At 53.2% G+C, this 57,671-nt stretch carries 53 protein-coding genes (1 of these 53 cut by a window edge); 20 read left to right on the top strand and 33 right to left on the bottom strand.

Going from position 1 to position 57,671, the window contains the following annotated elements; all coding sequences use genetic code 11:
- From NOU37_07900 to dnaA, 9 genes are all read right to left on the bottom strand, one after another.
- Nucleotides 1–965, bottom strand: partial view of a hypothetical protein gene (locus NOU37_07900; protein MCQ4575151.1) — the 5' portion only. The gene continues 175 nt to the left of window position 1, outside the view; only the first 965 of its 1,140 coding nucleotides appear in the window; the start codon lies at nucleotides 963–965; its stop codon lies beyond the left edge, outside the window.
- A gap of 41 nt (nucleotides 966–1,006) precedes the next feature.
- Nucleotides 1,007–1,561 carry a hypothetical protein gene (locus tag NOU37_07895; protein ID MCQ4575150.1) on the bottom strand — a complete coding sequence of 185 codons (555 nt, stop codon included), beginning with the start codon at nucleotides 1,559–1,561 and terminating at the stop codon, nucleotides 1,007–1,009.
- Between the two features lie 250 nt (nucleotides 1,562–1,811).
- Nucleotides 1,812–2,666, bottom strand: a complete 855-nt coding sequence (locus NOU37_07890) for a hypothetical protein (protein ID MCQ4575149.1) — start codon at nucleotides 2,664–2,666, stop codon at nucleotides 1,812–1,814.
- Entirely contained in the window at nucleotides 2,632–3,612 is a 981-nt protein-coding gene (locus NOU37_07885; GenBank protein ID MCQ4575148.1) for a cytochrome c3 family protein, read from the bottom strand. Before NOU37_07885 ends, NOU37_07890 begins: the two co-directional genes overlap by 35 nt.
- A 76-nt stretch (nucleotides 3,613–3,688) precedes the next feature.
- Complete coding sequence (locus NOU37_07880) at nucleotides 3,689–4,501, bottom strand: cytochrome c family protein (protein MCQ4575147.1); 813 nt, start codon at nucleotides 4,499–4,501, stop codon at nucleotides 3,689–3,691.
- A 147-nt stretch (nucleotides 4,502–4,648) separates the two neighbouring features.
- Nucleotides 4,649–5,986 carry an acetyl-CoA carboxylase biotin carboxylase subunit gene (accC, locus tag NOU37_07875; protein MCQ4575146.1) on the bottom strand — a complete coding sequence of 446 codons (1,338 nt, stop codon included), beginning with the start codon at nucleotides 5,984–5,986 and terminating at the stop codon, nucleotides 4,649–4,651.
- Between the two features lie 24 nt (nucleotides 5,987–6,010).
- Nucleotides 6,011–6,466: an acetyl-CoA carboxylase biotin carboxyl carrier protein gene (accB, locus tag NOU37_07870; protein ID MCQ4575145.1), complete on the bottom strand. Its 456-nt coding sequence runs from the start codon at nucleotides 6,464–6,466 to the stop codon at nucleotides 6,011–6,013.
- A gap of 100 nt (nucleotides 6,467–6,566) precedes the next feature.
- Nucleotides 6,567–7,649: an aminopeptidase P family protein gene (locus tag NOU37_07865; protein ID MCQ4575144.1), complete on the bottom strand. Its 1,083-nt coding sequence runs from the start codon at nucleotides 7,647–7,649 to the stop codon at nucleotides 6,567–6,569.
- 179 nt (nucleotides 7,650–7,828) lie between these two features.
- Nucleotides 7,829–9,220, bottom strand: coding sequence for a chromosomal replication initiator protein DnaA (dnaA, locus tag NOU37_07860; protein ID MCQ4575143.1), 1,392 nt, complete (start codon nucleotides 9,218–9,220; stop codon nucleotides 7,829–7,831).
- A gap of 523 nt (nucleotides 9,221–9,743) precedes the next feature.
- Here dnaA and NOU37_07855 point away from each other — a divergent pair.
- Entirely contained in the window at nucleotides 9,744–10,574 is an 831-nt protein-coding gene (locus tag NOU37_07855; protein MCQ4575142.1) for a hypothetical protein, read from the top strand.
- 36 nt (nucleotides 10,575–10,610) lie between these two features.
- On the opposite strand, the gene NOU37_07850 is transcribed toward NOU37_07855, so the two are convergent.
- The 5 genes from NOU37_07850 to NOU37_07830 all read right to left on the bottom strand — a co-directional run bounded on the left by NOU37_07850 (nucleotide 10,611) and on the right by NOU37_07830 (nucleotide 18,045).
- Nucleotides 10,611–11,102 (bottom strand): 3-isopropylmalate dehydratase small subunit, encoded by a 492-nt coding sequence (locus NOU37_07850; protein MCQ4575141.1) that lies wholly within the window; start codon nucleotides 11,100–11,102, stop codon nucleotides 10,611–10,613.
- Nucleotides 11,103–11,106: 4 nt separating this feature from the next.
- Complete coding sequence (locus NOU37_07845) at nucleotides 11,107–15,327, bottom strand: acyl-CoA dehydratase activase (GenBank protein MCQ4575140.1); 4,221 nt, start codon at nucleotides 15,325–15,327, stop codon at nucleotides 11,107–11,109.
- 93 nt (nucleotides 15,328–15,420) lie between these two features.
- Entirely contained in the window at nucleotides 15,421–16,683 is a 1,263-nt protein-coding gene (gene leuC, locus NOU37_07840) for a 3-isopropylmalate dehydratase large subunit (GenBank protein MCQ4575139.1), read from the bottom strand.
- Nucleotides 16,684–16,771: 88 nt separating this feature from the next.
- Nucleotides 16,772–17,074, bottom strand: a complete 303-nt coding sequence (locus tag NOU37_07835) for a hypothetical protein (protein ID MCQ4575138.1) — start codon at nucleotides 17,072–17,074, stop codon at nucleotides 16,772–16,774.
- A 356-nt stretch (nucleotides 17,075–17,430) separates the two neighbouring features.
- A complete protein-coding gene (locus NOU37_07830; GenBank protein MCQ4575137.1) occupies nucleotides 17,431–18,045 on the bottom strand; it encodes a ribonuclease HI family protein in 615 nt (204 codons plus the stop codon).
- Nucleotides 18,046–18,359: 314 nt separating this feature from the next.
- Between NOU37_07830 and NOU37_07825 the strand changes: the two genes are divergently transcribed.
- From NOU37_07825 to NOU37_07785, 9 genes are all read left to right on the top strand, one after another.
- On the top strand, nucleotides 18,360–18,587 hold the full coding sequence (locus NOU37_07825; protein MCQ4575136.1) for a HypC/HybG/HupF family hydrogenase formation chaperone: 228 nt from the start codon (nucleotides 18,360–18,362) through the stop codon (nucleotides 18,585–18,587).
- Between the two features lie 6 nt (nucleotides 18,588–18,593).
- Nucleotides 18,594–19,679 (top strand): hydrogenase formation protein HypD, encoded by a 1,086-nt coding sequence (gene hypD / locus NOU37_07820; GenBank protein MCQ4575135.1) that lies wholly within the window; start codon nucleotides 18,594–18,596, stop codon nucleotides 19,677–19,679.
- A gap of 4 nt (nucleotides 19,680–19,683) precedes the next feature.
- On the top strand, nucleotides 19,684–20,778 hold the full coding sequence (gene hypE / locus NOU37_07815) for a hydrogenase expression/formation protein HypE (GenBank protein MCQ4575134.1): 1,095 nt from the start codon (nucleotides 19,684–19,686) through the stop codon (nucleotides 20,776–20,778).
- Between the two features lie 225 nt (nucleotides 20,779–21,003).
- Complete coding sequence (gene argC / locus NOU37_07810) at nucleotides 21,004–22,005, top strand: N-acetyl-gamma-glutamyl-phosphate reductase (protein MCQ4575133.1); 1,002 nt, start codon at nucleotides 21,004–21,006, stop codon at nucleotides 22,003–22,005.
- Nucleotides 22,006–22,103: 98 nt separating this feature from the next.
- Nucleotides 22,104–22,577, top strand: a complete 474-nt coding sequence (locus NOU37_07805; protein ID MCQ4575132.1) for a HyaD/HybD family hydrogenase maturation endopeptidase — start codon at nucleotides 22,104–22,106, stop codon at nucleotides 22,575–22,577.
- Nucleotides 22,578–22,579: 2 nt separating this feature from the next.
- Nucleotides 22,580–22,930 carry a hydrogenase maturation nickel metallochaperone HypA gene (locus NOU37_07800; protein ID MCQ4575131.1) on the top strand — a complete coding sequence of 117 codons (351 nt, stop codon included), beginning with the start codon at nucleotides 22,580–22,582 and terminating at the stop codon, nucleotides 22,928–22,930.
- 19 nt (nucleotides 22,931–22,949) lie between these two features.
- Nucleotides 22,950–25,229 carry a carbamoyltransferase HypF gene (hypF, locus tag NOU37_07795; GenBank protein MCQ4575130.1) on the top strand — a complete coding sequence of 760 codons (2,280 nt, stop codon included), beginning with the start codon at nucleotides 22,950–22,952 and terminating at the stop codon, nucleotides 25,227–25,229.
- A 191-nt stretch (nucleotides 25,230–25,420) separates the two neighbouring features.
- Nucleotides 25,421–26,365: a histone deacetylase gene (locus tag NOU37_07790; GenBank protein ID MCQ4575129.1), complete on the top strand. Its 945-nt coding sequence runs from the start codon at nucleotides 25,421–25,423 to the stop codon at nucleotides 26,363–26,365.
- 53 nt (nucleotides 26,366–26,418) lie between these two features.
- Nucleotides 26,419–27,612, top strand: a complete 1,194-nt coding sequence (locus NOU37_07785; protein ID MCQ4575128.1) for a cation:proton antiporter — start codon at nucleotides 26,419–26,421, stop codon at nucleotides 27,610–27,612.
- A 25-nt stretch (nucleotides 27,613–27,637) separates the two neighbouring features.
- Here NOU37_07785 and rtcA read toward each other — a convergent pair whose 3' ends face one another.
- From rtcA to hemC, 5 genes are all read right to left on the bottom strand, one after another.
- Nucleotides 27,638–28,687, bottom strand: a complete 1,050-nt coding sequence (rtcA, locus tag NOU37_07780) for an RNA 3'-terminal phosphate cyclase (protein ID MCQ4575127.1) — start codon at nucleotides 28,685–28,687, stop codon at nucleotides 27,638–27,640.
- A gap of 81 nt (nucleotides 28,688–28,768) precedes the next feature.
- Nucleotides 28,769–29,863 (bottom strand): 4Fe-4S binding protein, encoded by a 1,095-nt coding sequence (locus NOU37_07775; protein MCQ4575126.1) that lies wholly within the window; start codon nucleotides 29,861–29,863, stop codon nucleotides 28,769–28,771.
- Between the two features lie 29 nt (nucleotides 29,864–29,892).
- Nucleotides 29,893–30,492 (bottom strand): NAD(P)-binding protein, encoded by a 600-nt coding sequence (locus NOU37_07770; GenBank protein ID MCQ4575125.1) that lies wholly within the window; start codon nucleotides 30,490–30,492, stop codon nucleotides 29,893–29,895.
- A gap of 254 nt (nucleotides 30,493–30,746) precedes the next feature.
- Nucleotides 30,747–31,262 (bottom strand): molybdopterin-guanine dinucleotide biosynthesis protein B, encoded by a 516-nt coding sequence (gene mobB, locus NOU37_07765; protein ID MCQ4575124.1) that lies wholly within the window; start codon nucleotides 31,260–31,262, stop codon nucleotides 30,747–30,749.
- 32 nt (nucleotides 31,263–31,294) lie between these two features.
- On the bottom strand, nucleotides 31,295–32,254 hold the full coding sequence (hemC, locus tag NOU37_07760; GenBank protein MCQ4575123.1) for a hydroxymethylbilane synthase: 960 nt from the start codon (nucleotides 32,252–32,254) through the stop codon (nucleotides 31,295–31,297).
- Between the two features lie 232 nt (nucleotides 32,255–32,486).
- Between hemC and NOU37_07755 the strand changes: the two genes are divergently transcribed.
- On the top strand, nucleotides 32,487–33,614 hold the full coding sequence (locus NOU37_07755) for a hypothetical protein (GenBank protein ID MCQ4575122.1): 1,128 nt from the start codon (nucleotides 32,487–32,489) through the stop codon (nucleotides 33,612–33,614).
- Nucleotides 33,611–34,912, top strand: coding sequence for a 3-phosphoshikimate 1-carboxyvinyltransferase (gene aroA, locus NOU37_07750; protein MCQ4575121.1), 1,302 nt, complete (start codon nucleotides 33,611–33,613; stop codon nucleotides 34,910–34,912). The genes NOU37_07755 and aroA overlap by 4 nt, the downstream gene beginning before the upstream one ends.
- A 54-nt stretch (nucleotides 34,913–34,966) precedes the next feature.
- On the opposite strand, the gene NOU37_07745 is transcribed toward aroA, so the two are convergent.
- The 11 genes from NOU37_07745 to metG all read right to left on the bottom strand — a co-directional run bounded on the left by NOU37_07745 (nucleotide 34,967) and on the right by metG (nucleotide 44,803).
- A complete protein-coding gene (locus NOU37_07745; protein ID MCQ4575120.1) occupies nucleotides 34,967–35,401 on the bottom strand; it encodes a transposase in 435 nt (144 codons plus the stop codon).
- Between the two features lie 202 nt (nucleotides 35,402–35,603).
- Nucleotides 35,604–36,245, bottom strand: coding sequence for a hypothetical protein (locus NOU37_07740; GenBank protein MCQ4575119.1), 642 nt, complete (start codon nucleotides 36,243–36,245; stop codon nucleotides 35,604–35,606).
- A 30-nt stretch (nucleotides 36,246–36,275) separates the two neighbouring features.
- A complete protein-coding gene (locus NOU37_07735) occupies nucleotides 36,276–37,925 on the bottom strand; it encodes a DNA topoisomerase VI subunit B (GenBank protein ID MCQ4575118.1) in 1,650 nt (549 codons plus the stop codon).
- Nucleotides 37,926–37,987: 62 nt separating this feature from the next.
- Complete coding sequence (locus NOU37_07730; GenBank protein ID MCQ4575117.1) at nucleotides 37,988–38,434, bottom strand: hypothetical protein; 447 nt, start codon at nucleotides 38,432–38,434, stop codon at nucleotides 37,988–37,990.
- Nucleotides 38,435–38,469: 35 nt separating this feature from the next.
- Nucleotides 38,470–39,201, bottom strand: a complete 732-nt coding sequence (locus tag NOU37_07725; protein MCQ4575116.1) for a type 1 glutamine amidotransferase — start codon at nucleotides 39,199–39,201, stop codon at nucleotides 38,470–38,472.
- A gap of 12 nt (nucleotides 39,202–39,213) precedes the next feature.
- On the bottom strand, nucleotides 39,214–39,999 hold the full coding sequence (locus NOU37_07720; GenBank protein ID MCQ4575115.1) for a hypothetical protein: 786 nt from the start codon (nucleotides 39,997–39,999) through the stop codon (nucleotides 39,214–39,216).
- Between the two features lie 34 nt (nucleotides 40,000–40,033).
- Complete coding sequence (gene thiC, locus NOU37_07715) at nucleotides 40,034–41,323, bottom strand: phosphomethylpyrimidine synthase ThiC (GenBank protein ID MCQ4575114.1); 1,290 nt, start codon at nucleotides 41,321–41,323, stop codon at nucleotides 40,034–40,036.
- Nucleotides 41,320–42,075, bottom strand: a complete 756-nt coding sequence (locus NOU37_07710; GenBank protein ID MCQ4575113.1) for an rRNA pseudouridine synthase — start codon at nucleotides 42,073–42,075, stop codon at nucleotides 41,320–41,322. Before NOU37_07710 ends, thiC begins: the two co-directional genes overlap by 4 nt.
- Before the next feature lie 110 nt (nucleotides 42,076–42,185).
- The gene (locus tag NOU37_07705) at nucleotides 42,186–43,229 is read right to left on the bottom strand and encodes a class I mannose-6-phosphate isomerase (protein MCQ4575112.1); all 1,044 of its coding nucleotides are present in this window, start codon (nucleotides 43,227–43,229) and stop codon (nucleotides 42,186–42,188) included.
- A gap of 10 nt (nucleotides 43,230–43,239) precedes the next feature.
- A complete protein-coding gene (locus NOU37_07700; protein MCQ4575111.1) occupies nucleotides 43,240–44,367 on the bottom strand; it encodes a hypothetical protein in 1,128 nt (375 codons plus the stop codon).
- Nucleotides 44,368–44,404: 37 nt separating this feature from the next.
- On the bottom strand, nucleotides 44,405–44,803 hold the full coding sequence (gene metG, locus NOU37_07695) for a methionine--tRNA ligase subunit beta (GenBank protein MCQ4575110.1): 399 nt from the start codon (nucleotides 44,801–44,803) through the stop codon (nucleotides 44,405–44,407).
- An 83-nt stretch (nucleotides 44,804–44,886) separates the two neighbouring features.
- Between metG and NOU37_07690 the strand changes: the two genes are divergently transcribed.
- Nucleotides 44,887–46,470 carry a glycosyltransferase family 39 protein gene (locus NOU37_07690; protein MCQ4575109.1) on the top strand — a complete coding sequence of 528 codons (1,584 nt, stop codon included), beginning with the start codon at nucleotides 44,887–44,889 and terminating at the stop codon, nucleotides 46,468–46,470.
- A gap of 27 nt (nucleotides 46,471–46,497) precedes the next feature.
- Here the strand turns inward: NOU37_07690 and NOU37_07685 are convergent, their stop codons facing one another.
- Nucleotides 46,498–46,914 carry a hypothetical protein gene (locus tag NOU37_07685; protein MCQ4575108.1) on the bottom strand — a complete coding sequence of 139 codons (417 nt, stop codon included), beginning with the start codon at nucleotides 46,912–46,914 and terminating at the stop codon, nucleotides 46,498–46,500.
- A gap of 200 nt (nucleotides 46,915–47,114) precedes the next feature.
- Entirely contained in the window at nucleotides 47,115–48,788 is a 1,674-nt protein-coding gene (hutU, locus tag NOU37_07680; protein ID MCQ4575107.1) for a urocanate hydratase, read from the bottom strand.
- A gap of 192 nt (nucleotides 48,789–48,980) precedes the next feature.
- Here hutU and larC point away from each other — a divergent pair, with 192 nt between their 5' ends.
- The 6 genes from larC to NOU37_07650 are packed head-to-tail and all read left to right on the top strand — an operon-like array spanning nucleotide 48,981 to nucleotide 54,979.
- A complete protein-coding gene (larC, locus tag NOU37_07675; protein ID MCQ4575106.1) occupies nucleotides 48,981–50,168 on the top strand; it encodes a nickel pincer cofactor biosynthesis protein LarC in 1,188 nt (395 codons plus the stop codon).
- The gene (locus tag NOU37_07670) at nucleotides 50,165–50,779 is read left to right on the top strand and encodes an electron transport complex subunit E (GenBank protein ID MCQ4575105.1); all 615 of its coding nucleotides are present in this window, start codon (nucleotides 50,165–50,167) and stop codon (nucleotides 50,777–50,779) included. Before larC ends, NOU37_07670 begins: the two co-directional genes overlap by 4 nt.
- Nucleotides 50,780–51,430, top strand: a complete 651-nt coding sequence (locus NOU37_07665) for an RnfABCDGE type electron transport complex subunit A (protein MCQ4575104.1) — start codon at nucleotides 50,780–50,782, stop codon at nucleotides 51,428–51,430.
- A gap of 44 nt (nucleotides 51,431–51,474) precedes the next feature.
- Nucleotides 51,475–52,440, top strand: a complete 966-nt coding sequence (locus NOU37_07660; GenBank protein MCQ4575103.1) for an RnfABCDGE type electron transport complex subunit B — start codon at nucleotides 51,475–51,477, stop codon at nucleotides 52,438–52,440.
- A gap of 41 nt (nucleotides 52,441–52,481) precedes the next feature.
- Nucleotides 52,482–53,228 carry a 16S rRNA (uracil(1498)-N(3))-methyltransferase gene (locus tag NOU37_07655; protein ID MCQ4575102.1) on the top strand — a complete coding sequence of 249 codons (747 nt, stop codon included), beginning with the start codon at nucleotides 52,482–52,484 and terminating at the stop codon, nucleotides 53,226–53,228.
- A gap of 35 nt (nucleotides 53,229–53,263) precedes the next feature.
- Nucleotides 53,264–54,979 carry a DUF1858 domain-containing protein gene (locus tag NOU37_07650; protein ID MCQ4575101.1) on the top strand — a complete coding sequence of 572 codons (1,716 nt, stop codon included), beginning with the start codon at nucleotides 53,264–53,266 and terminating at the stop codon, nucleotides 54,977–54,979.
- On the opposite strand, the gene NOU37_07645 is transcribed toward NOU37_07650, so the two are convergent.
- Nucleotides 54,976–56,430 (bottom strand): hypothetical protein, encoded by a 1,455-nt coding sequence (locus tag NOU37_07645; GenBank protein MCQ4575100.1) that lies wholly within the window; start codon nucleotides 56,428–56,430, stop codon nucleotides 54,976–54,978. The two genes, NOU37_07650 and NOU37_07645, sit on opposite strands and share 4 nt — an antisense overlap.
- Nucleotides 56,431–56,674: 244 nt before the next feature.
- Here NOU37_07645 and NOU37_07640 point away from each other — a divergent pair.
- On the top strand, nucleotides 56,675–57,671 hold a 997-nt coding region (locus tag NOU37_07640; protein MCQ4575099.1), incomplete at its 3' end, for a tetratricopeptide repeat protein.

The following is a 57,671-nucleotide window of genomic DNA, read 5'->3' as shown; positions in this document are numbered from 1 at the left end:
GTGTTGCTGACCATGATCTCTCTAATCTTACCAAAGTCCAGGATAGTAACCCTGTGCATGCCGCGTACGGCGATGTAGAGATACTTACCCTGCGGGCCGATAACAAGACCATAAGGATTCCCGTCGTAATTGTTCAGCTCGTCCAGCGGGAGTTGAGCCAGCTTACCGCCCGGCCTGGTCTCAAGGACGGCCAGGTTGTTGGTAAACACCTCACCGTTCTCGGCCTCGCAGACGGGCAGCCAGTTCTTCGGCTTCATGTAGGTGACAGCGACGTACTGACCGTCAGGAGAATAAACTATGCCCCTGAGGTTTGCGCTGTGGCGGATTGACCTTGATTCAATGATCGTGTTCGTAGACAGGTCTATGAAGTCAACCGTCCTGTTGATAGAACCGGCGGTGTCACAGATTACAGCACCCGTGCAGCCGTCAGGTGATATGGCAATGTCCCTCGGACCATAATTAGATAATTCAATCGAGCCTACCTTTTCCTGGCGGGTGATGTCGATGATGTCAATCTTATCCCACATGTTGCCGGAGCAGCAGACATAAGCCTTGGAACCATCCTTGCTGAGCCTGATGTTGCAAGGCCAGTCACCAACCTTGATCTCCTTTGTCTCTTTCTTTGAAGCGACGTCAATCACAGAGACGCTGTCGGACTCGGCGTTACAGACGTAAAGCGTTTTGCCGTCCAGCGAGAAGACCGCGGCCTCCGGCTGGTCATGTACGGCTACCTCACCAGTTACCTTATACCCTTTTGCGTCGATAAAGGTAACACTATGACCTGACTGGTTTGAAACTGCGAGATTACTTCCGTCAGATGAAATAGCAATGCTGAATGGTGAGGGTAGTTCTGTCTTAACGTGAGTTCCTTGAATATAACCCGCGTTAGCGGTTTGAATGAAGATAAGTGCCAAGGAGAGTACAGCGGCACCTACCATACTACAATACAGCGAGTTTCTTCTCATCTACCGAACCCTCCTCAATAAACGAAAACTAAAAAAAACTACTACTTAGTATGCGGGCAGGTTCCGGATTTCGCGCAAACCATCGCCAGACGCTCCCCACACTCCGGGCAATTACCGGCGTCTTGCATCTCCTCTTCGTAAGCACCTTCTCTCAACTTAAAGCCGGCGCCCGGCTCGTCTTGCTCATGACCTTTAGGACATTTGAACAGTACCTTTGCAAGACTTTTCCTGCTCTCGGTATCGTCGTCACAATCGGAACAGATACCGGGTCTTGGAAAACACTTACCGCATTGTATACAGTAATAACCTGCAGTCTGACATGCCCATGTCTCAGACAGGTTTGCGTGAGGATTGTTCTCCTTCGCGTCATGCTCTGCACTGTTCCACATATACTCCTGGTTCGAGCAGTCAGTATATTCGCTAACTTCCCCGCACGCCTCGCACCAGAACTTTTTGACTATCTTGTTCATCGGGCAAGGCTTGCCCGTCTTGGCAGCCTCTTCCGCCTTGGCAGCCTCTTCCGCCAGAGTGGTTTGTGTAGTTACAAAACAGAAGACGATGAATATTCCCAGGGCTGTTACAGCAAATCTCTTCACTCTTCCACCCCCCTTCTAATTAACTTAACTATACTATACTTCAGGCAGTTGGCTGGCAACACTCGCCAGCTCAGGTGAACAAACATTATACGCACTGAAAATACCAAATCAATCTTTTTTTTTCAGATTTTTGGCCTGAGCCGGTGAAACGCCACAATGCGCTCAGACTCAAGTGGAGACAAGACAAGTGTTTACGAAACAGGCCGTCCCTGCCTCCCCGCATTTTCCGCCCCATGTCCGTTCATAGCCGTTAGATAAGACTCAGGAGCAGCGAGGAGAACATCAGACTGATCAAAATCAGCCCCAGTAATAGTAAAGGCACGGCAATTATCTTTGATATTATGGAAAGAGGCACGTTCGGCACTGTCTCGTACCGTTGAAGCAGATTGGCCTCCTTAAGTCTTTTATAGTGAAGCGGCCTCTCGTGTAACATCTCTTCTTCGCTTATGATACCGGTAAACATTGCTTCGTCAACAGGCACCTTCTCCGGAAGCAGGTGTGTATGGATAAAATGTATGGTAAATACGAATCCTGCTGCCAGGATCGCCTCATATCTATGGGCTACCAGGCCCATATCTATGGCCCAGCCCGGCATTATTATTGAGAATGTCGTTGGAAACCAGAGCATTAAGCCCGTCAGGGCCATCACTATCGTACCCCACAGGAGAGATAAATACTCAAACTTTTCCCACCATATCCATCTGTCATACGCGGGATGAGGGCCAAAACCCAACAGCCATTTTATGTCCGTAACAACGTCCTTCACGTCCTTGGGCTGCAACATGATGGCGTCAGCGCCCCAGACGATACTTGCCCCGTGTCCCCTCACAAATACAAGGTACGAGCAATATGCAAAATGCATGAAGGCGCAGAGAAACGTCATCCCGGCGCAGATGCGATGTATGTAACTGGCGGTGGGATAGCCGCCCATGGCTTCATACAGCCAACGCGCCCATGCCTGGTCTTGAAAGGCCAAAGGCATCCCGGTTAATACCAGGCCAAAAAAGCTTATAATCAGCAAAAAGTGGGTTACCCTGTGAAACGGGGTGAACCTCTTATATAGTTTACCCTCAGTGGTCATGGCCGCCATCACCTTTTCTCTCATCTAAAAGCATTCTGACCCACATCAGAAACGCATGGCCGCCAAACATGGAAAAGGACTGGCAGATTATTCCTATGTACGCCACGAATACCAGCGCCAGATAAGCCTGCGGCTCGGCCAAGACGCCGAACAAACCCTTTTCCTTATATATCCCGTAAAGCTCGGCGTAGAGATTGCGCGTCTTAAAGCCCGGATGCGCTATATGTTTCACGAAATTCTTACCCGCACCCTTGTGACACTCTCCGCACGTCTCAACCTTGTTGTTCGCGCCAACCTTGGAGTCAGGGTCATCGGACTTGAGGATGTCGTGCCCGCTGTGGCAGTCGTAACAGTTCGGCACGTCCGTATTGCAGACGCCCAGCGAGGAAAGCTGGCCGTGCAAGTTCATACAGTAGGTATAGAGATAATCCTCGTGGCATCCGCCGCACGTCTTGTTTACATGGGCTCTGTGGAACGTGTCGTCTGCGACCGGGGTTTCTCTGGCTGAATTCCTGCCCATGTGACAGTCAGTACACTTTGGAGGGGTCTTTTCCTCCTCCTCCATATGTTCCACGTGGGTGCTTTCGAGGAATTCTTCGGCAGGGTCGTCGTGACAGAAGGTTATACAGTCTACCCTATCCAGAAGCGGGTAATGTTCACCGTAGACGCCGTCGAGGTCCTGGTGGCAGTCGATACACACGAAACCTTCCTCTGAGAGGCCGTGGGCAGACTGCATAAACGCGTCCTCGTCCACCAGCATGTCTACAACCTTAATCTCGCCGGTCTCCCTGTCTATGCTTGCAGCCTTGCCGCACTTCTCGGGGTCGCCGTGACACTCCATACAGTCTTCAATCTCCTGTGCCCTGAGAAGGCTGCCGCTGAAGGACATTACTACTATAAGGAAGAAAGCGAGCGGAATCCATAGACGTTCGATAGGTCTAAAGGCATGCGCTCGCTTTCTCTCAGACATCACATTCACCCTCCTCTATGTCCTCCCGCAATACTTGGGTCTCGTGTTGCGGCTACAATTGTCAGGATTACTGCCACTATTTCTTCTTCTTTTTCTTCTTCTTCTTTTTCTTCTTCGCCTCCGGCTTTAACGGCTTGTCGAGCATCGGGTCTCTCTCGAGATACCCCTTCCACTTCGCCTTGTCGCCGCCGCTCATCTTCTTTCTGACTTCATCTACGGCATCAAGGTCCCTGTGGTCGTCCTTCTTGAAGTACTTTTTGAAGTCCATGGCAATGGGCTTGCCGTCTTCGTCCTTGTCGCACTTGGGACATTTATCCGGGTCGTTGGGGTCTTCCCAATGACACTCGAGGCACTGGTCTCTGACCTTGCCGGATGCGTTGTTTATGCCGGCCACTATAAGTCCTTTGTCGTACTGGACCTTGCGGGCCATCATGGGGTCCTTTTCCAGCAGTTCGTTAAAGGACTTTTTACCCTTCTCTTTGAGCTTATACTTCTTTTTCAATTCTGAGTAATTCTTCACTGATTTAGCCAATTTGTTCTTTACATTCGCATAACCTTCTCCCGGACCATGACAGGCCTCACAGGTAACGTTCTTGAGATATTTCAGTTTTGGGTTCTTAAATTTTCCGCCATAGCCGGTGGCATGGCACTTGAGGCACTTTGGGTCCTCCTGCTCTTCTTTTGTCTTGAGGCTCTTGAACGCCTTGGAGTGTCCTATCTGCTTCCACTCGTCCCCCTCCCAGACTCCGGGAGAGAGGTGGCACTTACAGCCCTTGTTACCGGTGTACTTATACTTTTGCTTGGCGGCCTCAACCGTAGACGCGGGCGCAAGTATCAGGAACATACCCACCAGGGCGGCCAAAAGGAATGTTGTAAATCGCCCGAACATGTATACCTCTCCTTTCAAATTCAATTGGGCAGGGCCCATACATCAGTCTTCTTTAACTGGAAAATCTTAAAGAAGGAAGGGCAGAGATATTAGCAAAGCCCGGAAAATAGTCAAGTGAAAAATGGGTCCGCGACGGGGACTGGGAGTCTATTCCTCGTCCATCAAGCTCTCTACAAACGTTGTGGATACGTCGGCGTTAATGTACTTGGGGTGGTTTAATATTCTCAGGTGCAGAGGTATGGTGGTTTTTACGCCCTCAACGTGGTATTCACTGAGTGAGCGTCTCAGACAGGCGATTGCCTCTTCACGTGTACCCTGATGTACTATAAGTTTACCCAGCATGGAGTCATAATAAGGAGGGACCATGTACCCCTGGTGCACATGGGAATCTACTCTTACTCCGTTTCCGCCCGGAACGCTGTATACACTGATCCTCCCGGGCTGCGGGCGGAACCCGTTATCCGGGTCTTCCGCATAGATGCGGCACTCAATGGCTACGCCGTTAAGCACTATCTGTTTTTGTTTATATCCGAGTTGCTCCCCGGAGGCGATTCTCAGCTGTTCTTTCACCAGGTCTATTCCGCTGACCATCTCGGTAACAGGGTGCTCGACCTGCAGTCTGGTGTTCATTTCTATGAAATAGAACTTCCCGCCATCCTTATCCACCAGGAATTCTACCGTACCAGCGTTTGAATAACTCACGGCCTTTGCCATTCTGACCGCGGCCTTGTAGAGTTCGGCCCTTTGTTGCTGAGATATACTCGGAGACGGTGTCTCCTCCAGGAGTTTTTGGTGCCGGCGCTGGAGACTGCAGTCCCTCTCACCGAGGTGGATGACGCTGCCGTGCTGGTCAGCAAGTATCTGAACCTCTACGTGACAGGAATGCTCGATGAACTTCTCTATGTAAAGTGACGGGTCCTTGAAGGCCGTCTCGGCCTCTCGCTGGGCGGTTAACATAGAGCTCGCGAGGCTCGCGTCGTTGTGAACAATCCTTATCCCCCTGCCGCCGCCGCCTGCAGCGGCCTTTATCAGCACCGGATATCCGACCTTATGGGCTATGTCCAGCGCTTCCTGCTGGCCCGTTATGGTAGACTCGCTGCCGGGTAAAACAGGGATCTTGTTCTTGATGGCCACCTGCCTGGCCTGCGCTTTGTCTCCCATGATTTTCATGGTCTTTGCGGAGGGGCCAATGAAGGTGATGTTGGAGGACTCGCAGACCTCCGCGAAATGACTTGACTCTGCGAGAAAACCGTAACCGGGATGGATGGCCTCTACGTCCGTTATCTCCGCAGCACTAATTATGCTGGGTATGTTAAGATAACTCTGTTCAGCCGGTGAAGGGCCGATACACACGGTGCTGTCGGCCAGTTCCAGGTATTGAGCCCCCTCATCCGCCTTTGAGCAGACGGCTACCGTCTCTATACCCAGTTCTTTGCATGCCCTGATTACCCGGAGTGCTATCTCTCCTCTGTTTGCGATTAACACTCGGGAAAACATTCTAACCTTCCTTTACCCCACGGACGCAGTCGGGAGTACTCGGAAAAGTGGCTGTCCAAACTCAACAGGTGCACCGTCGTCAACCAACACCTCTACCACCTTTCCTATTGCTTCCGCCTTAATCTCGTTTATTATCTTCATGGCCTCTATTACACAGACAACGGTATCGGCTTCCACCATATCGCCGACCTCTACATGGGCTTCCGTTCCGGGTGTGGCCGCCCTGTAAAACGTTCCAACCAGCGGAGAACTTATTTCTACAAAATTACCCTTTTGGGGAAGGGCCTTCTGCACCGCCTCTGCCGGAGCCGGAAGACTGCCCGCTGAAGGTACGACCATGTGCTGGAAGCCGCCATCGGCCTTTTTCACCTTTACCCTCAGCGCATCCTCTTGAATCTCTATCTCGGTAAGGTCATGGGCGTTCATCAGTGAGATGAGCTCTTTGACCTTGTCCATTGTGCTACTCATTTTTTTAAGTGGCCTCTTCATACCGCTGGACGCTTTTCATGCGTAATACCATTCTAGAAAAATTTTTCGAAAGCCGGTTCGTTTGGAGGACAAGGATGTCTCAAACTACGGCCTCGTCAAGATCCCTGGAGACACGGCTCAGAACCTCACATCCGTCTTCTTCAACCAGAACCATGTCTTCTATTCTCACACCACCCCAATGCGGGATGTAGATACCGGGTTCAACCGTAATCACCATGCCTTCCTTCAGCAGTCTTCTGTTGGCACGGCTGAGCCTCGGACCCTCATGGACCTCAAGCCCTATTCCGTGGCCCAGGCCATGTCTGAAATTATTGCCATAGCCCTTCTTCTCTATATACGACCTGGCAGCCAGGTCTACATCCCTGGCGCTTGCCCCACCTTTGATCCTGTCTATTGCCCTCTTTTGAGCATCCAGCACGATGTTGTAAATCTCTTTTCTCTTTGCGTCGATTCTATTTATGAATATCACCCTTGTCAAGTCAGAATTATAGGCCTGCCACGATGCGCCCCAGTCAACAAGCACCATGTCCTCATGGCCTACCTTCATTTCGGTCAAAGGCGCATGGGGCTGGGACGAGTGCTTGCCTGCGGCAACTATAGTCCTGAAGGACGGGCCGGCCGCACCCCCCTCCTTCATGGACAACTCCAGGGTGTCAGCCAGCTGCCTTTCAGTCATACCCGGCCTCACACTCCTCTTTAAAGACTCAAAAGCCGTCTCGGCTATCTTAAGGGTCTTTCTAATCCTCTTTATCTCTTCACCGTCTTTTACCTCCCTCAGACGCTCTACCATTCCCTTTGTGTCCACCAGCTTCCTTCGGTCCAGGGCGGCCTTTAGTTCACTGTACTGCGAATACGTCACAGTGTTGGCCTCGAAACCCAGCACACGCAGTTTTAGACGTTTTATCAGGCTGGTCAGGGCCTTTATCGCGTCCCGTTTTCTCTCTACCAAACTTATCTTGCCACTACACTCTTCCTGAACCTGCTCACTATATCTGGAGTCTGTAACCAATATGTCCTGCTCACCGGTGATGAGCATCGTTCCTTCTGAACCGCTAAAACCGCTGAGGTATTGGACGTTCTTTATATTGCTTACGATGAGGCCGTCCAGTTTCCGCCGCTGTATTGCGTTTTTTAGTTGCAGGAGTCGTTCTGGTGTGGCCAAGGACCGCAGTCTCCCTCTATCCCGGTATACTTTAACACTAACCAAAGGTACGCATAGGCATCTGGCAGCACTTCTTCAGGCAGGTCGGCCTCTGGTACGGCTACAACGTTGGGCTACATAAACCCCATGAATGTGGTATCTACATTATCGGTGCGGAGTATCGGCCTGTATATTCCCACCTAATTACCGGCCACGTTGAGGGCGCTTCGCGAGGAACCCGGTCTTATCGCCTCTGAAAGGTTTTCCACAAGTTCACGAAGTTCTTTGTCTTCCTTCAGTCTTGCCTTTATCTTTTTGATGGCGGACATACAGGTACTGTGGCGCCTGTTACCAAAATGGCATCCTATCTCCTGGTACGAGGCGGCGGTGTGGAGCCTGGCCAGGTAACAACACAGATGAATGGGCAATATCTGAGACCTCTTCTTTTTAGAGGAACGCAGTTCCTCGTTGCCGATCTGGAAATGCTCGGCCACACACTTCTCTATGTCTTCTATTCTTACCTTCTTTGGCCTGGCAGACGACATACCGCAAAAGACATCTCTCACCAATGAAATGTTTACCTTCTTTCTGTAGGCCTCTGCCACCGCAGTAACGACCGTGAGTGCGCTCTCGAACTCTCTCACACTCCTGTTTTGCAGTCTTTCTGCCATATAGCCCAGCACCTCCGCCGGCATCTCCTTCCCACTCGCTCCGGCCTTTGCCCTCAGTATGGCCACCGAAGTCTCATAATCCGGTGGGTGTATCTCAGCGACCATACCCGACATCATGCGGCTGGCAAGGCTCTGTTTAAGTTTCTTTATCAATTTGGGATGGGCGTCGCTTGCGAAGATAATCCTCTTTGCCGAGTGATAGAGCGTATTGAACGTGTGAAGAAATTCTTCCTGGATGCCGCTCTTGTTTGAAAGGAAATGCACGTCGTCTATCAGCAACACGTCCGCACGTCTGTACTTATTCCTGAAGCTTTCCACACACCTTTTTTTAATGGCCGAGATGTATTCGTTCGTCCAGTGTTCGGCGGGCCTGTAGATGGCCTTATCCGCGTGCCCGTTCTCATTGACACGGTTATATATACCTTGAAGTATGTGCGTCTTGCCCAGACCCACGGAACCATAAATAAACAGGGTGTTGAACGATGGGGCGGGCTCTCGCAACATCTCAAGCGCAGACATATAGGCCAGCTGGTTTGACGGGCCTACAACAAATTCCTCAAGCCTTAAGACCTTCCCCGTGGCGACATAAGAAGTGGAAGCTTTCTTACATGCTTCCTTTTCCTTCCTGGCGTCTTTCCTGGGCACATCTCTCTTTGGGTCCGGCCGTTTCGTCTCAACTACCGAAAACTTTACCTCAACCTCTCTATCCAGCGAGGCGCTCAGACTCTTCCCGACCACGGCCGAGAAGTGTTTCTTAAGCCACTCGGCAGCGTAGGAATTGGAAACGCCTATAGTACAGGCATCTTTATCCAGCCTCAGGAGTTTTGCGTTTCTGAACCATAAATTGAAGGTTGCCGGGCTTACGCGCCCTTCAATATCACTGAGCACGTCTTCCCAGATGTTTTCACAACTTGCGGACACGCAATCCCCCGGAGGAAATAAAAAAAGCCCACGGCGACTGACACAAAACATGAGGATTAACGGCAGAAATTCGCGATACGTTTAATTCGTTCCTGCTACACTCCTGGTGCTCTTGCTTTACTCCTGCCCGGCCCCAAAAACACAAGAACTCCTAACTGCCCCAAACAATACCGCACTGATCATCAGGTAGGTAACTGTATTAAGAAATTGAGTCAGGAGAATAACAAAAAACCCGGCGGTGTCAAAATGAAAATCTCTTCACTTTCACCAAGAATTGACTTTACGAAAAAGCAGAACTATGTAAGATTCATACTCTCAACATGATTGGCGTTTATCAACAGACTTAAGATTTTTTTGAATTTACTATCCACCGTCACCTTAATTTACCATTATAGGAGTCATGGTTTTTCGTCGTTGCAAGCTATGCTGTCATATACACTTACGGATGCCCCTGTCACGTCCTCCGGTAAACGTTGCATCCCGTTTAATACCATTGGCTTAACTAACACCTGACGAAGGCCGTATGCAAAAAACTAAAATTCAGCGTATAAAGACAAAGAATTTCAACCTGCAGCACACCCTGGAGTGCGGCCAGTTCTTCAGGGTGATGAAGGCCGGCGATTGGTACTATATAAATTCAGGAAAAAAATTCTTTAAGGCCCGGCAAAAGGGCGCGGTGCTTGCCTACAAGGGCGTAGACGCCGGGTATATAAGAAGCTTCTTTTCGCTCGATGAGTCTCTGGATGAGATACTCGGCTCAATAACCAGGGACAGGCATATTAAGGAGGCCGTCAGGCTCTACCACGGCCTCAGGATCATAAGGCAAGACCCCTGGGAATGTCTCGTTTCGTACATATGCTCCTCGGCGTCCAACATCCCGAAAATAAGGTCCTGTATTGAAGGCATCGCGAGGCGCTTCGGCGAAAAGACCGCCCTGGACGGTATCGAGGGCCATACCTTTCCGGACCCTCACGTCAGACTGGAAACAAAGGCCCTCAAGAGGCTGGGGCTTGGGTTCAGGGCACGCTACGTCCGCGAGGCCAGCCGGGCGTTAAACGACCAGTACCTGGACTCGCTCAGGGAACTGCCGTATCACGACGCCAAGGAACTGCTCATGCAGAACCCCGGCGTCGGGGACAAGGTGGCCGACTGCATCCTCCTGTTTTCCCTCGGTTTCACCGAGGCATTCCCCGTGGACACATGGATAAAACGGGTTATGCAGGACATCTATTTCCACGGCAGGCCCACATCAAACAAGGTGATACGCGAATTTGCCCAAGGGTATTTCGGCCAGTACGCGGGTTATGCGCAGGAATATCTGTTTCTGTACAGCAGGAGAAAAGGGCGGAAGTAGAAGGCGGGCTTCCAGACTGTGACGGACAACGCGCCCCTACGCCTTCCCCATCTTTTTTTTCACATACTCCATGAGGCCGCCCGAGGCGATTATGTCTCTTATCTCCTGCGGGAACGGCTGGAACTTATAGCTCTTGCTGCGGGTATGGTTTATAATCTTGCTGTTGTCCATATCTATTTCTATATCGTCCCCGTCCTCTGCCTCACCGGCGGCCTGGTTGCTTTCTATGATTGTGAGTCCGATATTAATGGCGTTTCGGAAAAATATACGGGCAAAGGTTGACGCAATAACGGCGCCTATCCCGCAGCCCTTCAGCGCAATGGGGGCGTGCTCACGAGAGGAGCCACAGCCAAAGTTGTTACCTGCCACAACTATGTCACCGGGCCGCGCCTCTGTGGGGAACTCAGTGCGGGCGTCTTCCATGCAGTGAGCGGCCAGAACTGCCGGGTCCGAGGTGTTAAGGAACTTGCCTGCTATGATATGGTCGGTGCTTATGTTATCGCCAAATTTCCAACACCGTCCACGCACCGCGTTAGTGACCTCCGTTACTGCCCAGCTTTGACTCCATCCTCTGGTGGGCCTGATGCATGAACGCCTCAAGGCGGGTCTGCTCGTTGGTCTCTTCCTGGCCGTCAAAGGCCATCTTTATGATGGGGATACCGCCATGGTCCTTCTGGAGCCTCTCAAGCAGGGCGTTTACGACCGTTCCGGGCATGCAGTGGAACGGTACCATGTTTATTATGCCGTCCATTCCATGCTCGGCATACTCTACCGCCCTGCCCATGCTGAGGATGCCTTCGCCCCTGAAGGACGGATGAATGTATTTTTTCCCCTTCTGGATGACGTCCCAGGACGGTGCCTCCCTGTAGAAGTGTCTGATGTGCCCCCGGAACGGCCTCGCCCTCTTGAAGGCCTGCCACCGCTGTATCAAGTCGGTCAGCAGCTCCGTAAAATAAGCGCCCCACCTTCGCTCCCTGACGCAGTCTTCACGCCTGCAGTATCCTATATAGTTTATCCACTCCTCAAACGGAGGCAGTACGACCTCACCGCCAAGCCCCTCAATACGCTGCGCGACGAAGCTGTTGGAATAATCGCAGCTCCGCACGTACACCTCTCCTATAATACCTATCAGCGGCTTCCGTACACTCCGGTCTACCCGTATGTTCAGGAATGCGTCTCTTCCATGCTGCGCCACCCTGAGGACGTCCTTGCCCTTCTTAATCGACCCGGCGCCCTTTTGCACGTAATGGTTGTACACGGCGTCAGTCTGTCCCTTGTTTATCTCGTAGGGCCGTATCTCTCTCAACATCCTCTGTAAGTAGTCGACCAGCAGAATACCCTGCCATGACAGTTTCCTGAAATTCGTTCCCAGAGATTCAGTGTTTTCCTGGTAGTCCTTGTCCTGGTCGAGGGTGATTATGGGCACATCTTTTAAGCCAATCTCGTCAAGCACCATACGGTGGAATTTGTTATATTGTCCGAAACGGCATGGACCGTAGGCCGTAGCCATGAAGAATGCGCTGTGCTCCCGGTCAAAGTCCTTGCTTTTGGCCTTCTTCACGATATCGCCCGTGGTAAGTATGGCGGGATAGCACTCCTTGCCGGAGGTAAATTTCCGGCCTATATCCAGACTTTCCTTGTCCGGCATCGGCAGCGCCTCGGCCTCCACGCCGCAATGAGTCATCGCGGCGGCTATAATGTGCACATGGTCGTCCATATGCGGGATAAACACCTTGCGCTTGATCTTCACGCCTGACGCTATACTGGTCGTGACCGGCGGGGTGTGTGAATGCTTGGCTTCCTTCCTGACGTTCTTCAGGCTGTCGAGGTAGGCCTCACAGCGCGTTATGACACCGGCGTCCGCACTGTGCTCGTCTATCTCTATCGTCAACTGCGGCTTGTGGGACAATTCCTTCTCAAAATGTTTCAGTATAAAAGCGTCCGGGCCGCAACCGAAATTGGTTATGTACAGGGGATACAACCTCTTGTCCCTGCCAATCAGCCTCGCCGCGGCTATAATCTTCTGTCCCGACCGCCAGTACATGTGCGGGTACTCCTCGGCAATTTCCACAACATCAAGCGGCAGCATGTCCATCGGTATGGCCAGGACGCCGAGTTCCCTGAGCTTGTCGGGGATGTTCAGGTTTACGCCGCGGTCACAGGAGTTGTATGACCTCCCCACTATTACCAGCGCCACGTCGTCCTCTGCCAGCCCTTCCAGTATCTCTTTGCCGCGCCCGACAAGGGTGTCGTAGAACCGCTGCTGCGACTCCAGCGCGACACTGATGGCCGTCTCCACGCGGCGGCCGCCCTGACCGATGTCTCTGGCTATCTCACGAAATATTTCCTTCAGATGTTCTTCGCCCCACTCCAGATGGAAGGCAGGCTCAAGCACCTTGAACTTTCTGTCGTCCCCCTCCAGCCTCACCGCCGCGCGGACCATATAGGGAAGCCCCTGTACATACGGGCACATGTAGGAATGGACCAGTTTCGGACTGTCGTTGGGGAAGTTCACAACGCTCGGTATGAACAGATAGTCTATATCGTCGTTTAGCATGTCTATCACGTGCCCGTGGGCCACCTTTATGGGGAAGCACGTCTCGGCCGCGATATTTTCCACGCCTTTCTTTACGAGCTCGTGGTTGGTGACGTTTGAGGCGACCACCTCGAAGCCCAGTTCCGTAAAGAAGGCCTTCCACATGGGATACAGCTCAAAGAACATGTTTGCCCGCGGGATGCCGACCTTCATGCCGTTAGGGGCATCGGGTTTGTCCTTAGGGTAAGACTTAAACAAGGCGACCATACGCTCGTTGAACAGCCTCGGGATGCCTTTGCCCTTCTTGCGCTTCCCGGAGTCCTCAAACTTGCCGCACCGGTCGCCGTAATACAGGGGCTCTTCACCCGTAATCTCTACCTTCTTCACGGTGCATATATTGGAACAATCCCTGCACACGAAAGAGCCTATCTCGAATTTCCGGCTGCGGAGGTCGAAGCCCTTGAACTTGGATTTCTCCCACTCCATCTCCTCCATTGCGATGATGGCGGAACCTATCGCGCCCATGCAGTCATGGTGTTGCGGCACGGTGACCTTCTTTCCCGTAACCTTCTCGAACGCCGACTTGACCCCGCGGTTATACGCGACACCCCCCTGGAACAATATATTGTTGCCTACCTTTCTGCGCTCCACCACACGGTTGAGATAATTATGGACGATGGAGTAACTAAGACCCGCCACCAGGTCATCCTTGGCCGCCCCCTTCTGCTGGTGGTGTACGATATCCGATTCCATAAACACCGTGCACCTCTCGCCCATACTGCACGGGCCACAGGCACTCGTGGCCTTTTGTCCAAATTCTTCTTTAATGGCTACGTCCAGCCTCTCCGACTGCTCCTCCAGAAACGAACCCGTCCCCGCGGCACAGACCTTGTTCATGGCAAAGTCCACCACCGCGCCGTTCTCAAGCCGGACGTATTTTGAGTCCTGCCCCCCAATCTCAAAAATGGTGTCTACCTCCGGACAGGCGTTTACGGCCGCCCTGGCGTGGGCCGTTATCTCATTCTTCGTGAGGTCCGCGCCTATGTAGTCGCCGGTCAGGTAGCGCCCGGAGCCCGTGCTGCACACCCCCTTCACGTCGACCATGCCGCCTATCTCCATTCCAACCTCGAACAACCCCTTGGAGACCGCCTCCAGCGGCCTGCCCGCCGTCATCAGATAACGTCTTGCCAGCACGTTCTTGTCTTTATCTATAACCACAACGTTGGTGCTTATTGAGCCGACGTCAACGCCTACGTATGCCTCTACCCTGCCGTTCTCCTTTATTGGCGTACAGTGAGTCATGATATCATAGTTGTCGCCCTTAAGGCCCTCGAGTACCGCTATGTCACTCTTGCGGTTTTTCAGATACGCCTCCGCCGTGCCCAGGTCCTCAAAGCTGTGCTCGTCCCCCTTCTCCATGAGCATCAGCACCGCACCAATGGCGCCCAGCGACGCATGATGTTTTGGTATGATTAGTTCTCCGGGCTTGAGCTCAAGGACGTCTTCAAACGCCTTTATCATGCCCTTATTAGCTGCCACTCCTCCCTGGAACGCGATAGGCTTCACCAGCTCTTTACCCTTGGCAATGGCGCTCTTGAAGTTCCTGGCCATCGCGTAGCACAGGCCGGCCAGTATGTCGTGGACCGGGGTGGCCTCCTGCTGGAGGTGTATCATGTCTGACTTCGCAAATACACTGCAACGGCCCGCGATCCTTGGCGGGTTCTTGCACTTCAGCGCCAGCTCGGCAAATTCGTCTTCTATAGAAACGCCCACCCTTGACGCCTGCTGGTCAAGAAACGAGCCCGTGCCCGCCGCACACATCGTGTTCATGGCAAAATCGGCTACCCTTATCTGACCGATTGCCTCGTCATACTCTATCATCATCAGTTTCGAGTCCTGCCCGCCAATCTCTATAATACTCCGGACCTCCGGGTTGAAAGCGGCCGTGCCCCTGCTCTGTGACACCACCTCGTTTACAAAGTATATCCCGAATATCTCAGAGAGGAGCCTGCCGCCTGAACCGGTGCTGGCCATACCCTTTATCTCTTCACTGGGGGTGCGGCTGTAGACGCCTTTCAAGACCTTGATGGTAGTCTCGAGCGGCTGCCCGTGTGTCCGGACATAATGCTCCTCAAGCACCTCTTTCTTATCGTTAACCAGTACAACCTTCAGACTGACCGAACCTATGTCTATACCGATGTATTTCCTCTCTGTCATACTGCTCCTCAAAAAATGAAAATGATACAAAGGTTAAATCGGCACAAGAAAGCACCACAGGAACAAAAGAATTCCTTCGCCCGGGACCGTGCGCTAATTCAGTTCTGCGGGATGAGTAATACTGCCAGTTACGGCCGATGCGGCCGCTACGGCAGGACTGCAAAGAAAGACCTCGCTCTTCGGGTGACCCATCCTGCCGGGGAAATTCCGGTTCGTGGTCGCCAGACACCTCTCTCCCTCGGCCAGTACCCCCGAATGACCGCCCAGGCACGGCCCACAGGTCGGCGTGGACACCGCGGCCCCCGCGCGGACGAACGTGTCCATCAGGCCCTCCTTCATCGCCTGGAGATAAATCTCCTGTGTCGCGGGAAATATCAGAAGCCTTACAGACGGGTGTACCTGCCGGCCCTGAAGCAGCCCGGCCGCTATCCTAAGGTCGGATATCCTGCCGTTGGTACAGGAGCCTATAACCACCTGATCAATCTTCACGCCGGAGAGCTCTTCCACAGGGCGGACGTTCGATGGCAGACTTGGCAGAGCCACCTGTGGCGAGATCTTCGAGGCGTCATAGCTGCGCGTCTCAACGCTGCCCCCGTTGCCGTTGGCGGAATATGGCCTGTAATCCCTTTTCGCCCGGCCCTTCACATAGTCCTCAGTTACGCCGTCCGTCGCGATAATCCCCGTCTTCGCGCCCGCCTCTATCGCCATGTTGCATATGGCAAAACGGTCGTCCATAGGCAGCGACGAGATGGCCGGGCCCGTAAATTCCATCACCTTGTACAACGCGCCGTCTACGCCGATATCGCCAATTACGTGCAGAATCAGGTCTTTCCCCGAACTCCATCGCGGCAGTTTTCCGTCGAAAACGAACCGTATCGTCTCCGGCACCTTCAGCCACACCTTCCCGGTGGCGAAACAGGCCGCAAGGTCGGTACTACCGACGCCGACGGCAAAGGCGCCCAGCGCGCCGTACGTACACGTGTGTGAATCAGCCCCTATCACCAGCTCGCCCGGCAGCACCAGCCCCATCTCAGGCAACAGCGCGTGCTCTATTCCCATCCGCCCTATCTCAAAGAAATATTCAAGCCGGTGCCTCTGCGCAAACCCCCGGAGTATCTTCACCTGCTCCGCGGAGGCGATGTCCTTGTTAGGCGTAAAATGGTCCGGAACCAGGGCTATTCTCTTCCTGTCAAACACCCTGTCAATGCCGGCGTTTTCGAACTCCTTTATGGCTATGGGGGCAGTAATGTCGTTACCCAGGCAGAAATCAACTCCGGCGTACACGAACTCTCCGGCCCTGACTTCGCCCTGCTCCGTATGCGCTGCAATAATATTTTCCGCTAATGTCATCACCATGTTTCTACATCGCTATCGCCAATGGCCAACTGGGTAAGAAATTCAGCGGCGGGACCTTATTTATGGGAGGAAAAGACCCATCACCTGTTTAGTTGTCAAAGAATCGGCTCCTGTAACTCTTCGCAAATAGTGGGTCTCGCACGTATGACTTGTGACATTCTGAACATAAATCAAAACGGAGGGTCTTATATTCCATATCTTCGTCATCAGAGTCTTCCGGTTCTCTCTCATCTTCAAGGTTGAACTCTGCCAGATCGTCCCTGATGTCGTCAAACTCCTCGTTTTCCTCCTCCACGCAATCAGCGGGATAAATCTCTATCTTTACGACATACCTTAACTCCTCTTCAGCCTGTATGACCTTACCGCACATATCACACGAATAGTGTATCATTTATCATCCTCCTTGCCCCCGTACATCCCTCACGGGAGCAAACAGATAGGCCAGTGTTTTTACTAAAACTCCACCTCCCTTCACGGGCTAAAATATAAACCCAAATTCTATTTCTATACGCACTAATTGTCAAGAACAAAAGGGTATCCAGCACTGCCAGAAGCCCTAAAAACACGAAACGTTTCTGCGTATTGTACGCCATGTCTCAACACACCGTATTTCATCTGTCATTGCGAGCGAAGCGAAGCAATCTCTTGAACATACGGAGATTGCTTCGGGGCTACGCCCCTCGTAATCACAAAAGTAGCCCGTGGGAGAATTCTTACACATCATGCTTAAAAAACATGGAACGTTTCTCAGTCAATAGTGCTGTCCAGGTACTCATCTATGCCTTCATTTGCCAGGGCGTCGGCCTGAACGTTTTCTTCCCTCGGGATATATTGCAGCCGCCACTCCGGCAGTTTCCCAATAAGCTTCCGGGCCTCCCTGTGAAGGGGCAGTATTGACGGCGCCCTTACCTTATACTGCCCGTTTACCTGTTTAACCACCAACTCACTGTCGCAAAAAACATCCACCTTCACCGGGTGGTATTCAAGCGCCCACTCCAAACCTCTTATCAGCGCCCTGTATTCGGCTACGTTGTTTGTTGTCTCCCCTATATATTCACCTATCTCATCCAGAACGTTATGCTCCCCGTCGCGGATGACCACGCCTATCCCCGCCTTGCCGGGGTTACCCCGCGACGCGCCGTCTGTATATATCAGGATACGTCCCTTCGGAACGGGCGTGACCACCTTCTTTTTTTTCGAATCTGAATCTGATTTCAACTTCGGTCTAATGGCGTCACCCATCCGGCTGAAAAACTCTTCCAGCCTCTTGCGGGTGGCCCTGGGATCTGCGGCTTTAACGCTATCCGGGTCTATACCCTTACGGATAAGTTCCAAGAGTTCCTGATCGGAGATGCTTTTCATTTAAAAACCTGTCCGGCGCATACGCATATATGGGGCTCCAGCAAAGAGATTTTAGAAAAGCGACGACGGCTTGCTCATGACACAGATTCTATTTGACACGTGCCGGGAAATCAACTCTAATTGGCCGATGATAATGCCCCGCTAAAACCGTAACAGACGTGGCCTGAGAGACCTGCAAATGTCCCCATATACCGTATGTCATTCTGAGCCGCGCGCGGCGGATTTCGCTCCCTCAGAATGACACAAAAAACGCGCAGAACTTCAGGGCCGTCTAAACCTAAGTTTATATCAGACAGCTTGATAGAGGACACAACATGTGCCTGGGCGTACCGGGAAAGGTGGTAAAAATACAAGAGAATGCCCTGGGTATGACCATGGGCATCGTGGATTTTGGAGGCGCAAAAAAAGAGGCCTGTCTCGCCTATCTGGACGACGTAAAGGAGGGCGACTGGGTGCTCGTGCATATCGGCTTTGCGATAAGCAAGATTGACGAGGAGAAGGCAAAGGACGCCTTTAACACCCTGAAAGAGATTGGGCTGTGAAGTGCCATGAAATACGTTGACGAGTACAGGGACTCCGAGCCGGCACAGAAATACGTGAGGGCGATAGCGGACGTCATACGTAATGAATGGACGATAATGGAGGTCTGCGGCGGCCAGACCCACAACATAATCAAGTTCGGCATAGATACTCTGCTGCCGGAGAAGATTACGCTGATACACGGCCCCGGGTGTCCCGTTTGCGTTACCCCGATAGAAATGCTGGACAGGGCCGTGCACATAGCGTCACAGCCCGGCGTAATATTCTGTTCGTTCGGCGACATGCTCCGCGTGCCGGGTTCTGAAAAGAACCTTATAACAAGCCGGGCGGAGGGGGCGGACGTCAGGATACTTTACTCCCCCCTCGACGCCATAAAGATAGCCGTGGAATCTCCCGATAAGAAGGTAGTATTCTTTTCCGTAGGTTTTGAGGCGACAGCGCCGGCCGTTGCCATGGCCATACTTCAGGCAAAGAAACTGGGCGTAAAGAATTTTTCCGCCCTGGTGGCGCACGTGCTCGTACCGCCCGCGCTTGAGGCCATCCTCGCCACGCCCAACCTGGCGCTCAACGGCTTCCTGGCCCCGGGTCACGTAAGCACCGTCATCGGACAGAAGGACTACGAGAGGATTACGGAGAAATACCGCGTCCCCATAGTAATCACCGGTTTTGAACCGCTGGATATATTGTTCGGCGTCTACAAGGTGGTGAAACAACTTGAAGAGGGGAGGTGTGAGGTTGAAAACGCCTACGGGAGGTCGGCAAGGCCGGAGGGGAACGTGCTCGCGCGACAGGCGGTGGACGAGGTCTTCGAGGCGACAGACAGAAAATGGAGAGGGTTGGGCGTAATACCAAAGAGTGGCCTCGCATTAAAAGAGCCTTATCGGGGCTTCGACGCCGAGTGCCTGTTCAGTGTGGACGGTATTGACGTGGAGGAACCCCCGGAGTGCATCGCCGGGTATATACTGCGGGGGCTTAAGAGGCCAAACGAGTGTCCGGCATTCGGCACACGATGTACACCACAGTCACCCCTGGGCGCGCCCATGGTCTCGGCCGAGGGGGCGTGCGCGGCCTATTTTAACTACAGGAGGGCCTAAGACCTTGGGTGACGCCTTCAAGCCTTCGTGTCCCGTTCCGCATAACGATGACCATAGTCATGATAATGCCGGCGAAACACAAGAGAAGATTACCCTCGCCCACGGCAGCGGCGGCATACCGTCCGCCGAGCTGGTCAGCAAGCTCTTCGTGCCCGCTTTTCACAATAAATATCTGGAGCAGCTCCACGACGGCTCCGTCCATGACCTTGGCAGTGCGAAAATTGCCTTCACCACCGACTCGTTCGTGGTAAAGCCAATATTCTTCCCCGGTGGAGACATAGGCAGCCTCGCGGTACACGGCACGGTTAACGACCTGGCCATGTGCGGGGCGAGACCCCAGCTACTCAGTCTTTCCTTTATCATAGAAGAAGGTTTCCCCCGGAGCGACCTGTCCAGGATAGTTGAGTCCATTTCAGCGGCATGCAGGGATGCCGGGGTGATGGTGGTAACGGGTGATACAAAAGTAGTAGAGAGGGGCGGCGCGGACGGGATATTCATAAATACCGCGGGAGTCGGCACGGTCGAATACGAGGGTATATCACCAAAAGCTGTGAGGCCGGGGGACGCCGTAATACTCAGCGGCGCGATTGGCCTCCACGGCATGGCCGTCATGGTCACTCGCGAGGGGCTTGACCTTGAGACCGAGATAGAAAGTGACTCCGCGCCACTGTGGGGCCCCGTAGAAAAGGTGCTTAAGTCCGGCGCAAAGGTTCACTGTCTGCGAGACGCCACCCGCGGCGGGTTGTCGTCCGTGCTGAATGAGATTGCGGGCGCCGCCGGTGTGGGCATCGAGATATGGGAAAATTCCATACCCGTCCCCGAACCGGTCAGGGGGGCCTGCGAGATTTTAGGGCTTGACCCGCTCTATATAGCGAATGAGGGCCGGTTTCTGTCTTTTGTGGCCTCCGGTGAGGGTGACGATAATGCGGACGCGGCCAAAGCCCTTGAGGCCCTGCGCTCGCACCCCCTCGGCAGAGAGGCCCGGAAGATAGGCCACGTGACCGCCGACCATAAAGGCACCGTCGTGCTCAGGACAAATATCGGCGGCAAGAGGGTGGTGCCCATGGCCTCAGGCGAATTATTGCCGAGGATATGCTAGGTACTTGCATGATAACTACGTCCGATACGGATCACGCCAGAGGCGCATATGCCCCACAACCCTTCTTAGTTTATAGGGGGGTTCAGAACTTTGAACTCTACGGGTTTCCAACCTCTGCAACCCGTATAAAATACCCCCCCCATTTAAATTGACTTTTATGAAGCGAAGGCTAGAATTGGCTGAGTGGTTTTTCGCTAAGTCTTTAAAGGAGACAGAAAATTGAAAGTGGGGATTGCCGGCGCTACGGCATATACCAGTCTTGAACTGATAAAACTGCTGCTCCGACACCCGGAGACGGAGATAGTTTATCTCGGCACAAGGCGGGAGGAAAAACCGCCTATATCGCAGATTTTCCCCTCGCTCAAGCGGCAGATTGACCTGCCCACCGCCGGCCTGGAACCTGAGGATATACCCAAAGGGGTTGAGCTGGTGTTCGTCACCCTTCCGCCCACTGTGACCATGAAGTACGTGCCCAGGTATTTAAAGGCCGGCCACAGGGTGATAGACTTTAGCGCCGACTACCGCTTCAAGGACGCTGAAAAATACGAACAGTGGTACAAGTCGCCCCACACCGACCCGGACGGGCTGAAGAAGGCCGTGTACGGGCTGCCCGAACTCTTCCGGAAAGAGATAAGAAAGGCAAAGCTGGTAAGCAATCCGGGATGCTATCCGGTCTCCGTTATACTGGCGCTGATGCCGTTTTTCATAAGGGACATGATAGAACCCTCGGACATAATCGCCGATTCAAAATCGGGCATCTCAGGAGGCGGCAGGAACGTCTCCCCGCAGTCCATGTACTGCGAGCGCAACGAGAACCTGGAACCCTACGGGGTCGGCGGCCACCGACACCTGCCGGAGATGGAGGAGATTATACAACGCGCCGTGGATATGAAGGTAAAGATAACCTTCTCCCCGCACCTTGTGCCCATGGACCGGGGGCTGCTCTCGACCACGTACGCGCGGCTGAAATCCATGACCACCACCGAGGCCGTCACGGAAACGATGAAAAACGTCTACAAGGACGAGCCGTTTATCCGCATAAAAGAGCCCGACGACCCGCCCTGCACAAAGGACGTCGTGGGCACAAACTTCTGCGACATCTCCGCCCGCGTGGCGGATGACAGGGTGGTAATAATCTCCGCCATAGACAACCTGTTAAAAGGCGCCTCCGGCATTGCCGTACAAAATATGAATATCATGTACGGTTTCCCTGAGAGGTTGGTTTGATTATAGACATGTATCTGTAGTTGCTCTACTTATTGGTATGAGAACTCTGCATCGGTCGCGTAACACGGGGATACGGACTCTTCTGGAGGTCTTACGGCATGAAGAAACTGCTGATACTGGGCGTGGGGAACATTCTACTGAGAGACGAGGGTGTCGGGGTCCGTGTGGTGGAAAAGATACGCGACAAACACCGTGTGCCGGATGACGTCGAGGTAATTGACGGCGGCACCCTGGGGCTCGTGCTTATCCCTTACCTGGAGGGCCGTGAGGCCCTTTTTATAGTAGACGCCATAGACCGCGGCGGCAGGCCCGGTGAAATCTTCCGCATTGAGGGCGATGGGATAGACGACGTCTATAACTCGCGTAAACTGTCCGCGCACCAGATAGGACTCCGGGAGATACTGGCACTGTCGAAGCTGCAAAATATACTGCCCGAAAGGGTCTGCCTGTTCGGTATCCAGCCCCAGTCGGTGGACGTGGGGCTTGACCTCTCTGAACCCGTATCCGCAAGTATCGACGAGTTGATAGAGAGGCTTCTTGTAGAAGTCAAGAATCTTAGCCCGGCGCGATAGACATGCACGACATCGAGAGTTGCAAGGCCATCCTCGACGCAGCGGCCAAAGAAACAAAAAAACGCAACGGAAAGCGCGTGGTAAGGATAAAACTGTCCGTAGGCGCCCTCTCCGGCACCAACCCAGACCACCTTAGAGAGACGCTGATTTTATGCTCCACCGGCACCGTTGCGGAGGGGGCGGAGCTGGAACTCATAAAAAAACCCGCTACGATAGGCTGTCTGGAATGCGGGCATGAATTTGAGACGGACGGGCCGGGTTTCCCAGGCTGCCGCAAATGCGAATCTCCCAGGACAAGAATAATCGACGGGGATGGAGTAACACTTGAGAGCCTTGAAATCGAAACAGACTAGCCCTTCAAAGAGGAAGAGGGTGAAGGTGTCCGTCTGCGGGGTGGTGCAGGGTGTGGGCTTCAGGCCGTATGTATTCAGGCTCGCCGGTTCTCTGGGCCTTAAGGGCTACGTCATGAACCTGCCGTGGGGGGTCCTCATAGAGGCGGAGGGGGAGGAAGAAAAACTTAACGAGTTCGTCCTCAGGCTTCCACGTGAAAAACCACCGCTTGCACGCGTATCGAGCCTTGAATTCTCAGTGCTCGACCCTGTGGGCCTTGAGGGGTTCAGCATCGCGAAGAGCATCGAGGGTGGCGAAATCTCTCCAATGATACCGCCGGATATAGCCGCCTGTGACGAGTGTCTGGCCGAGATCCTCTCGCCTGGAGAGCGGCGGTACATGTATCCACTCACCAACTGCACCAACTGCGGGCCGAGGCTTTCCATCATAAACGCCCTGCCGTACGACCGGCCGAATACCACGATGGAGGCGTTTGAGATGTGCGCCGACTGCCGCAGGGAGTATGAGTCTCCCGCGGACAGGCGGTTTCACGCCCAGCCCATAGCATGTCCCGTCTGCGGCCCGCATGTTGAACTATGGGCGCAAACCGGAAAAACGCTGGCGGAAAAACACGATGCTATGGAAAGGGTCGTCGAACTGATACTGCACGGTGAAATACTCGCCATAAAGGGGCTGGGAGGATTTTTACTGGTCGCGGACGCGCGGAACCAGAAGGCCGTCGTCGAACTGAGAAGGAGGAAGCGGAGGGAAGAGAAACCGTTTGCGCTGCTGCTGCCCTCACTTGATATGACCAGGCGGTACTGCGAGGTCTCCGCCATGGAAGAGCGCCTGCTCGCCTCACCGGAGTCGCCCGTCGTTTTGTTAAACAGACGCGGCGATACGGATATAGCCGGGGCCGTTGCGCCTCAAAACCCGTATCTCGGCGTCATGCTCCCCTGTTCCCCCCTTCACATGATACTCTCCTCCGGGGTGCAGGCGCCTCTGGTCGCCACAAGCGGCAATCTGACGGACGAGCCTATATGCACGGATAACGCAGAGGCGCTTGACAGACTCGGCGGCATTGCCGACTACTTCCTAATCCACACCAGGCCGATAGCACGGCACGTGGACGACTCGGTGGTAAGGGTTACGCTCGGCAAGGAGATGATTATCAGACGTGCCAGGGGTTACGCGCCCCTGCCGATAAGGCATTCGAGAAAAAATTTTGCGCGGGTAATGGGTGTGGGCGCCCATCAGAAAAACACAATCGCCCTGTCGCTGGACAAAAGTATATTCGTAAGCCAGCATATAGGAGACCTTGAGACGGTTGAGGCCGGGGAGGCCTTTTTACAGACCATCTCGGATTTCACCCGGCTGTTCGATTATAAGGCCGAGGCCGTTGCCTGTGACATGCACCCGGATTATTTCTCTACCGTATGGGCACGCAAAAACACCGCGCCGGTCGTCCCGGTTCAACATCACCACGCGCACATAGCCTCCTGCATGATGGAGAACGAGCTTGACGGGCAGGTGCTGGGTGTGGCGTGGGACGGCACGGGTTACGGCACTGACGGCACCGTATGGGGCGGGGAGTTCCTGCTGGCCGGTTACGGGTCGTTCAAGAGGGTGGCCCACCTGAAGACGTTCAGGCTCCCCGGCTCTGAGCGGTCGGTTAAGGAACCCAGGAGGAGCGCCCTTTCCGTACTCTTTGAGACCTTTGGTGAAGGGGTTGTGGAACGCCGTGAAATCCCGTCAATAGAATCATTCGAGGCGAGGGAGATGGAGCTGATGCTTGAAATCATCAAAAAGGGTGTAAATTCACCCGTGACCTCCAGTGCCGGCAGGCTCTTTGACGCGGTCTCGTCCATACTGGGCGTAAGGCAGAAGGCAAGTTTTGAGGGGCAGGGCGCCATGGAGCTTGAGCACAGGGCCCGCAAGGACCTTTCACCGGCAGCATCACCGCATTATGATTTCTCTATAGACGATGACGCACCGGACGACATGCTGGTACTCGACTGGAGGCCGGTCATATCCGGTATCATAGACGACCTTGCGAAACGTATAGACACCGGTGTTATCTCGTCAAAATTTCACAACACCCTCTCCAGGATGATTGTGGCGGTAGCAAGGAGGGTTGAAATGGACCGGGTGGTGCTGTCCGGGGGCTGCTTCCAAAACAAATATCTGGTAGAAAAAACCTTCCGTGACCTTGAAAGAGAAGGCTTCAGGGTCTACACCCACCAGAGGGTCCCGCCCAACGACGGTGGCATTTCTCTGGGCCAGGTGGCCGTGGCCGGGCATATCTGGAGGAATAACAGATGATGCAGTGCCCCCCCGGAACATGCCTTAAGACGTAACGTCATCCTTATGCGCCCGAGTGGGGTGAAATATCCGGCATTCAAGGAATTTTACGGCGGGGATTCCATTTGACACCCGGCGGTAAATCAACTCTAATCGTCGGGCGAAGTTTTACAAAACCGCAACCGTGACAACCGTTTAGAAAACACGCTTACATGACACTTCTCCTGTACGACGACATATACCTCAAACACGATACAGGCCCCAACCACCCGGAAAATTATAAGAGGCTTGAGTGCATCATAGACCACATGAAATCCACCGGTCTCTGGGACAGATTCACAATGGTAAAGCCCAGGGCCGCGACTGTGGAAGAGATAGCCCTCGCGCATGATGAACAATATATCGACCATGCCCGGGGTGTAGCCGAGGGCGGGGGCGGCCATCTCGACCCCGACACGGTGCTTTCCCGTGACTCATACCAGGCCGCACTCTACTCGGCAGGCGCGTTACTGACGGCCTCCGACTCCATTATTAAAAAAGACGACACCAGCGCCTTCTGCATGGTCAGGCCACCGGGACACCACGCCAGACCGGCACAGGGTATGGGTTTCTGTGTCTTTAACAACGTGGCCATCGCCGCCCGGTACCTGGTATCCAGACACAACCTCAAGCGGGTGCTGATAGTCGACTGGGACTGTCACCACGGCAACGGGACACAGGAGATATTCTACGGCGATAACCGCGTGCTCTACGTGTCGCTGCACAGGTGGCCGTTCTATCCCGGCACGGGTGGTGAAGACGAGAAGGGAAGCGGCAAGGGAAAGGGCTTTACCATAAACATCCCCCTCGCGGGCGACACCCCGCGTGACATGTACATCGAGACTTTTGACAAAATGATGGCCGGGGACGTCCGGTCGTTCGACCCTGAATTTGTCATCATATCCGCAGGTTTCGACGCCTATGCGGATGACCCCATCGCCGGACTCGGCCTGGAGCCGGACGACTTTGCCACGCTTACACGGATTACTATGGAGCTGGCAAACAGGTGTTGCGGTGGCCGTATACTATCTTGCCTCGAGGGCGGCTACAGTCTCCAGGCACTGCCGCTCTGCGTGGAGCAGCACCTGACGACATTGCTTCAGGCTACTCAGGCATGAAACACGGACAACTGTTCTTACATTCTTAAGATTCTTAAGACAATTTATACTTTATGAACATATTCCTCAGCGTAGCTATCATACTTGCGGGAGCCCTTGTACTCGCCTCCCTCATAAAGAAGATAGAGTTTCCAGCGGTCAGCGCCTACCTGCTCCTGGGTATACTGCTGGGTCCCCACCTCTTGAACCTCGTATCGCAGCATATCTTCGTCCTCTCCAACCCGATATCACTCACCGCCCTGGGGATTATCGCCTTTATGCTGGGCCAGGAACTCTCTCTGGAGAACCTTCGAGCCTCCGGGAGGTCTATCCTGTGGATATCGCTCTTTGAGACCATCGGTGTGTGCGCGCTGGTAACCGCGGCCGTTTATTACGGTCTGCATCAGCCCTTCCACGTGGCCATACTGCTGGGCGCCATCGCGGGCGCAACGGACCCTGCCGCAACCATGATGGTGGTTAAACAATACAGGGCAAAAGGACCCTTCACCAAGACGCTCCTGGGAATAGTGGCGATAGACGACGCCTGGGGTATTATAACCTTCGCCATCTGTCTCTCGATAGCCAAGCTCTCGTATATGCCCGATGCCTTCACACACCTGTTTTCATACCAGGCCGTCCACCCGATTATTGAGATACCGGTATCCTTATTGCTTGGCGGCGGTGTGGCAGTCCTGCTCTCCAGGGCGTCTAAGTATGTCAAGACCAACGAGAACCGGCTTGTCCTCGTCTTATCGGCCATCTTTTTCGTGGTAGGTGTCTGCCTTTCCCTTGACCTGTCGGTCCTGCTGGCCAACGTCGCGCTGGGCACCACACTTGTAAACATAGACCGCAACGCAGGCAAGCTCTTTAACACGTTGAGGGAAATAGGCGCCCCCATATACATCATGTTCTTTGTGCTGGCAGGGGCCCATTTCGACGTTGAGGCATTTTTGAAGGTTGGCAGCATCGGAATTGTTTATATAGTGTTCCGGATACTGGGGAAGGTATTATCCGCTCCTCCCGGCGGTTACATCGCGGGTTCAGAAAGCAGTGTCAAAAAATACCTGGGCCTTGCGCTGCTCCCCCAGGCGGGCGTCGCGCTGGGCATGGCCCTTGTAGTCAAGCACGAGTTCCCGGAGGTGTCCGACATAATCTTTACCATAGCGGTCGCCACCACCGTCGTCTTCGAGATAATCGGCCCCGTCTGCACCAGATACGCCCTCTCAAAGGCCGGAGAGATTGGCAAGGAAGATACAACGTCTGCATAGTACATTATCAACTTATTTATAACCTTTAAGCGATAATGCTCACCCTCCCGCCTTTTTCGCCCATATCCTCCACCTCTATCTCCACGGACAGAAACTTTTTTATGACCTCTATGTTTGTCAGGAGGTGGCGTGTGACTTTTGGTGTGACGAAACGGGAAAGTTCCTTGACCAGGGCCAGGGGGAGCACCAGTTGGTCTGCAAGATGTTCGTCCATCACGCCGTCTGTCTTCATAAAACCTAACAGTCCGTCCACCGCCTCATCCGCCACTGCCTCGGCGCGCTTTCCCACCGCGCCAAGCCCGTAGTAGCAGCACGATGAATGCTCAAACTCGGCAAGGAGCAGCAGCATAGTCCCCTGGCCAACGGCTGGCATCTCTTCTTCTTTTATCAACAGCGGACAGGTGAAACCTTCCCCGGCAAGCCGTTTTTCCGCCTGCTCTCTCTGTCTTCGTATTATGTGCATGGGGAGGTTGCCCGCCGCGGAGATGCCGGTTATCCTTTTGAGTGGGCCCTTTTCTTCTAATACCAGCGGTTTTATTTCACCTGCCGGGAAAATTTTTGCAACCATCTCGCCTCCACCACGTGGATAGAACCCGGCTCTGGGCATCTCCAGGCCCGCATCGAGTCCCAGGGTTTTGATATATTTAAGCCAGTGCAGCTTCAGGTAGTGAAAACATGGGCTCCACGGCACGTGTGTGCCACCCGTAATGCGTATCTTCGAACCTCCTTCAATCCCCTCACCGGAGACCGCGAGCGGGAGGAATATAGTCTGGAGTACCAGCGATACGGAACCCGCGGTCCCTATCTCAAAGGAATATTCACCGGGGGTTACCTGGCCCGGCGTAAACGTGATAGACCCTGCGCTGATCTGTGCGCCATCCACTACGGCGCCGGAGATTTTTTGGGCGGCCTTCACGGCCTGGAGGTGCTGGGGTCTCAGACCGGGGGGCTTCCTTCCCGCGCGGATGTTGAATATCTCAAATGGTCTGTTGGTTATGGCCGAGAGTGTCAGGGAGGTCCTGAGTATCTGTCCGCCGCCCTCGCCGAACGAGCCGTCTATCTTGAGGGGTTGCATGGGAGAAATCCCTGCGATTTTTTAGAGACAAAGATAATATACGGTTGGATTAATGCGGCGGCTTTATCCCGGTCAAAAGAACTATTCGGCCTTTGCTACCTCACGCTCACGAGAACCGCCGCAGACGAAGGTAATGTTCTGGTGAGGACATGCGCGCGCGCAGGTGCCGCACTGAATGCATAGCTCATCCCTGGTGGCTACCTCTGAGGTTTTATCGCTTTGCCAGCGGCCGTCGCTGAACCATGCTCCTTCCTGATGAGGAGACGAATCCGTATGTATCATCACCAGCGCCTTCTGCGGACAGCTTTCAATGCATCTCCCACAGCGATGGCAGTTCTCCTTGTCTATAGATACAAAATAGTCGCATTGCAGGCACCTGGAGGCCTCGTACTCCGCAAGCTCCCGTGTCATCCCGTCCTCCACCTCCGAAAAACCCGTCTTGGAGACGCTCAGCCAGCCGCCGTAGCTCTTCTCTCTGGTCAGCTTGTCCGGGTCATCATGATACCAGGGAGAGTCTTCCAGCCTCTCCTCCTTCTCCGGTAGCGTGGGTAACTTCGGCTTAAGACCCAGATACTTGAGCATCTCAACGGAAACCTTGTGGGCCTGCCCAATGACCTCTATGACATTGGTGGTGGTACCAAGATGGAAATCGCCCGAGGCAAACACCCCCTTTTCAGTGGTGGTGAAGTCATCAACGTGTATCTCAAAGTTATCGGGAAGCATAGAAGCGTCAGGTGCCTGAGCAACGGCCGGTATCACTATATCGGCCTTCAACTCAAACTCGCTATTCCCTATAGCTATCGGCACCTTTCTGCCGCCCTTACCACCCTCCGGCTCTACCAACTTCATTTTTATACATTTCATCCTGGCAACCTTTTTACCGTCGTCGCTCATTATCTCTATAGGGGCCTGCAAATAATATACGGGGATGTTCTCCTCGAAGAGACCCTCTTTCTCCTCGTCGTCCATAGGCATCTCTTCCTGACCCCTTCTGTAAACGATAAAAGACCTGGCACCCAGCCTGATGGCGCTCCTGGCCGCGTCGGCCGCCGTGAAACCACCCCCGATTACGGCTATCGTCTTACCCTGTACATCAACGTCCTCTCCCAGGCTCAGCCTCCTGAGAAAGTCGACGCCCGGAAAGACCCCTTCCAGGTCTTCGCCCTTGAGTTTCATCAACTTGGGCCTGTGCGCCCCGAGAGCTATTAATACGGCGTCATGTTTTTTTGCAGCTCCTTTAACTTAACGCCCTTGCCCAGCGCGGTGTTGAGCTTTAATTTCATCCCCATCTTTTTCAGCAAGTCCACCTCTTCCGTTATTACTCTCGGCGGCAGGCGGTAGTCCGGGATACCTACCCTCAACATCCCGCCCGGGTAGGGCAGGGACTCGTATACGACCACCTTACAACCGGATAACAACAGATCGTTCGCCACCACCAGGCCGGACGGACCGGCACCTATAATTGCGACAGACTTGCCGTTCTTCTTTACCGGTAAAACTTCCTTCAGAAACCTCTCTTGATAGTCAGGCTGTAGATTATCCGTTATGAACCTCTTCAGCCCCCTGATAGACACGGGGCTGAGGTCGATAGTCTCCCCATCCCTTGGCTCTATACGCTGCCTCTTGCATTCACCTTCGCAGTAATGGACGCAAACGCGTCCACAGATGCTGGGGAAGACATTGGCCGCACGATTGACCTTCCAGGCCTCGTAGTAATCACCTTCCAGGATGAAACGGATATACTTGGGGATGTTTGTACCGCTGGGGCAGGCTTTCTGACAGGGTGGTATCCGTCTTTCACCCATGTTTCGACCTCTTTTCTCAAAAAATCTTGAGAATTATGCAGAACGTCATTATCAAGCTGCTACATGCACATAGCGTCTGCAGGGGTCATTTCATCTCGTCAGAGACAGATACTCAACTCGCGTATGCCCGTAAAACTCAAAGGAAAAGGCAAAATCTGCCTCGGCAGAGGAAAGAGGCCCTCCCCCGTCTAGAAACAAAATATACCGCAAAAACTCTCGCAATGCAACAGGTTTTACGCGGCGCAAGCGCCTTTCTAGCAAGTCCCTTTCATTACATGCCTTACGAACTCCAGGGCCTTGTGAAGTACTTCCTGGGAGATAGGGTTACTCTGGCCGGAAACGTTTATTCTTAGGACAGGACTGCCTTTATCATGCGGGGCCTGTTCGCTCTCCCCATGCTCCTTGCCGGGCGCTACAAGGTGAATCTTCGGACAGCCACCTTCCCTGTAACCCTCCAGAAACACAACGTCGGCAAAAGGGAAGTACGTCCCAAGGACTTCGTCCAACGGCGGCGGTGACTCTATTCTCCTGATAAATGCCATCTTAGCGGGCGAGGCGATATAGACGGCATCCGCCCCCGACTCGTAGAAACGGTAGGTGTCCTTTCCCTCATGGTCTATCTGTATATCCCGTCTGGCGTACTTTATTACCCCTACAACCCCGTAGCCATCGCGTTTGAGCGTGGACACCAGTTGCTCGATGAGGGAGGTTTTGCCGCTGTTTTTGTCACCGGCCACGGATACTACGGGGATGTTTTTGCCGCTGTTCACTTTGTATAGTTTGATGTCCCTGTGGTGAAGCCTTAACTACGTTCTATCTCTCTATCGAGGGTCTCACGGATTTCTCTGAGGATCTCACGGGCGCCCATGTCCAGAAGACGGCCGGCGAGCGTTCGCCCGATGTCCTCCGCCCCTTCGGCGGGGCCTGAGTGCCTGTCCCTCACGGTCTTTGAACCGTCCAGGGAGCACACCACGGCATCCAATTCCAGCGTCCCATCCGCTGTATGCTGCCCAATTGCCCCTATAGGGATCTGACAACCGCCTTCGAGTTCAAACATCAGCGTCCGCTCCGCCTCCACCGCATGTCTCGTGGGAAGATGTTCTATAAAGGACAGTATGTCCCGCATCTCGTCATCGCCCTTCCGGCCCTCTATCCCCAGTGCGCCCTGTCCCACGGCGGGAAGCAGTTCGTCAAACGGTATAGTGCAGTAACTATCCTTGAACACGCCAAGCCGCTTGACACCCGCCTTGGCCACTATTATGGCGTCCAGCCCTGTTGTCTCAAGCTTCTTGAGCCGTGTGTCCAGATTCCCCCTGAGGTCTCCCACCTCCAGGTCCGGCCTGAGCGCCAGTAACTGGGCCCTCCGCCTGAGACTGCTCGTGCCCAGTTTCCCGCCCCGGGGGAGGTTGTGGATTGAACCACAGTCATTCCTGCATATCAACAGGTCGTGCGGGTCTTCCCTCTCAGGCACGGCAGCTATCGTTAACCCCTCGGGCAATTCCGTTGGAAGGTCTTTAAGGCTGTGAATGGCCATGTCTATCCGCCCGTCCTGCAGGGCCACCTCTAATTCCTTCGTGAAGAGCCCCTTACCCCCTATGCGGGACAGGGCAACGTCGGTTATCTTGTCGCCCTTGGTAACTATCCTCTGTATTGCTATTTCAAGGTTCGGGTCAAGCTCCTCAAGCCTGGACTTTACCCACTGGCTCTGGGTCATCGCCAGTTTGCTTCCCCTTGAACCTATAACGATAGTTTTTTTTGTCAAAGAGTGTTCCCGCCTAAGAAAACCGGAAAACCGGGAAAGTTTTTTCACCCGAGAGCGTCCTGTGAGACTTTCTCCTTGAAGCACGTTTTCGTTTGGGCTACAATCCGAAAATACACGAATTTACGATGAATTTCAAATCTAATATGCGTCTTACGCACTCCCTGGGAATGCCTGTTTTCTTTTAAGTTCAGTAAAGGTCGACTGCCGCAAACGAATTTTCGAGATGGGAGCTATGTCCCGGCTAAACAAGGAGCTTGTAAAGATAGATTTTGAGGACGTCGGCAAGGCCAGATTCGAGGATATAATAAATAGTGTAACCCTCGACACCTCAATCGCACAGTACAAGCCTCTCTCCCACTATCAGGTTGACCCTAGAAGCGGTGACAGGGTGGTGTACTCAGAGGCGAGGGCGAAGAGACCCCACGATACCCCGCCCGCTGACCGGGAACAGAAAACTGCCGCTACAGCCGGCTGTGTGGTGTGCGAGGGAAAGACAACAAGCATCATCGACACCGCGCCCATTTCCGAAGGATTTACCTTCATCAACAAAAACCTTTTCCCCATCCTCTATCCCTTCGGGACCGGGACCGCGGAGAAAGACCTTTCCGGCAACCCGTTTACCCGGACGGGGCGCCAGGCCGCAGGGGCACATTTCCTCCAGTGGCCCAGCAACCTTCACCACAGCGACTATCATAACATGGGCCAGGCAGACGTCCTGGTCGTCCTCGGGAGGCTTTGCACGCTTGAAGAGAAGCTGCTGCATTCGCCCGGCTCCGGTATGCCGCTCAGCCACAGGCTCCCCGGCGGCGACCATTACGGATACATCGGAGTAATAAAAAACGTTGGCCGGCTGGTGGGCGGCTCGCTCACTCACGGCCACAATCAGATAGTACACACCAATATAAAACCCCGAAGGATTGAGGATGATGAGACGTTCAGACAGAACTTCGGCCAGAATTTTTCAGACTATATACTGAGGGAAAACCCCGACGAGTATACCGTGAAAGACTACGGCCACGGGGTGCTGCTGATAGTGCCGTATTTTATGAAAAGGCCGCTCCACGCGATGATAGTGGTGGGAGACGGCTCCTGCGGCTACCTGCACCATCTGAAGAAGGAGGCGCTGGGTTCCCTCTGCACGGCCATCCGTGACGTCAGCCAGGCCGTGGTGGAACTCATGCCGGGACTTGGCAGGGAGCTGGCCTACACCTGGATAATCCACGAAGGCGACATCGGCGGTTTGTACATGGAAATCCTGCCCTGGACTCAGGAGATGGGCGGGTACGAACAGCTCGGTATATTCCTGTGTCAGTCTACCCCGGAGACTACCGTCAAGCACTACAGGAAGCTAATTTCATGACGAAAACGCCCGCCGGCAAGAACTCCGTCCTTGAGATAACGCCCGCAAAGGTGGAGGGAGAGGTACGCGTCCCCGGCTCAAAGAGCCTGACCAACCGGTCGCTGATAGTGGCAGCCCTGGCCCCTCCCAGTTCGATTATACACGGCGCCCTGTTCAGTGACGATACCAGATACCTGTCGTCCGCGCTGGCGGAACTGGGTTTCGTCATACTGAACTTCCCGGAGGACACCAGGTTCACCATAGACGGGCGCGAGGGAGACATACCGGCGAAGAAGTCAAAACTCTTCGTGGGCAATTCCGGCACGGCCATGCGCTTCCTGACGGCGTTTGTCGCGCTGGGAAAAGGAACGTTCGAGCTGGACGGTGTGGAGAGGATGCGGCAGAGGCCCATACAACCGCTGCTTGACTGCCTCACACAGCTGGGCGCAGACGCCGTAAGCAAGCACGGCGACGGATGTCCGCCCGTGATTATCAAGGCCAACGGCCTTAAAGGGGGAAAGGCCACCATGAGGGGCGACCTGAGCAGCCAGTACTTCACGGCCATCCTGCTGACCGCGCCTTACGCACACAGGGACGTTGAAATCGTTGTAAAGGGCGAACTGGTGTCCAGGCTGTACGTGGACATGACCATCAAGTTTATGAAGATGTTCGGCGTAAAAGTCACCCATGACCGCCATAAGCGTTTCACCATAAGGGCCGGGCAGAGATACCAGCCCCTCGTCTACGAAGTGGAGGGCGACGCCTCAAGCGCCTCGTACTTCCTCGCGGCGGCGGCCATCACCGGGGGCAGGGTGAAGGTGCATGGAATCCCCCTAAATTCCCTGCAGGGCGACACGGGGTTTGTGCAGGTTCTAAGTAAGATGGGTGCGTTTGTGCAGAGGGGGGACGACTGGATAGAGGTCGAGGGCGGGCCGCCGCTCCGCGGCATAGATATAGACCTGGGCAACTGTCCCGACATGGCCCAGACCGTAGCCGCCCTGGCCGTATTCGCCAGGGGAAAGACACGCGTCAGGGGCGTGGCCAACCTGAGGATAAAAGAGACCGACCGCATCAACGCCGTGGTAACGGAACTCAAACGTATAGGCATCACCGCAAAGGAACACAAAGACGGCTTCGAGATAACACCCGGAAAACCCAAACCCGCCGTCATAGAGACCTACGACGACCACCGCATGGCCATGAGCTTTGCCCTGATTGGCTTAAGGGCGAAGGGAATCAAAATCAAAGACCCGCACTGCGTCAGCAAAACCTTCCCCGAATATTTCGAAGAACTCAAGAAACTGTGCCAGACTGACTAGCCGTAATAAACAGAGAGACCAGTATACAAGAACTGCCGTAACAGACTGCCGTTTTCAATAAATTTTGGCAAAGTCTAATCTGTCTACCAGTGGATTATTCTGAATATATGTCCTTATCTTTTGAAGGGTATTTTCGTCTCTAATAATGTGTTCATAATAATTTCTTTGCCAGAAGGTTTTCCCCCTGAAACCTTCCTTCTTAAGCCTTCTTGTACTCAAGGATTTAAACGCCTGGACAACTTTTGCCAAGCTGGTTTCAGCCTTGTAAAAAACGAAAATAGCATGTAAATGGTCTGGCATTATCGTGTAATAATCTACCTTTACTCCGTCAAAACGACTTTCTATTGCCTTCAATTCCTCTTCCAGGATTCTTTTTTCTTTTCCCACTATTAACTTCTTGTTTAACACTGTGCAAATGGTCACAAAATAGGCACCGTTATTCTGGTAATCGTAGTTACTCAGCCTGATGCTTTTTCTAAATCTAACCATTTCAATTTAATAAAGCCTTGTAGCGGTCGAGCTTGCTCGACTTTGAAGCAGAGTAAACTCTGCCGCTACAATATTGAGGTAGTTGTATCCTTAACTGATGTAGCGTGTGGGTCTATCTTAATCCTGAATAAAACACGTCCTACGACAACGTCGCATGCTACAGCTCTGTCAATATAATGTAGGGTTTGCCAGTTTAAATTTGCTAAAACATTTTGTACCATCGCGGTTTCATCATTCCATCGACTTGTTTCTTTAGTTCAATTATCTGTTGTTTTATTAAATTCGCCTTTGACTCAATCTTCCGTGCTTCGCCAAAGAGGCTCACTCCATTTTTCTTTTCAAGCTGTGTGATAGAGGGTCCTGGTGGGAAACCTGGCCAACGTTTATTAAATTCCTTTAAACAGTAAACAAAATCTTTTAATGAATTCTGAATTTGAATCAGTTTCTCCTTTTCACAATCAAGAGCAACATAGGGGAGAAATCTATTTTCAGAGAACATCTGTAGTTCGTAAAGCATCTGTGTTGTCTCTTTCCAAGAAAGTGGGCCACTACAACCATCTACATTATTAAATACTTCCTCGCCATTGTGTATTGTCACGCCCCCCGAAGTATAGTTGCCATGGTACTTTGTTCTATTGCTACGAACCACTTTAGTTGTCCTTTTACCAGCAAAGCAACTTATTACCCTTTCTGTTTCTTTTAAAAGATTACTTAATTCTTCTAAGACAGGAAGTTTTTGCTTGTGTCTTTCTTTGCTCCGTTGAGTAAAACAATACACAACAATTGCGACTACTACTGCGATAAGCGATTCAACTAGAATATTATCTTTAAGATAATCTATCATATGACTATATTTGAAAAACTTAAACAGGTCTTACTGTTTTCTGCTCTTTTCCAAAACCTCGGTGAGGGTGGTGACTATCTTTTTCTCCTGCCTGTCGTTCAGTTCGAGGATGTCCTTGAGGGCGATTCCGATGTGGGGGATGTATTCTTTAATATACGATTTCTTCTTCTCGGCGTCTTCAAGACGGCGCCTCTTTGATAAAAAACTCGAAAGCTTCCGACCGCATTCCTGGACGGCCAGCTTTATCTCTTTCTCTATCTCCGGGTAGTGGGCAACGGCCTCCTTGCTCTCAGAGGTGAACGGCACCCAGACCGACGCCACGTGTACCATGAGCACCAGCGGCCCGGTGGGCAGTGCGCCCGTGGCCTGCTGAAGCCCGTAGCTCCGCCACGAGGTGTCCATGACCGACTCGGTGACGGCGCAGGCGGATTTCTGATGTAAAAGTGGGACGCGGTTGGCAAACCTGAGCATCCGGGCAAACCCGTCTGCCGATAATTCGCCGCCGTAGGCAAGCCCCGCTTCTACTATGAAAGGGTTCCCCCGGTACACGGAGGGCGAGCGGGAGGTGGTGGCGTAGAAGTCCGCCTTAAACTGCCGCCTCAATCCTTTCAGGATAAGCTCTTCGCCGATGGGCACCACGCAGTCGCCGGGAGGGGCCATTATCTTTGTCTCGCGCACGGCCTTCAGGAGTTTATCGGCCTCGGCGCGGGCTATCCTGCGCGGTCTCGCGTTTAAGTTCAGCCCGGCCTTATCGCATATCTCACGGGCAAGACGCACGCTCACCCTGGAGAACTCGGTACTGAGAAAACTCGACAGCGTCCGCGCCCCGGTGTCGTGGAGCATGTGGATAAGGGTGCCAAGCTCTATGCCGTATGGATGCGGTTTTATCTCCTTCGCCTCCCGCGGCAGTTCCTTTGTGGCCCGCGGCAGGAGCAGTTCCTTTTTCTCGGGGTTGATATATCTTATCGTCACGTGCGGGTTCGCGACGGCGGTCTGTTCCATATACTCGTCTACCGACTGCCGGCCCTTCTGGTACCTTGACTCAAGTTCTATGACAACCTGCGTGCCGTGCGGCCTGTCCCACTCGACCTCTTTTTCCTTCCCGATAACGGGTTCGTTCTTCTGCGTGTGGATTGAGAGTTCATAATAATGTGCGGGTTTACGTGGTGATATGCGGGAGGTGATGCATACCGGGCGGCCGGTGGTAAGCTGGCCGTACATGGCCGCGGCGGAGATGCCGATGCCCTGCTGGCCGCGCGACATCTTCAGCCGGTGGAATTTAGAGCCGTAAAGCAGCTTCGCGAAGATCTTCGGCACCTGCGCCCTGATGATACCGGGGCCGTTGTCCTCGATAGTAACCTTGAAGCGGTCCTCGTGGCTGGTGGGTTCTATCTTTATGGTGATTTCCGGCAGGATACCCGCCTCTTCGCAGGCATCGAGGGAATTGTCAACCCCCTCCTTCACGCAGGTGAGCAGCGCCTTCCGCGGGTTGTCAAAACCGAGCAGGTGGCGGTTCTTCGTAAAGAACTCGCTGACCGATATCTCACGCTGTCTTTCCGCCAGGATGTAGGCTATATCCCGGGTGGCGTGTTTCATTGTGGCGTGTTCGATTCTTACCTGTTTTGCCGTCTGTTTCGGGTTTTTCTTCGCTGTCTTTTTCGCTGCGGCTTTTCGCGGCAAATGCTCCTCCTTACAGCCCCTGTTAACAATCAGGTCCTGCAGCGGCCGGTCAATAAACAACCTTAATCGATTTCAACGGTATCCTCGCCCTTCAACTGCTCCTCCTTAGGCTTGCCCATACGGGCACGCAGTTTCGGCATGAGATATCCCAGAACGTATATGACCGGTTTCTCCCTGTACTGGGGTTGTTCCGTGTAGATTCGAGTGATGAGGACACTCATATCCTCGAAGCTCAGATCCTTCAGCCCGTTCATCATCTCCTCGTTGTCCGTCTTAGTAGTGCTCAAGAGCATAAGGGTGTCGACCACACCTCGCACATAGGCCTCTCTCAGGGCCTTCTCCTCGCGGCTGACCTGATCTCGAAGCTCCTCGGCTTCATAAGGGTCTGCCGGCGCCTTAAACTGCTTGGCATAGAACCAGTCATAAGAGGTCATCCATATAGCGGCGTTACACAGGCAGGGTATCATAGTTATAATGAGTACCAAACCCACGATTTTTAGCACCTTCATAAACCCTCCCTCCCACTTATCGTACCACGAACACGTTAGGCATGAACCCCGGAGATATCGAAGAAGTTTTTGTAAAACCGCTCCGCATGCAGGTTGCATGCGGTTGAATTCTCTTCGCTCTGCCTTGCTATCTCCCTGGGATCAACAGTTCCTTTTAATGAAACCAGTTCCTCTTTATAGCTGTCTATCCACTGGTTTACCATCGGGGCCGTTACCTCCAGGTGGAACTGAAGGCCGTAAGCACGCGAGCCCACCCTGAACGCCTGATTGGGGCAGACGCCGGACGCCGCCAGCCTCTTGCCTCCTTCCGGTATCTCAAAGGTGTCACCGTGCCACTGGAATACGGTTATCTCCGGCGGAAGTTCTCTAAACAAAGGGTCCGCCCTTCCCTCCTCCGTCAGCGATATGCTGGACCAGCCTATCTCCTTCGATGGTGCCTTTGTTATCCGGGCGCCGGCCGCCCTGGCAAGAAGCTGTGCGCCGAGACATATCCCCAGGGCCGGGACGTCTTCCCGGATGGTTCTTTTCAGGAACGCGTCTTCCCACCCGAGAAAGGGATAGACCTCACTGTCATCGTATACGCCCATGGGCCCGCCCAGGGTTATGACGGCAGAATAGTCGCCGGGTTCCTCTATGTAAGAATCTTCAAGGTATGCGTTTATGACCTGATACGGGATGCCGTTCTCTTCTATGAACTCGCCCAGTGTGCCGGGGCCTTCTATGTCTATGTGTTTTATAATGAGTATGGGCCTTGTCAACTCTTGCATAATCTGAATTAGTTATAATCCTTCCAAGATCATATCATCTATCAGACAACTAGCGTTTGGATTCTTAATTTTCCTCCTGTCTTCATAATCGCCCATATCGAACCAAATTATGGCAGAAATCCTTTTACCTCCCTCCGTTGTAAAAAAGTTGTTATTATTCCAATTAAAGCCTCCGTTCACAACTTTTCCGGTATTTTTATCCAATAGGATCTCGTAACCTCCTGACAGACTACTTAAAATATGAAAATTCCCCGCTATAGCGGTATTGTTCAGTTCAATAACTGCAATATTTTTGCGTCCGTCTTTAAACTGATCTTGATTTTCACCTAATTTGCCATGAAGTTTCCCTCTAACAGAACTTGTATTTATAATAGGCAAGTGGGTTTTTATATCATGACATTTTATATCTTCTATATTCTGTGCTACTTTCAAATCTGGATTTATAGAGAAAACCTCCAAGTATATTGGGTCATCATCAATTTTTAATATTAGGTCAGCTTCTTCTGTTTCAAACTCGACTTTAAATTCTTCTCTAATGTAAAAAGCCATTACGATAATTTCTGCAAATGTACCGTTCCAAAAATTCTTAAAGTCTTTCTCTGTTATTATTCTTTTTTCAAAATGTTTATAAATATTTACATCATAGTCATATATAGTAGTCAGGCCTCTAGCGAAAGCATGTAAACTTCTATTTTTGTTTTGTGAATTCGTTAGACTAGAATGATAATCTGCAATTATGAAATGCAAAAGTGGATGCGTTTCTTTTATTTTATTCATTTTATTTGGATTTTGCTCCACAAGCAGACTCAGTACATAATGGGGCTAGATAAAACTACTTAGCGTCATCGGCTACTTTGAACACACAATAAAGTCCGCACATGGAGCATACGTCGTCATTGTCCGAGGTGGGTCGTGTATCCCTGAAACTCTTGGCCCTCTCTCTGTCTATACAGGTGTCGAACTGCCCCTCCCAGTTGCGCTCCCGTCTCATTTGTGACATGGTCTTGTCCCACTCCCATGCCGACTTTACGCCCTTCGCTATGTCTGCGGCGTGGGCGGCTATCCTGGCAGCCATGACACCGTCCCAGACGTCCTGCACGGCGGGCAGGCTGAGATGCTCGGATGGCGTCACGTAGCATAAGAAGTCCGCGCCGGCAGCGGCGGCCATGGCGCCACCGATGGCCGAGGTGATATGGTCATACCCGGGCGCTACGTCAGTAACTATCGGCCCCAGGACATAAAAGGGCGCGCCCCCGCAGAGTTCCTTCTGGAGCTGGACCTGAGAGGTTATCTGGTTCATGGGCACATGGCCCGGTCCTTCAACTATCACCTGTACTCCGCGTTCTCTTGCCCGCCGGCACAGTTCAGCCAGCACGTTGAGCTCGTACACCTGCACACTGTCAAACGAATCAGCCAGCGCCCCGGGCCTCATGGCGTCTCCGAGGCTGAGGGTAACGTCGTACTCTATGACTATGTCTAATAGTTCATCGAAGTTCTCGTACAGGGGGTTTTCCTTCCCGTGTAACGCCATCCACTCCACCAAGAAGACGCCGCCGCGGCTTACCACGCCGCAGACCCTCTTGCCCTCGTTGAGGAGCTTCAGTACCCCTCTTGTAGCGCCGCAGTGAACCGTTACAAAATCCACGCCGTCCTCACAGTGTCTTCTAACGGCGTCCATCATGTCCCCGGCCTTCATGTCCTTTACGGCATTACCTCTCGTCGCGGCCTTCACCACGGCCTCGTATATCGGCACGCTACCCACGGTAATGGCCGACTCTTCCATCACCCTCTGCCTGACCTCCCTCAGGTTGGCGCTCGTGCTGAGGTCCATCACCGCGTCTGCGCCTGCCTTCTCGGCGGTCCTGAGCTTCTCCAGCTCTTCATCCACCTGATGATAGTCGTGCGAGGTGCCGATATTCGCATTGACTTTTGTCCTCAGACCCTCACCTATACCTATAATGCTCTTCGTCCGCCCTGCGTTTCTGCGTCGATTGGAGGGTATAACCACCTTTCCCTCGACTATCTTCTTCTTGAGCGCCTCAACGTCGCAGCCCTCGTCTTGGGCTACACGGCGCATCTCCTCAGTTATAACGTCATCTCTGGCCTTAAGTAATTGTGTCATCTCTTACCCTGTAACCGGCCTCTTGGGCCCGTCTTGTCATTTGTCAAAGAATAAAACCTTTCCACTTCTTCCCTGTTTAAGCGGCGGTATCTTCCCGGCTTAAGTCTTGGGTCCGAGAGCCAGCCTATCTTGACCCTCTTCAGCGACCTTACCGCGTAGCCGAGTCTGGCAAGTACCCGCCTGACTTCCCTGTTGCGGCCCTCCCGCAGCGTTATCTCAAGAATCGAGTTACTCCTTCCTCCTCGTATAATTTTCACCCTGGCGGGCAGGGTCTTGCCACCGGAGAGCCAGACTCCCTTGCCCATCGAGTCTTTAACCTCGTCCACATCTACACGTTCGCCTACCTCCACACGGTAGGTCTTCGGGACGCCGTAGCGGGGATGGCACAGGAGGTTCGTAAATTCTCCGTCATTGGTAATTATTATCAAGCCCTCGCTGTCCGCGTCAAGTCGTCCTACGGTGTACAGCCTCTGAGGAACGTCCTGGAGAAGGTCTACGGCCCTGGGCCTGTCAAGCTCGTCCCAGTTACTGCACACGAAGCCCCTTGGTTTGTTGAGCAGGTAGTAGACCTTCTTTTCGCTGCTGACTGAAATACCATCGCAACGTATCTCACTCCCCTGCGGGTCCACGGTGACTCCCATTTTCTTCACAATCTTCCCGTTGACCGTGACGTGGCCCGTGGCAATCAGTCTCTCACACTGCCGTCTTGAGCCTATGCCCGCGTTTGCCAGTATTTTCTGCAGCCGTTCCATTTAATTAATGATGCCCGCTGTAATTACGTATGTAACCTGCGCTCATAACAACTGACCCGCAAGAGGCGTTTTCCGGAGAGACGCCATTATTAAACACATCACCAGAGAATTCAAGATATAACCTCCTGAACAACTACAGCAGGAGCGGTCTTGATAATCCTGCACCGCCCGTGCGGACACAGCTTATAACGTTTAAGCGCGGCAGGTACCAGTACTGACTCACCCGCCGAGACGTCAAGACGCCCGGACTCTCCGTAAACAATCGTACCCGAGCCCTCAATAACGGTAAGGATATGGAACACAGGCATGTCATCCATGCCGCACTCTTCGTCTGCTAATTCAAGGGATTCCAGCATGAACTTCTCGCACTCCAGCAGCAGTTCCCTCTTCTTTGGAGGCGGACTAAGGAGAACCGGCTGCGTCTTGTCTTGCCTGTGCTCCGCCGGTGGCGCAAAGTTAATTACCTCCAGGGCCTTTTGCACGTTTAACTCCCTGTCTCGACCCCAGTCACATAGTCTATAGGTAATGTCCGAGTTCTGCTGCACCTCGAGGAGAACTATCCCGGGGCCAATTGCATGCAGGGTGCCGGGTGGTATAAATATAACGTCGCCCGGACTAACAGATAGAAAATTTAAGCAATCCTCTAAACTATCGTCCTTCAGGGAGCGTTCAAGGTTCTCGCGGGTGATTCCCGGTCGCAGCCCTCGTATTATCCATGCCCCGGGGTCGGCGTGTATGATGTACCATGCCTCCATTTTTCCGGACTCTCCCGGTGGCTCGTTGGCCATAACATATGAATCGCCGGGATGTACCTGAAGCGACAATCTCTCCGAAGTATCGATCAGCTTCACCAGTAACGGGAATCTGTTCCCGCCCGTGGTATTGCATCCGCGACCCAGCAGGTCATTCACCTTTGCGTCATCCATAAGCTGGCGTAGACGCATGTCCTTATAGATGCCGTTTATAACAATACTGTTGTCGTCACCGTGGTCGGCAACCTCCCAGGCTTCACCCACACAGCCGCCGGGCGGCACGTCCTTCCCGAAGAGTGTGCCCAGCCTGTTACCGCCCCACAGGGTCTTCTTATAAATACTCGCGAATTTTAAGGGATAAAGGTCATTTCTGACCATGCCCCCCTGCTTCTCTAACCTCATCACACCCACTTTAATTCCTGGGCGCGGGGAAAAAAACCTTCAGGAAGTCATGCACGCCCTTTATCATAGCCGCGACGTCACCCTTGCTGTAAACGTCAAAATTCACTGCTGCAGCATCTTCGCGCAGGTGCCACCATGATACAAACTCACTGTGCTTGGCCTCGTCATAAACGCCCTTATCAAGGAGTTTATCATTAAGGTCTCCAATGGTGTCCCACTCCTTGACGGGGATATTGTCTTTTGTGCACAAAGACCTCAACGCCACCTCAAGTACGGCACCGCAGAGGACTGCGGCGGCGTCCTTACGCCCCTGCGAAAGCTGGACCTGGGCCTGCCACAGTATATTCTCCTGTATATCCAGACCGGTTGGCAACTTCGTCTCACACGCTTCTTCCTTGACAGGCTCCTTTTTAGCCGTCTCTTCCGCCTCCGGACGAGACTGTTCCGTCGGTCGAGGTCTCTCCTCTTTCTTCTTCTTTTTCTTTTTCTTTTCCTCGGCATTCACCGTGGGAGATTTCTCTGCGAGCGGCTTTTCCTGTGCCGGTTTTGTCCCGGCGGCGGGCGTTTCTTCCTCAGGCACCTCTTCCAGCTTCAGGCGCGGTCGTTCGGGTGGCTGCGGTGTCTCCTTCGCCTCCGCTATATCCGGCTTTGGCTTCTTAGCTGCGGGCTTCTCCTGCGCTGGTTTTGTCCCGGTAGCAGGCGTTTCTTCCGCAGGTTCCTCTTCCAGCTTCAGGCGCGGTCGTTTGGGTGGCTGTGGTGTCTCCTTCGCCTCCGCTATACCTGGTTTTGTCTTCTTAGCTGCGGGTTCTTTCTGTGGCGGTTTTTCTGCCGGGGACGGCCTCGCTTCTTCCCCGGGAGGCGGTTCCACCAACGACTTTCTAAGCGCGGTCAGCACCCCTATCCCTACGCTGCAACTCGATAATGACGCCTTGTTCACACGAGTATCAAAATCCTTGTAAAACCGGTTGTCTTCCCCCAGTTCCTCCAACATAAAGTCCAGTGAACTGGTCTTCCACTCCTCAAAGGCTTCTTCATGGAAACCCTCGGCAGACCCGAACATACCTCTTACACCCTTTCCCCTGCCGATGAGTCCGTCCAGGAATTTAAGCTTTTCTGCGTTCCATTTGCTATCATTCATAAGTCAACCGCCTGCCAGTTTCTTTTGTGTAAGTGGATTACCTGATCCTGGAGCCCGGGCTTACATCCTTTTCCGGTTCCAGGATAACCACACTCCGGCCGTCCTGGGCCGCAAGCAACATGCCCTGGCTCTCCACGCCCCTGAGTATCGCCGGTGCCAGGTTATTCACGATAATTATCTTCTTTCCTATCAGTTCTGAAGTGCCGTAATGGTCCTTCAGGCCCGCGACCAGTTGTCTGCCCTCTATACCGTCACCGGCGTCTATTTTCAGTACAAGGAGTTTGTCGGCGTCAGGGTGGTCTTCAGCGGAGGTTATCTCGGCCACCCGCAGGTCTATCCGCCCAAATTCCTCTATGGTTATTAAACCGGCGTCCATACATGAAAATTCTATCAGAAGTCTTTCCCGGTAATCAAGCAAAAACAAATCATTTGACATAGGCACATAGTATCTTTATCATTCTGCCTCCGGTAATATTGTATTCAATTGCACATGACACTTAGTTGTTAATCTATCCTCTAATGAACTATCTCCAGGGCACCCGCGGACATATTATAGTACTAATCGTCTTCTGCTCCCTCCTGTACTTTCCCCGTCTGGGCACGCCTGATCTAAGCGGCAGCAGTTCGGAGCTGCGTTATGCAGAGATAGCGAAAGAGATGCTAAGGGACGGCCACTGGATAGTACCGTATTTTGCTCAAGAGGAGTATCACGGCAAACCGCCCCTCTATTTCTGGTCCGTGGCTTTATTGAGCGCGGCTACGGGGACAATAACGGAGACGTCCGCGCGCCTGCCTGCCGCGCTTAGTTCGATGGGAATAGTGCTGGTCACCTATTTCCTGGGCAGCAAGCTATTTGGCTCGAGGGCCGGTCTGCTGGCCGCACTTATGCTGGCGTGCTCTCCAAAGATTTTCTCCTATGCCAGAGCCGTGCGAATGGACGCCATGTATACCTTTTTCTTCACTTCGTTCCTGGCGTCGTTTTACTACGGGTATACGTACAAACTGCGGCAGTACTTGCTGCTGGCCGGTGTCGCGATTGCCCTGATGGTGTTAACAAAGGGGCCGCTCTCACTCTATTTCCCCAGTGCGGTTGCCTTTCTCTACCTTGTGTACTGTCGCGACTTTCTGTTCTTATTGAGCAAAGACTTCTTCCTGTGTGTCGGCACGTTCCTGCTAATCGTGCTTGCCTGGGCCATACCTACCTATATGGAAGGGGGTGCCGGATATTTTGGCTGGTTCCATAGCGAAAACATCGCCCTGTACACGGTGGAAAAGGAGACCGAATGGGACGTCCCTTTAGAGTATCTGGGTGACGTCTTTATGGGGGCTGCGCCATGGTCCCTCTTCCTGCCATTGATCCTCTACAATTACTATTCACACGGGAGAGGACAGAAAGAGACGACGTTTCTCCTGATATGGATGGCTGTTATGTATGTGAGTTTCAGTCTGACCTTCCAGAGAAGAAGCCCGTACCTTCTGCCCCTTTACCCGGCGCTTTCTATTTTAGTAGCGGCCTACATAGATAAATACCTTGACGACGTTACCGCGAGACAGCATTACGTCTCTTACGGCGTTTTGTACCTGCTGGCCGTCGCCGCCGGGGTTGTTGCCGGCAGCATAGCCGGGAATCATGACATTGGCACCAATTTAATCATAATCGCCGCCGTTGCCTTTGTCTCGTTCGGTGCGGCGGTTTTACTCTTAAGCAGGCGCAGCAAATCTCTTTACCCATTTTTCACCGCGAGCCTTATATTGCTCAGTGTCTGCGGCTTCACACGGGCACTGTACTTCGCGCCCAGGGCGGGGGGAAAAATCTCTACCCGGCATCTGCATGAGGAAATACGCGGTATGATGAAGGAAGGCGCTCAACTGGCTATGTACGATGGTCTACCCGTACGTTACACCCTCTACTTCTACGGCAGCATGTACCCGAAGAAAATTTCTTCAGAAGACGAACTCATAAGATTTCTTGATTCCACCGAGGCGGGCTATTGCATCGTTGCCGCGGACTACTACCAGGCCTTGAAGAGCCGCCATCCCTCCCTGCAGGGAAGTGAGTTCAAGGGTGTGAAAAAGAGATACGTCCTGGTCTCCAAACAGTAGCCTCCGTGAGACGCGACGCGTCTTAAATTACAGTATCACCGCCTCTTCAGCCAGTTCCAGGGCAAGATATTCTACCCCTTCTCCCCCGGCGGCCGAAGTCAGGGGACCGGTAAGCCGTTTGAGTAGATTCCACAGCCTCCGGAACGGAGAGGTCAGGATATACCACAACCATTCCAGAGGAGTTCTCTCCTCCCTGGCAAGTTCGTCGTTGAGGTCGGCCAGCTTCTTCATGTCGTTCTTTATTTGATCCAGCACGTCGTCCCTTGACTGAACAAGCTCAAAATGTTCTCTTCGGGCCTCCTTCGTCTTGAGGCCGTCTTTGATCAGGCCCTCTACGCTCCTCGTTAAGTTGCCCAGGGCGCGCTTTTCCCCATTCATGCTGTGCTTCAGCCCTGAGATCTTGTGTTTGAGCACTCTTATTCCTTCTGATTTGTCTCCGGTCATTTTTTACCCCCCCCCTTACTTGGTCGAAAAGTGTTAACAACCAAGTCTTTGCGCTAACCAAGCCGCTTAGCAGTCGCAAAAGCATAGCACGTTACGCATATAAACACCATATTCCAGAGAAAAATTTCTTGCGGCCCGCTACGGCTGGAAAGGCGCGACCAGACGCATCCTGCTGATAGTATCATTTTATCTGATAATCATTACTCCGGTGTCTTGACATCCTTTTCTCTGGCCGTATTGACGGCGATTTCGTAGCCGGCGTCGGCGTGGCGGGCTATGCCGATGCCGGGGTCGGCGGTGAGCACCCTCTCAAGCCTCTCGTCGCGCTCTTTAGTGCCGTCCGCCACGATGACCATACCGGCGTGGAGTGAGTTGCCTATGCCCACACCGCCGCCGTGGTGGAAACTGACCCAGCTTGCGCCGCAGATAGCGTTCAGGGCGAAATTCAGGAGGGGCCAGTCGGCGATGGCGTCGCTGCCGTCCCGCATGTCTTCCGTCTCCCTGTAGGGCGATGCCACCGAGCCGCAGTCCAGATGGTCGCGGCCAATCACCACAGGGGCCTTCAGCTCCCCCTTCCCTACCATATCGTTGATTACGCGCCCGAAGGCCGCCCTCTCGCCGTAGCCGAGCCAGCATATACGCGCGGGGAGGCCTTCATGCGGGACTTTTTCCCGCGCGAGGGTAATCCACCGGGTCAGCGCGGTGTCGCCGGGGAATTGTTTGAGTACGGCGTCATCGAGCCGGCTGATGTCTTCCGGGTCGCCCGATAACGCGACCCACCTGAACGGTCCCTTGCCCTCACAAAACAGCGGCCGTATGTAGGCGGGTACGAAACCGGGGTATTTAAATCTGCCGTCCGCATTTCTTATGCCGACCCCTGCCGATTCAGCCCGCGCCCTCAGGTTGTTCCCGTAGTCGAAGCATATGGCCCCGGCCTTTTGCATATCCAATATTGCCCCGGCGTGGAGGGCAATGGCCTCAAGCGCACGTTTCTTGTACTCAACCTTATCCGTTTCCCTGAGCCCGTCCATCTCTGCCACGTCACCGATTGGGACGTAGCTGTAGATATCGTGGGCCGGGGTCTGGTCCGTGACTACGTCGGGGATAACGCCCCGCCTTACCAGTTCGGGGTGTATCTCTGCGGCATTGCCGACCAGTCCAACCGATAGTGGTTTCCCGCCGGATTTTGCCTCCATGACCCAGCCTAGCGCCTCATCGAGGCTGCGGGTAATCCTGTCGCAGTATCCCTGGTCGACGCGCCTCTGCACGCGTGCCTCCCTTACCTCTACGTCCAGTATTACGCCCTCGTTCATGGTGACGGAGGGCGGCTGGGCACCGCTCATCCCGCCCATACCGGCGGTGAGGACGAACCTGCCCTTAAGAGAGGCGGTATTGAATTCCTTTTGTGCCAGGGCGGCGAAGGTGTTGTAGGTGCCCTGGAGGATGCCCTGTGTGCCGATGTATATCCAGCTCCCGGCGGTCATCTGTCCGTACATTGTCAAGCCCATCCGGTCGTATCTGTCAAAATTTTCTTCCGTAGCCCATGCGGGCACAAGGTTGGCGGTGGCGATAACTACCCTGGGGGCGTGGGGATAGGTCTTTGCCACGTAGACGGGCCTGCCTGATTGTACGCAGAGTGTCTGGTCGTTATCGAGCGTTTCCAGGGCCCTTGTTATCCTGTGAAATTCCTTCCAGTTTCTCGCGACCCTGCCCGCGCCCCCGTAGGCGATGAGCTCTTTTGGGAGTATTGCGACGTCCGGGTCGAGGCAGTTCATCATCATCCTGAGCGCGGCCTCGGAGTCCCAGTTCTTTGCATGGAGTTTAGCGCCCGTGTAGGCCCTTACGGGTCTTTTCGGGGCCAATTCATAATGCATCGGTCGGGTCAGTTGATTTGCCTCCTGTCGCGGGGGGTTTCACAGCACTCAGGATACAATACGGCCGGGTAGCAGTCAATAAACGTATGTATACTCTGCGGGAAAGGCTTCCTTGACTTTAAGGGGTTTTTATGCTAATTTTTCTGGACTTTGTGCTTCGAACGAAACCTTCCCCAGAAGGATGGATGAAGAGTGAGGGTAGCGTATTTTGACTGCTTTTCTGGGGCAAGCGGCGACATGATATTGGGTTCGCTGGTGGATGCCGGTCTCGAGGGCGCCGTACTTGCCCAGGAATTTAGGAAACTCTCCCTAAAACTTCCGCACAAGATATCATTTGAAAAGATATCTAGGGCCGGTATAGCCGGCACCAAGTTTGACGTCCTGCCTGAACAGGGTGGCGAAAAGGAGAGGAGGCATCTGCGTTTCGATGAGCTTTGCAAACCTGTCAGGCAGATGGAGCTTCCGGAGCATCTGCTGGAGAGCAGTATTAAAATTTTAACACGGCTGGGAGAAGCCGAGGCGAAGGTGCACAACACTACGCTTGAAGACATACACTTCCACGAGATAGGGGCGCTTGACACCGTTTTAGACGTGGTGGGCGCAGTAACGGCCCTTGACAGGCTTGGTGTGGAGGAGGTCCTCTACTCGCCGCTGCCCACCGGTTCAGGGTTTGTGGAGTGTGAACACGGCAGGCTGCCGCTGCCGGCGCCTGTTACCGTTGAACTCCTGAGGGGGCAAAAGGTGTTTTCAGGTCCCGCGGAGAGGGACCATGAACTGACCACGCCCACAGGCGCTGCGATATTGACTACTCTGGGGAGGTGTGTGGACTATTGTCCCGATATGACGCTGGAGGCGATCGGCTACGGGGCCGGCTCAAGAGAGGTCTCCGGGTCACCTAATCTCTTACGGGTGCTCCTTGGCGAGAGGTCTCACGTTGCCCGTGGAGACGAGGTATGGGTCATTGAGACAAACGTTGACGACATGACGGGTGAGATATGCGGTTACGTGACGGACAAACTGCTCCAGGCGGGCGCGGTGGACGTATACACCACACCCATCCAGATGAAGAAAAGCAGGCCGGGTGTACTGTTTACGGCAATCGTCCCTGAAGGGGCGAGGGATGGCGTGGAGAAGGTCTTTTTCCGGGAGACTACGACGTTTGGCATAAGGAGTTATAAGGCATCCAGGAAGGTGTTGGACCGCAACCTTATCGAGGTCGAGACGTGCTACGGTCCCGTTAAGGTAAAGGTCGGGAGGCTGAACGGCGAGAGAAGAAACGTCTCACCTGAGTATGAGGATTGCAGGCGTATTGCGGAGTTAAAGGCAGTACCCTTGAAGTCGGTCTACGAGGCTGCGATGGAGGCGACCAGAGACTTATGAATAAAGAGCACACGATAAAATACGAATTTACAAAGGGCTTATGGGCGCATAATCCGCTTTTTGTGGCACTCCTCGGTATGTGTCCGGCCCTGGCCGTGACCACGACCGTGTCCAACGGTCTGGCCATGGGAACGGCTGTGATACTGGTGATGATGTTGTCGAACATATTGATATCTTCAATACGGAACCATATCCCCAAGGAGGTGCGTATCCCCTGCTTTATCGTGGTTATAGCGGCCTTTGTAACCATGGTGGAGCTGCTCATGAAGGCCTATCTGCCGCCTGAGATAAACGAGTCTCTGGGGATATTTATACCCCTGATAGTGGTTAACTGTGCGATTATGTACCGGGCGGAGGACTTTGCCAGCAAGCATGGCGTGTTCCGTTCCGCCATAGACGGCGCGGGGATGGGTATAGGTTTCACCGTAGCGCTTGTCACGCTCTCGGTCATTCGAGAGGCGGTAGGCATGGGCACTATCCTCGGTATAAGGATATCGGAGAGCTACCAGCCCGCCTCGGTAATGATTATGGCCCCGGGGGCCTTTCTCGTGCTCGGGCTCCTTCTGGCCTACTTTAACTGGCGAAAACTCCAGAGGGGGGAGAAGATATAAATGGAAGGCGAATTCAGTAATCTCTTCACTATCATTATAAGCGCGATATTCGTCAACAATTACGTGCTCGCGAGATTCCTCGGGCTCTGCCCGTTCTTCGGCGTCTCCAAGACAACGAGCGCCGCCATGGGCATGGGCATGGCCGTTACCTTCGTAATGACCCTGGCCTCCGCGGCGACCTGGGTTATTTATAATTACATACTGCTTCCCGGCCCGTCAAATATCTTCGGCTCGATATTCCCCGGCGTAGCCGAGGCGGGTATGGTTGACGTACTGAAGACAATAAGTTATATTTTAGTTATAGCAACGTTGGTACAGCTGGTTGAGACGGTAATGAGGAAGATGACCCCGGCCCTCTACGACAGCCTGGGGATATACCTTCCGCTCATCACCACCAACTGTGCGATACTTGGTGTGGCGCTTCTGGGTACAACCAATGCCCCTATGCGCCTGTCTATACTGGAGGTTTCAGTCCAGGGATTTGCCGCTGGCATCGGGTTTACGCTGGCGCTTCTGCTGATGTCGGGGATCCGTGAGAGGCTCATGCTCCTTGACCTGCCGAAGTCCTTCCAGGGTGTTCCTATCGCATTTGTAAGCGCATCGCTGATGGCCCTGGCCTTTATGGGTTTCTCCGGTATGGTAAGCTGGTAGGGAAAAGACCAGGGATTAGTTGTTTCATTGAGGAGGGTTGGTAGATGGATATGGTAATGGTGTCTCTGATATCTATGGGTTTCCTGGGGATGCTTTTTGGTTTTGGACTGGCCATTGCCACTGAAAAATTCCACGTAGAGGTGGACCCTAAACAGACTGAGGTGGAGGATTCCCTCCCGGGGATCAACTGTGGAGCGTGCGGGTTTCCCGGCTGCGGCAAATATGCCGAGGCCGTTGCAAAGGGTGAGACGGAGGTCAACCTGTGCGTGCCCGGTGGAGAGGAGACCACAGAGGCCCTCGGCGGAATAATGGGCGTAAAGGCCGAAAAGAAAGAAACGCGCGTTGCCGTCCTTATGTGCAGCGCGAAGAACGTACAGAATAGATTTGAGTACAGCGGCGTTAAGACATGCCGCGCGGCGTTTCTGACGCAGAACGGGAATAAGAGCTGTGAGTACGGATGTCTGGGGCTTGATGACTGCGCGGTGGTCTGTCCTACCGAGGCTATATATCTGGACGAGAACAAGCTGCCGCACGTCATAGAGAAACGCTGTATTGCCTGCGGCAAATGTGCCGATATATGCCCGAAAAACCTGTATCAGATATTACCCATATCCAAATATGTACACGTAAGGTGTATGAACCTTGATAAGGGTGGCCCTGCCAAGAAAAAGTGTGATAACCCGTGTATTGCCTGTCTGAAGTGTGAAAAGGTGTGTCCCTTTGACGCCATCCACGTCAAGAACAACCTTGCCGTAATTGATTATGACAAGTGCACCTCCTGCGGCGAGTGTGTTAAGGTCTGTCCCACGGACATAATACGGAATTATCGCGAAGGATATGGACGGCCGGTGGTCCAGGAGTGGGTGGACCAGTTCATAGACATGGCCATCGAGCCTCTCAAGCCGAAGAAGGCTGAGAAGAAGGAAAAGGCCGCAACGAAAACCGAGGCTGCGACAAAGGTTGAGACCGCGCCCAAGGTCTTCCCCCCTCAGGGTGCCGCGCGAGATTGACCTTTTAGCGTTTTACTCAACGATTGGAGACCCACCGCCATTTGAAGGAAAAGAAACGGGAGCGCTTTTATACCCCCGAGTTGCCGGAAGACGGAAAACTCTGGATTAACGGGCAAGAGGCACACCACATGCTCCGTGTCAAGCGGCTGCGGCTTGACGAGGGGCTTCTTTTATTTGACGGAAGGGGTAGAGAAGCGGTGGGCAGGGTCGTTGAGATTCAGCCGGGCAAGGCTCTCATAGCAATAGAGAGTGTTGGACAAGTTAGTAGAGAGGCCGGGATTGCAATAACCCTGGCCTTCTCTGTACCAAAGGGAAAGAGGGCTGAATTTCTCGTACAGAAATGTTGTGAGCTTGGCGTAACAAGGCTGATACCGCTTGAATGCGAGCGGAGCGTGGTAAAGCTTGTCCAGAAGGCTTCACCGAAGGTAGAGAAGTGGAAAAGTGTGGCGGTAGAGGCATCCAAGCAGTGTGGCCGCACCTATATAACCAGTATCTCCGAGGCCGTAAATTTTCCAGAGCTGATGCGCACCGCAGACGTCTACAGCCCAAAATTCCTGGCCTCTACAGGCCCGGATGCAAGCCCTCTCAGTGACGCGGTACGTGATAACAAGGACCGGAAAGACATGCTCTGCGTCATCGGACCGGAGGGCGGCTTCTCGAAGAAAGAGATGGAGACCGCGATACAGGCAGGTTGTATTCCAGTCAGCCTCGGCCCCGGCACACTGCGTACCGAGACGGCGGCCCTGGCCTTAGTGTCTATGCTCCTTTACGCCTATAATTCTGTTTGAGACTGAAAACGACCGTTTTATAACCGGTACTTATTATGAAGATAGACCGCAATTCAATAATCAAGGAGATTATCGAGGAACACCCTTATACCTATGAGGTGTTCAAGCGGAACAGGCTGGTACTTGCCGGCGGGGTGCGGGGACCCAATGAGCCACTCGCCTTCTTCTGCAAGGCGCACAATGTGGACTATAACACGCTGGTAAAGGAACTCGAAGAGGCGATTGCAAAAGGCCCTCCAAGCGGTGAAGTTCTCCCTCCGCCCCTGGCAGAGGACACCATCTATGCAATCTACGCCAAGGCCGCGCTTATCGTATGTCTCACGGTGGGCTGCACCTTTGGAGCGGCGGTCCTGGCCTATATTGCGCTCAACAAAGACTACTATGTCATGCCCGTATCTCTTATACAGGCCCACGGGCACGCCCAGCTCTTTGGCTGGGTGGGTCTGTTCATTATGGGTTTCGCGTATTATATCGTACCCAGGGTAAAGAATATCGACCTGCAAGGCAGGGGTATCACCTACCTGAGCTTTTGGGCGATGTTGACAGGGTTAGTTCTGAGGACGGTACTGCAGGCCGTGCCGGATACGTCTCTCGCAATACTTCTGCCCCTTTCCGGCGTCTTACAGCTATTTGCCGCGCTGGTATTTACGCTTGTGCTTCTCAAGACGTTTAAGGCCAGCCAGGAGGGCTCAGAGATATTTGACAAGTTCTTCGTGGCCGGGCTTATATGGTTCATAGCGGCCTGCGGCCTAAACCTCTATCTGGACGTTTACCTCTACCAGCACGCTACGGGTGAGATACCCGCCGCCCTACACCACAACCTGGTCCACATATTTCTCTTCGGTTTTGTGTTCATGTTTATCTTCGGGGTTAACCTGAGGACGGTGTTCGCCTTTTTGGACGTGAGGGAACCGAATACACCGGTGATAAATTTTTGCTTCTGGCTCCTGAACGCCGTCGTAGCCCTGTACCTCATACAAAGCCTTTCATCATGGCTGGTTTATCCCCTTGCCACCGGGGTTTTGTTGTTCACATACGGTATAAGGGTCTTCGAAAGCCCCACAAAAGAGCTTGCGGACATAGTTATGGACAGGAGTTATGAGAAGACCATAAAGGCCGCATACGTGTGGTTGATAATAGGCATGCTGATAAGGGTGGCGGTGCCTTCTATCGGCGAGTCCACGCCTGCCGGCCATCTCTTCTACGGCGCCTCCAACCATGCCGTGACGGTGGGCTTTGTCTCGATGATGATGATAGGTTATGCATCCAAGATGGTCCCCACCTTCAGGGGGGTTGCCCTGTACAACATGCGCCTTTCAGAATGGACCTTCCTGCTGCTGAACGCCGGTATCTTCCTGAGGGTATTTTCCCAGATGCTGATACCGTTTTATCCGGGTCTTGCATACCCTGTAGTCGGTATATCCGGCTGGGTGGAGGTTACGGCCCTGGGCATGTTCGCCTACAATCTATGGAATACTATAAACATGAAGGAAGAGCTGCGGGCCGAAGAGAGGGCCAAGAGGTTGTCCTTCATCACTAAGGATACGATCGTTTACGACGCCATTGAGTCGTGTCCTGAGACGCTGGAGGTGTTCCTTGATTTCGGGTTCTCTCAGCTTTCAAGCCCTACGGCGAGGAGGACCATGGCCAAGGTGGTTACGGTAGAGGCAGCCTGCAAGTTTAAGTCAGTGGATTTAGACAAACTCCTCGAGGCACTAAACAATAAGATAAAAGAGAAACGGACTACCTAGCGCCTCCAGAGCATAAACATCAGTATGACGCTGTAAATCTCCAGCCTGCCGAGCAGCATACAGAAGACGAGAACCCACTTCTCCATAAAATCAAGACCACCGTAATTCATTGCGGCCCCTACCTGACCGAGACCGGGTCCGACGTTTCCCATTGTAGCGGCAGCGGCACTGATGGCGGTTACTATATCTGTCCCTAAGCCAACAAGTATCAGGGAGGCCGCCCCGAAAAGTCCCATATAAAGCACGAAAAAACCGTAGGTATTGATTATAACCTCTTCCTCTACGGAGGTCTGGTACATCTTTACGTGTTTTATTATTCTGGGCGTGGTGAGGCGGACAAGCTCTCGCGTGGTGGATTTAAGCAACAACAGTATCCTGATATGTTTCATGGCCCCGGAGGTAGAACCGGCACAGCCACCGAAGAACATCATCACCAGCAGTAGGAAACGGCAGAAATTAGGCCATGCGTCAAAGTTCTCGGTCGTGAAGCCCGTGCCGGTGGTTATAGAAACCGCCTGAAAGACAGACGCCCTCAGGGCCCCTTTCATGGAATTATCCGCCAGCGGGCCGCTCATATATAAATATGCGGTTAAGAGTGTAATGGCGCTGACAAGCACAACGACGAAGAAACGCAACTCCACGTTTTTAAGCACCTTCCTTACATGCCCGCGGGCAAGCTGGTAGTAGATGATGAAATTACAGGCACCGAGGAACATAAAGGCTATAACGACCGACTCGATATAGGCGCTGTGATAGGCGCCTATGCTGGTGTTCTTTGGGCTGAACCCGCCCGTGGAGACGTTGCTGAAGGTATGGCATATGGCATCGTACTTGGGCATGTCTCCCAGATATAACAGCAGGAACTCAAGCAGCGAGAGTACTATGTATATCACAAAGAGCAGCTTCGCCGTCTCGGCCACTCTTGGACGCAGCTTGTCGGCAAGTGGCCCCCCCGGTATCTCCATCTTAAAGAGGTGATGTGTGCCAAGACCGGTGGTGGGCAGAAAGGCGATAAAGAAGACTACGATACCGAGACCTCCCAGCCACTGGGTCATGCTCCGCCAGAAGACTATGCCACGTGGCAATGACTCTATATCGGCTATGACCGTGGCCCCGGTGGTAGTCAGGCCGCTCATCGCCTCAAAGTACGCGTCACTTATGTTCACGATGCTGCCGGAGAAAAGATATGGCAACGCAATGAAGGCGACGCATATAACCCAGCCGAACACAACGGTCACGAAGCCTTCTCGTATTGTGACCTCTTTCGTCGCAGGCCGGAAGGCGAATTTCATCGCGCCGCCAATGACTACGGTTATTGACACAGCATACATAAAAGCGTTTATCTCTTTACCGTCACCGTAGTACACCGCAACGGCCAGAGGCGCAAGCATGGCCACGGCCAGGAGGATGAGCATTCCGCCTATGGTAGATATGATCAAGGATTTGTTCATTTTATCTGTACTGTTTCAACCTGGTAATACGTCAAAGGCGAAACGGCTGACTTTCTTAGACGAGTCGCAACTATTGTAATAGCAAGGAAGTGCATTATCAAGGGCCTTGGCTGTAGTAGTTTCAGCTTCTTCCTCCAGGGGTCTGTCCATCCCTCAGAGAGTGGTGCCCGGAACGTAAGTACGTCTCCTATAAAAAGTTGACAATTACTTCTCTTGTGGTAGAATTTTCGCAGAGAGACTCAGTATGAATCCTTATTGGGGGAAGTGGGCCATGCGAAACCTGATAATCGCAATATCGCTTATCTGTCTGTGTGCATTCACTGGGTCTTTTGTGCTATGCACCAAAGACACCCTTGCCGTTGATGGGGGTCCTACCGGTTGGTGGTCCGATAGCGACGGCAACAATTATTATGGAGACTCACCCTCAGACAGTTCTTCTTCCAGCGACGATGGCTATTACTACGTGCCCTCAGGGCCTTCGCCTCAGGAATTGGAGAGGAAACGACGGTGGAATGAGGCTCATAAGCTAAACAAGAAAGGCAATGAATACCTTGAGAAGAACGATTATGACAACGCCATAAAATACTATAAAGAGGCACTAGAATATGACCCTGATGATGATGTTATTGAGCGCAGTCTGGCGATTGCCTTGGGTCAAAAGGCCTATGACAATAAAGATTTTGACGCTGCCATAAAATACTATAATGAGGCACTAGCATATGGTCTAAATCACTCAACAAACTCAACAATCCGGAACAACCTGAGAGACGCCGAAGAGCAAAAGAAAAGGCAGGCGGATAAGCAAAGGCGTGAGGCCGAGGAAGCGCGCCTTGAGAAGGAGGCGCGGTTGTTGGAGCAAAAGCTCAAGGAGGCGAAGCAGAATGTGAATAATATACTGGATGACCTGGCAAAGAAGTTCGACGTCTCACCCCCCGTAAGCGCCTCGAAATCCTCCGGCCTGGCCCTTAAGGGTTCATCTGCCACTAATAAACCCAGGAAGCCGTCAAGATCCTCCGGCTTGAGCTTAAAGGGACCGCCCAGGCGGCTTTTTGAGAAGGGCACAAAGGACTCCGCCCCAGTGGGTGTCATCCGTGAAGCAGATGAAATCACGCGACAGTTGTACCGGCAAGAACTCATGAAGGATTTTGAGGATAGCCCTGAAGGAGATGAAATCACGCGACAGTTGTACCGGCAAGAACTCATGAAGGATTTTGAGGATAGCCCTGAAGGAGATGAAATCA

It is taken from the genome of Candidatus Bathyanammoxibius amoris, from assembly GCA_024451685.1.
Lineage (GTDB): Bacteria > Planctomycetota > Brocadiia > Brocadiales > Bathyanammoxibiaceae > Bathyanammoxibius > Bathyanammoxibius amoris.
This window is presented reverse-complemented; position numbering and strand designations above follow the sequence as displayed.

What these genes read in the sequence shown, in the direction of transcription:
- NOU37_07775 (MCQ4575126.1), bottom strand. Translation starts at nt 29,863, where the DNA reads ATGAAACTCAAGGGCGAAGACCTGGAAGGGGTCTTTCCGGGCGTCGAC.
- NOU37_07665 (MCQ4575104.1), top strand. Translation starts at nt 50,780, where the DNA reads ATGGAAGGCGAATTCAGTAATCTCTTCACTATCATTATAAGCGCGATA.
- NOU37_07880 (MCQ4575147.1), bottom strand. Translation starts at nt 4,501, where the DNA reads ATGTTCGGGCGATTTACAACATTCCTTTTGGCCGCCCTGGTGGGTATG.
- NOU37_07800 (MCQ4575131.1), top strand. Translation starts at nt 22,580, where the DNA reads ATGCACGACATCGAGAGTTGCAAGGCCATCCTCGACGCAGCGGCCAAA.
- NOU37_07745 (MCQ4575120.1), bottom strand. Translation starts at nt 35,401, where the DNA reads ATGGTTAGATTTAGAAAAAGCATCAGGCTGAGTAACTACGATTACCAG.
- hypD (MCQ4575135.1), top strand. Translation starts at nt 18,594, where the DNA reads ATGAAATACGTTGACGAGTACAGGGACTCCGAGCCGGCACAGAAATAC.
- NOU37_07690 (MCQ4575109.1), top strand. Translation starts at nt 44,887, where the DNA reads ATGAACTATCTCCAGGGCACCCGCGGACATATTATAGTACTAATCGTC.
- NOU37_07730 (MCQ4575117.1), bottom strand. Translation starts at nt 38,434, where the DNA reads ATGAAGGTGCTAAAAATCGTGGGTTTGGTACTCATTATAACTATGATA.
- NOU37_07645 (MCQ4575100.1), bottom strand. Translation starts at nt 56,430, where the DNA reads ATGAACAAATCCTTGATCATATCTACCATAGGCGGAATGCTCATCCTC.
- accB (MCQ4575145.1), bottom strand. Translation starts at nt 6,466, where the DNA reads ATGAGTAGCACAATGGACAAGGTCAAAGAGCTCATCTCACTGATGAAC.
- NOU37_07650 (MCQ4575101.1), top strand. Translation starts at nt 53,264, where the DNA reads ATGAAGATAGACCGCAATTCAATAATCAAGGAGATTATCGAGGAACAC.
- leuC (MCQ4575139.1), bottom strand. Translation starts at nt 16,683, where the DNA reads ATGGTGATGACATTAGCGGAAAATATTATTGCAGCGCATACGGAGCAG.
- NOU37_07685 (MCQ4575108.1), bottom strand. Translation starts at nt 46,914, where the DNA reads ATGACCGGAGACAAATCAGAAGGAATAAGAGTGCTCAAACACAAGATC.
- metG (MCQ4575110.1), bottom strand. Translation starts at nt 44,803, where the DNA reads ATGTCAAATGATTTGTTTTTGCTTGATTACCGGGAAAGACTTCTGATA.
- NOU37_07705 (MCQ4575112.1), bottom strand. Translation starts at nt 43,229, where the DNA reads ATGAGGTTAGAGAAGCAGGGGGGCATGGTCAGAAATGACCTTTATCCC.
- NOU37_07805 (MCQ4575132.1), top strand. Translation starts at nt 22,104, where the DNA reads ATGAAGAAACTGCTGATACTGGGCGTGGGGAACATTCTACTGAGAGAC.
- hutU (MCQ4575107.1), bottom strand. Translation starts at nt 48,788, where the DNA reads ATGCATTATGAATTGGCCCCGAAAAGACCCGTAAGGGCCTACACGGGC.
- NOU37_07835 (MCQ4575138.1), bottom strand. Translation starts at nt 17,074, where the DNA reads ATGATACACTATTCGTGTGATATGTGCGGTAAGGTCATACAGGCTGAA.
- NOU37_07890 (MCQ4575149.1), bottom strand. Translation starts at nt 2,666, where the DNA reads ATGAGAGAAAAGGTGATGGCGGCCATGACCACTGAGGGTAAACTATAT.
- aroA (MCQ4575121.1), top strand. Translation starts at nt 33,611, where the DNA reads ATGACGAAAACGCCCGCCGGCAAGAACTCCGTCCTTGAGATAACGCCC.
- NOU37_07700 (MCQ4575111.1), bottom strand. Translation starts at nt 44,367, where the DNA reads ATGAATGATAGCAAATGGAACGCAGAAAAGCTTAAATTCCTGGACGGA.
- NOU37_07845 (MCQ4575140.1), bottom strand. Translation starts at nt 15,327, where the DNA reads ATGACAGAGAGGAAATACATCGGTATAGACATAGGTTCGGTCAGTCTG.
- NOU37_07825 (MCQ4575136.1), top strand. Translation starts at nt 18,360, where the DNA reads ATGTGCCTGGGCGTACCGGGAAAGGTGGTAAAAATACAAGAGAATGCC.
- rtcA (MCQ4575127.1), bottom strand. Translation starts at nt 28,687, where the DNA reads ATGCAACCCCTCAAGATAGACGGCTCGTTCGGCGAGGGCGGCGGACAG.
- NOU37_07770 (MCQ4575125.1), bottom strand. Translation starts at nt 30,492, where the DNA reads ATGGGTGAAAGACGGATACCACCCTGTCAGAAAGCCTGCCCCAGCGGT.
- NOU37_07670 (MCQ4575105.1), top strand. Translation starts at nt 50,165, where the DNA reads ATGAATAAAGAGCACACGATAAAATACGAATTTACAAAGGGCTTATGG.
- NOU37_07725 (MCQ4575116.1), bottom strand. Translation starts at nt 39,201, where the DNA reads ATGCAAGAGTTGACAAGGCCCATACTCATTATAAAACACATAGACATA.
- NOU37_07660 (MCQ4575103.1), top strand. Translation starts at nt 51,475, where the DNA reads ATGGATATGGTAATGGTGTCTCTGATATCTATGGGTTTCCTGGGGATG.
- NOU37_07790 (MCQ4575129.1), top strand. Translation starts at nt 25,421, where the DNA reads ATGACACTTCTCCTGTACGACGACATATACCTCAAACACGATACAGGC.
- NOU37_07755 (MCQ4575122.1), top strand. Translation starts at nt 32,487, where the DNA reads ATGTCCCGGCTAAACAAGGAGCTTGTAAAGATAGATTTTGAGGACGTC.
- NOU37_07885 (MCQ4575148.1), bottom strand. Translation starts at nt 3,612, where the DNA reads ATGTCTGAGAGAAAGCGAGCGCATGCCTTTAGACCTATCGAACGTCTA.
- NOU37_07855 (MCQ4575142.1), top strand. Translation starts at nt 9,744, where the DNA reads ATGCAAAAAACTAAAATTCAGCGTATAAAGACAAAGAATTTCAACCTG.
- thiC (MCQ4575114.1), bottom strand. Translation starts at nt 41,323, where the DNA reads ATGACACAATTACTTAAGGCCAGAGATGACGTTATAACTGAGGAGATG.
- NOU37_07785 (MCQ4575128.1), top strand. Translation starts at nt 26,419, where the DNA reads ATGAACATATTCCTCAGCGTAGCTATCATACTTGCGGGAGCCCTTGTA.
- NOU37_07710 (MCQ4575113.1), bottom strand. Translation starts at nt 42,075, where the DNA reads ATGGAACGGCTGCAGAAAATACTGGCAAACGCGGGCATAGGCTCAAGA.
- NOU37_07740 (MCQ4575119.1), bottom strand. Translation starts at nt 36,245, where the DNA reads ATGATAGATTATCTTAAAGATAATATTCTAGTTGAATCGCTTATCGCA.
- NOU37_07830 (MCQ4575137.1), bottom strand. Translation starts at nt 18,045, where the DNA reads ATGAAAAGCATCTCCGATCAGGAACTCTTGGAACTTATCCGTAAGGGT.